The organism is Faecalibacterium sp. 7 (genome assembly GCF_049562865.1).
GTDB lineage: Bacteria > Bacillota > Clostridia > Oscillospirales > Ruminococcaceae > Faecalibacterium > Faecalibacterium wellingii.
In genome coordinates, this window is sequence record NZ_CP186911.1 from 967,079 (window position 1) to 1,024,749 (window position 57,671).

The following is a 57,671-nucleotide window of genomic DNA, read 5'->3' on the forward strand; positions in this document are numbered from 1 at the left end:
CCTGCTCGGCGGCCTCCTGCAGCTGGTCGGGGCGAATGGAGGAGGTGTTCGTGACCTCGATGGGATCACTGCGGCTGAGGAGATTAGCCGTGTACAGAGCGCGGCAGAGCAATTTGGCCAGCTGGGTCTTGCCGGTGCCGGGGTTCCCCACCAGAACGATGTGCTCTATCCGGCCGTCATTGGTCCCTTCAGCACGAAGACGTTTGCGGTAATTCAGATAACGGTCCAGAATGGGCAGGCCGGTTTCGTCCAGCCCGGGAAAGTGCCCGAACTCTTTGCGGACAGAGTCCATGGTAATGGTTTCCAATCGGCTGGCCCATTTGCCGAAATCTTCGCGCTGAATGGTGTGGCTGCCGCGCTTTACGGCAGAAGGGAGGAGCTGCCCTTCGATGAGTTCTTTCTCCACAAATCTTGCGTTGCCGAAGTGCTGGTCGCGGGACTGATATATGTTCTCCATCAATGTCTGAATGGAAGAATCGGGCATGGCGGGATCAAGGGAGTAACCAGTTTTTGCCAGAGCAGAATTAAAAATCTTGTGCAGGACATCCGGCGAATAGTCCGGAATGGTGAGAACATTCTGCTCGGTAATGCGGCTCTTCAGGCCGGGATTCATCTGGAAGAGACCCTGAATGCCGTCTGTGCTTTCTCCTTTGGAAGAAGAATAACCAGAGAAAATAAACAGGACATGGCGGGTGTCGTCGGTCATAAAATTAACAATGGCGTCGATTGCTTCCTGATTGAAGATATTGCCGCTGCCGCTGTTGCTGCTGTGGTTACGGCAAAGGGTGTAGGCTTCGTCGATGTGCAGAATGCCGCCTTCGGCTTTTTCGACCATCTGGTCTACTTTGATGGCCGTGCCGCCGATCACATCGCTGATGAGGTCGCTGGCCTTGGCCGTGACAACGTGACCAATGGGAAGAAGGCCCGCATCATGGGCGATGCGGCCGATAAGATGGACAGAAGTTGTTTTACCGGTCCCGGGATTTCCGGCGAGGAAGATACCGGGCAGATGCGGACAGGTGGGCCAGACTGTGGAGCCGGATCCTTCGAAACGCTCGGTCATCAGGCCGTGGGGTTCAGACGATGCCGGAGAAGCTTCGACGGGTTTCAGAATGCGGTGCAGCTCAGCGGTGACGCTCTCCCATCCGGCGCGGTGCTCGAGGACATACCATGGGTCAAACGCAAGCTTGCGAAGATCCTGACCAAGGAGCATGCTCAGAAAAGCATCGTCGAAGATGCGGGAAGCACCGGGCCGGTCCAGCTGCTGACAGATGCGGCTGTCCAGCGCACGCAGCGTAAGAGCGGAACCACTCTCGTGGTCAGAGGCTGTTTGGCGCTGGGCATAGAGCAGCTTGTCGGCGGCGGCGCGGACGCCATCGGGGAATGTTAAACCGTTCAGCAGCTGGCGACGACGCAGCAGATGGATGGTTTCATCAATGCCAAAGGAGCGGATGGAAAAAACTGCGTTGGCTTTTGGCACAAAGCGGTTCTCGCCGCAGCTTTCGAAGAAAAAGTCGAACCAGCTGCGGGTCTTTAAAAGCCCCGCAAATTCACAGCTCATGGGCTGTTTCTGCAAAAAGATCAGCAGGTTGTCCCCCCTCCATTTGTCATGCTGCAGAGAACTATAACGCGAGACGGAAGGATCACTTGCCATGAAGGCGTGGAGATCGGTAAAGACCACCGCAGTGCGATACGTGGTATTGCGCATAAAGCTGTCGCATTCGGCATAGAGGGTCTCTGGGGTCAGATTCTTCTGCTGGTAGATAAGCTTTTTTTCGGGGCTTTCCGGTGTGCTGGCCGGAGCCGGTGCCGGGGTCTTACCAGAAGGAGCAGGCTTGCGGGGGCGGCCAAAGCGGGGCATTCCTTCGGCGGGTGCTGCCGGCGCAGCGGCCGGAGCGGTCTCGTTGCCGGGGATGCTGTAACGGGCAGACTGGTCGTCATAGACATATTTGCCAAGAGCAAGGCCGGGGTCGAAATAGACCACATTGTCAAAACCTGCCTGACGCAGGAAATCCGTCAATGCAACATAGAATTCGCGGGGACAGAGGTCGCGGGGGATGATGATGTCGCGGACATCACTGCACTGCAGCAGGATAACATTGCTGCCGCTGCCGCGATGAAGAGCATCACTGAAACGGCTCATAGACAAGTTTCACTCCTTTCCAAAGGCTTCACTGGCTGACGGCATGCAGGTCTGCAGCCTGAGCAGCGGAGGAAGAAACGCCGCTGTTAGAACAGCTTGCGCGGCAAGGCACACGAAGTGCACCGCTCTGGTTCAGCGCCGCAACCAGATTATTACGCAGGGTGTCCTGTGCATGAGCACTCATGGGGGTGCCTGCCTGACGGCCGAAATTGTGTACGTTCAGGGCCACACCATGGTCGTCAGGGATAAGTTCCACAGTTACCTTTTCACCGGTGAGCGCTTTCTCGAAGTTGATATGCAGGGGTTGGCCTTCCAGACGATGCTTATAGGCATAGCCGGTACAGGTGTAGCCCTGCTGGAACATGGCACTTTGTACGAGTTCGCCGGAATCGTTTTCGCTGTAGGCATAGATCATCTGCCGTGCAGCCGTGCGTGTGGCACAATCGACATCCTGCAGCAGCTCACTGACATCGGCGCGGGCTTTGGCCAGCTCTGCAGAGCTGGCGCTTTCCAACGCATGTTCCTGCTGCTGCAGACAGGTTTTCAGTGCGGCGAAAACATCCGGCACAAAGCGAGTGAGGTCTTCGTTGTATTCGACACCTTGATACGGCACGGTGCAGTTCTCAAGCGCATGGATGCGCGCCTGACCAGTCCGCACCATGGTGTGGATGGCAGTGCGCAGGAAGTCATCTTTCGCCTGCTGGACCAGTGCTTTTTCAAGCTGGGTGTAAACGTCTAAAGCCACTGCAGAAGCCAAACTGTGGGCGTTTTCATACAGACCGCCATTGAAGTACTCCACAGCGCGGTGGTAGTCCTCTGCAGCAGGGGAGCGGCCAAACTCAACTTCAAAGCTCTGGATGGCGATGCGGGCTGTGTCCAGCTGCTCCTGCGCAAGACGGCGGGTCTGGGCGTCATCACCTGCAAGGGTGCTGTGCAGGCGGCTCAGGTCTGCCTTGCGGGCTTCCAGCTGCGTGCGGGTCTCCTGAAACGATGCGTGCAGGTCGGCACTGTACTGGGCCAGCAGGGCGTCATTCTGGGTGCTCCATTTATGGGAAAGCGCCTCGGCTTTTGCCTGAGCAGTACGCTGCAGGCTGGCGGCATTTTCGGCGGTGGCCTTGCCGGAAGCGTGTAGTTCACGGGCGGCCTTCTGCGCGGCCTGCGCGATGTTTTGGCTGAGCGCGTCGGCAGCGGCACGCTGACGGCTCTGCAGAGCCGTATAGCGGCTTTGAAGCGCGCGGATGGCCTGCTGGTCTTCGGCGCTTTGGCGGGCGAGACGGGCCTGCTGTTCGCGCTGGCGGCTGGCCTGTTCAGCGGCGGCCTTGCGGCTGGCGTCAGCTGCAGTCTGTGCAACGACCGAAACGGCAGCTGCAGCACCGGCAACGGCGAGACCGGCAATAACGATGGGGGCGGCGAAGAAGAAGGCACCGGCAATGGCGAGAGGGATAAAGCTGTCTGCACTCATAAGAAACTCCTCTTTTATAAATCAGATGATGTCGGAACTGTATTTATTGACGGCCTGATCATCGTTGACCGTGGCAGTGAGCTGTTCGGCGGTCTGCAGTGTCATGGGGCGATCCGGCTGCAGCGGCAGCGGGTCAGCCCGCTGGGCGGCTGTGACCGGCTGGCCGGTAAGGTTGGAAAGCCTCTTTGCCATCTGTGCGGCGCGCTCCTGCGGGAGAAAACGGGTCTCAAGCTGCAGCAGAAACGCTGCACGCACGGTGGCCGCCTGCCGAAGCGGGATGGCGTAAAGGAAAACGGTGTCATGTTCTGTAGTGCCGGGGTAGCGCTTGGTCATGGTGAGCATGCGTTCTTCCCGGTAGTCGGGCGCACCGCCGGGCGTATGGCACTGCGCGCGAAAAAGGGAAGCTTTTTGGTAGTGAGCATATCCTTCGGAGATGTTGTTGCCGGGACGGCAGGCACCGTAAGTGACTGTCTCGGAAGCAAAACCCTGACTTTTCAGCAGGCCGACTGCAGACTCGAACAGATCGGCGGTATGGTTATAGCTGTCACAGGCAGAGAGCGCGTAGGAGATGCATAAACCGAGCTTGTCGGGCAGAGCGTTCAGCTTCTGGATCTCTTGATCAAGCAGAAGCGTAGGCGATACCGGTTGACCTGCGCATCTTTTGAGCCAGCCGTTGATGCCTGCATCCAGCACGGCACGGTGGCCATCCAACGTGGTGGACAGTTCGGTGTAGAGCTGATCGGACCAATAGCTGGTGTCCTGCTCACTGAGCTGCAGAAGAACGCTGCCGTCCGGGTCGGATAAGCAGCGTGTCTCCTCAGAATGGAGATGCTGCAAAATAACCTCGTAGCTCTGCCGGTAAAGGAGAAAGAGCGCTTCCAGCTCATTCTGACGGGCCTGCGTTTCGCTTGTCAGGCGGGTAACAAAGAGCCGGGCACAGTCGGCCTTGGAGAGAGCCAGAGTGTAGAGCCTGGCTTGCAGCAGGGCCTTGGCTTCCTCGCCGGCTTCGATGTAATGCTGTATGCAATGCGGGAAAAAGACGTCCACTGGCAGTGCGCATGCATCCGCGATCTGCCGCTCCAGACCAGTCAGTGCTTTCTGCGCCTTCTGCCGAAGTGCAAAGTTCCGGGCGTCGGCTTCGGCGATCAGGCGGTCCTGCTCGTTCTGCAGGGCGCGGATCTGTTCCGAGAGCTGCTGTTCATAGGCCTCTGCTTTTTCACGAAGGGCTTGGTACTGCTGACGGGAACGCTCGGCTTCGCGGATATAGACATTGCTGAAGCTTTCCTCGATGCGGCGCAGCCGTGCAGCGTAGTCCTGTTGCTGGTCGTTCCGTGCTTTTTCGTACTGCTTTTGAAGCTCGGTGATGGTTCGGCACAAGGCGGCCTGATTGCGGGACTCGTTCTCCTGAATGGTGCGGTTGGCATCTGCGATCTGGCGGCGCAGCTGCTGGATCTCCTGTTGAGGGGATGCCATTGAAACACCCCCTTTAAGTCACAGACTGAAAGCGGTCTGCGGCCTCCTGAGTGCGCTGCTGGATGAGCGTTTTCAAGGCGGCCTGTATGCGGGCGGTCAGAGATTCCGACTCCTGCAGCAGGGCGTTGACGCCGTCCTTGCCGGTGTAACAGCGCAGAGTGTCCTGATCCAGACCACTGGCGTCCAGAACCGTTTCCAGCTCCTTTTGCAGAGAACGGGCTGCAGCGGCGCGGTCAGCCAGCAGACTGCGGGCTGCTGCGATGTCGGACTGCTTGAGCTGGATCTCCTGCGCAAGCTGACCGCTTTCCTGCTTCAAAGCGGCCAGCTCGGCGGTTAGGCGGGCCAATTCTGCCTGCTGGCGGGTCAGTTGTTCCTGCTGTGCCTGAACCAGAGCTTTTTCCGGCAGAGGAGGACTTTCCTGACCGGGAGGATCAGGCACGCCCGTATCCGGTGTTGTCAGCGGCGCAGGCTCTGTGTCCGGCTGTGCGGGGGCGTCCACGATGGAAAGAAACTCGACCTGAAGGACGCCTTCACGGTCGCTCGTAATGCGCAGAGAAGAAGGGCAGGCGATCGGATAAACTTCAGAGTGAGAACCGTCTGGAAAGCAGAAGACCGCTTCAGTGCTCTCCTGTTTGCCGCGCACTTCGATGCACAGCGGGGGCATCGCGCAGCCGCCATCATAGGCCTGCACAAGAAGATTGGAAGGGTCTTCCTCGTACAGGTCGAGCTGCCAGCAGCAGCGCTGAAAAAGAGGGCGGTCCTGCGCGAGGGCTTCGGGGCCATCGCTGTTTTTCCAGAGAACAGAACAGAAATTGGGCAGTCCGCCGCTGCTTGCCTGCACCTCGCAGTCGTCCATGGCAAGCACAAAAACGGCCGGGCGCGTGGAATGAAGGATCATGGGATCATCTCTCCTTTTGAAAATTTGCGGTGAAGGCTGAGCCACTCTTCTTTGGCGCGTTCAGTGGGGATACCGGTGAGGCTGTAGACGCCGCCGTTTTTCTGGATGGTGGTGCGGCGTTCTGCAGGGACAGAAAAATAGGCGCGGTAGCGGGGTGTTAAGTGGTGGATGACCTGATTAGCTGAACCGCGAAAAGCTTTGCCGTCGTCCAGCTCGGCCCGGTAAGGGCCGTCGATGAGGGTGTCGGTGACGGCCAGCACCCGTTCGACGGCGGGTTCTTTCATAGCCCTGAGTTCGCTAAGGGTGAAGCCGGTGTAGACGATGATGCCAAGGCCGTGGCGGTGGAGATGTTCGGTCAGGTCAGCCAGAAAGGCGCTCTGACCAAACGGCTCTCCACCGCTGATGGTAATGCCCTCGGCATCCGGGTGGGCATCCAGCAGACGAGTAAGGGTCTGAAAGCTGAGTTCATACTCGGCGTCGGCATTGTTCCAGTCCGCGGCAATGCAGCCTGGACAGCTGCGGCAACAGCCATGAAACCAGAGCAGCCAGCGGCCCGGCGGCCCCAGCAGGCCGCTGGTATCATAGCTCAGTCGGTCGTAACGCAGGCGGGACATCTGCATTTTAGCGTGCTCCTTTCGAAGCCAAGATGCTCGCTTCCCACGCTTGGCCCCCTCGTCCACAATCGGTGCCAATTTTGTGCCGAATGACTGCCGTCTGCCGGTTCAGCTGGTTACGGCGGTCAAAAAGAAAGCTCTTGATGCTGCGCATGTTCTTCGCAATGGAACAAAGCTGTTCATAATCGCTCTTCTGCAGATGCGCCGGGTCTTTGCGATCGTTCAGGCGTTTGAACAGCGGGTCGATCTCACGGTTCAGGCAGGCTTCTATCTCTTTCCCTTTGGCGTGGCAAAGGTCAGCAGCTGTAAAGCTGCGGAAATAAAGATTGTTATAATATTGAAAACGGTCAGAGCTCAGTTTTTTGTTGCAGGTGAGCATGACGTTGGAGTAGAGCATGTCGGTCTGCTGAAGCAGGTCACTCAGGTCGTCCGCCCAAGTCATGTCGATACTGATTTGCGGGGAAGAAGGCGCACGATGGAAGGCCTTACGGGACACGGTGTTATAATTTTTTGCGGCAGCGATGTATTGCTTGACTTCAGCAGTCGTCTGGAGATGAAGGTCCTCGCGGTCGGTCAGGGTTTTCAGATTCTGGCGAAAGTTCTGTTTGGTGATGGGAGTGCGGGCGGCGCGGTTGATGTGGGTGGGAGCAGCGGGCTTGGAGGTGCTCTTAAGCGGTGCAGAGGGCTTCTGACCGGAAGAAGAGTGGGAAGAACTGCCGGAGGCCATGGCGCAAATGGCGAAGAAAATCACGAAGACAGCAATGATGATCATAGTGAACGGCCCTTTCTGTAAAATATGTTGTGTCATTCTGCGATGCGGAGCACGCCGTCGCTGCGGGTAAGCAGGCCGGCATCCACAAGGCGCTGCGCTTTGCGCTTGGCAGCACGGGGACTGTGAAGATAGAGCGCACGGCTCAGCTGCCGCAAGGTGATTCCTTCCGGGTGGAGTGCCACGGCGCTGAGCACCTTGGAAAGGCACTTGACCTGACGGCCCACGGCGGGAAGCTCCAGCACGTCGCACCGGAATGCGGGAGGAACGGCCGAGAACATACGGCCGACGAAACGCGTGTCGGCGAGCAGATGGAAGGAAAGGTCGTCTCCGGCACCGCTGCTCTGCATCAGATGGCAGAGCCCTTCCAGATCTTCCTGCATGGCGCCTTTGTGCAGAAAGCAGAACAGCTGCAGCATCAGCTGGACGTGGGGGTCGCAGCCCAGTTCATTTACAAGATGTTCTTCGGCACCATCACTCATAAGCGCGAAGCCACAAAGTCCGCTTTCGCTCAGATGACCCTGCTGGAGAAAGTAAGGCGTGTCGGGCACCGTTACGAAAGTTGTGAGGTTGGAAGGGCCGTCGTGTTCATAGCGGGAGAGAACACGGCAGGTGCCGGAGCTGTTCAGACCGATAAGAGCGCCGTCACCAACATGGAATAACAGGTAACGGCCGTAACGGCCATCGGGCACAGCGGCTGCGGCCAGAAGGGTGGAGGAGTATTCTTTGAGGTCGATGCCGCTGGCTGCGGCTTCTGCGGCCAGCTCGTGCAGGACAGCGTGAAGGATGTGCTGTGCTGCATCCTCGGGAGCCATCTTCCAGAGGGCGTCGAAGTGGACAGCCAGATAGCTGGCTGCGGCAGCGCTGGTGATCTGCGCGCCGGTGTCAGCCTTGGAATAGGAGCCTGCTCCGTCGGCAAGGGTGATGGCAGTGCAGCCGCCGGGGCCGATGCGCATGGCAGTGTGATCTTCACAGGGGCGGTGCTGCAGGGTGTGATGCAGGCCGGTCTTGCGGAAGTCGCAGGTTTTATAGTAGGTGAACATGTGCTTCCTCCTTACTGTTCTGCAAAATTTTTATAGTCGCGAAGATCGGTTTCGTTGAGCTCCTCACATGCATTTTTGAACTTAGAGCAGCTTACCAACATAGAACTGGAGAACTTAAAAAAGTCTACAAGAGATTTGGCGTTATCGGCACGCAGAACATGGCGGTCATCCCGCAGACCGGTAAGCTCCTGCATCAATGCGTGGTTGCAGTTGCGGCCGATCTCTACTGCAATGACTACGAGCTTGTTGGCGGCAACCTGCTCTTTGATGTATTTCTTGCTCCAAGCCATAGCGGCTTCTTCCTGATCACGAAGTTCGGGGGTGTACTCGGGCTTGCCGTCCGAGAGAAGGAACAGGATGGGCGCGGTGTATTTAATAACCGGAGAAGCATGGCGGAACTGGTCGATGCGCTGCTCCATTTGGAGCAGCGCGACCTGCAGGGCACAGCCGGTCAAAGTCAAACCTTCGCAGTGAAGGTCGATATCTTTGCCTTTCTTCTCCTGCGCTTTGACTTCAGACATCGGCTGGAGAATGAAGACATCGCTGTTGAATGTAATGATTGAGAGTTCAAGAATGTTGCTGGCAATGGAATCCTTCAGAACATCGTCATAAAATTCACAGATAAGGCGCTTGAGCAGATCCCGGTAGGGGTTCATGGATCCAGATGTGTCGATCACGATGGAGGCGGAACCGCGTTTATTGGTGTTCATCACGTTCACCGGCTGTTTGGTGGCAGCGATATAATTGCGGACGTTGGGGTTTCCCAGAATATTCTTGATCGCCATAAGATTAAAATCCTCCGTATAAATGATATTTTTTAATCAAAAAACGGCAAAATGCTGTTTTTGAAAACCTGCGATAGGGAATCAGACCATGCTGTCCCAGCTTTTGTTCTTTTTTGCCTCAAGCGGCAGTTTCTTGAGAAGCTCGTTGAAATCTGCAAGGCTGCTGCTTTCCTTCGAGATCACTTTTGCTTTGGGCGGCGGTGCCTTTTTGGCACGGGAAGGCAGGTATTTGCCGCTTTCTGCGTCATAAGCAGTAAGAGCGGGCAGATCTTCCTGGTAACGAACCAGAATGTTCAGCCAATAGCTGACGGGCCGACGCTCTTTCTCGTGAAACCATTTGCCTTCGCCGTGGAAGCTTTCCCAGAAGCCTTCCTTCAAGTAATAAGGCAGGTGGGAAATGACGTTATACCATGGACCTCCGCGAATTTTTTCTTCGGCAGGGTGCTTGTCGAACTGAAATGGGTAGATGCCTTTTTCGACATACTCGCGGTCATCCTCACAGTAAATAGAAGAGCTGTAAGGGTGACCACAGGGGGTGAGGATCTTGAAGATAAGGTTTTGCAGAATCCACACGTCATCACATTTCTTTTTGATAAAATCGAACGTACAGCTACGGATATGCTCGGGCGAGAGGTAGTCGGGCAGGCCGACATTGGTGGGAAAGACCTTCTCCTCGAAAGCAACTTGAGCCGAATCAAGGTCGATGAGATACGCATTCTGATCGTTGTCAAACAGGATGTTGCTGGTATTGATGTCGCAGAGGACAATGTTGTTGTAGTGGAGAAAATCCACTAGCTCCGTCAGAGCCACGCTCATGCGGATCTGATCGGCCTTGCTGACGTTTGGGATCAGCGCCGGGAAGGTATCATAGCTATAATCGGCAAAGGGATGTGTGTTGGAGAAGGCCGGCATGATATAGCCGATCCACTCGCGTTGCTCGTTGTACAGCATCTTTTCCGGCCACGCGAGACGGCTCATCAAAGCGGCGTCTACGGCACGCATGGCACCGAGCTTGCGTACCATGATGCGTATCTTCTCTTTTTTCATGACCGAGTTGTTTTTACTTTTGAAGATCTTCGCGCATTTGCCGTCCGGCAGCTGATACACCAGCGCTTCGCCGCCGAGACCGAGACGCTTGCCAAGCTGGACTGGCTCATAGGAACCGGTATCCTCACGGCCTTTTAGGATGTAGGCGGTACCGCCTTCACGGGGGATGCGGTCAGCTGCCAGAGCAGAGCTTTCGGGATAGGGCGCTTTGGTCTTGCCTTCCGGGTCGGGAAAGGCCGGACGCTGTTTGGCGGGGTTGGCCAAGTGCGATTTGTTGTCGATATCACGCTCGTAAATAATGCGATAACCGGGGTTTGTCTGGTTTACCTGATTGCGGTGTTCAATGAACATATGCAGGCTGCGGTTCGTACCAAGGACAAGAATGGAGGTGCTGAGATCCTGCTTTTTGATAAAGGCAGACAGCAGCTGGTTCTCACAGGCAAGCGAGCCGTTCAGCAGGTGGAGCGCATGATGCTGCTTCAGCTGCTGAACATGAGAAGCGACCGTTTCGAGGACCGGGAACTGCTGCGCATCCTTTTCCAGAGCGTCGGCTGCGGCCTTGCACAGCACGAGCTGGGTGCGAGTGCGCTGTGTGACCTTCAACTCAAGCACCTGATAGAGAATGCTGGCAGTCTGCGGTTTGCGGAGTGACATATAGGTAATGATAATGAGGTCGCGGCTCAGGATCGCGCGCTGACGCTGTTCGTGATCCACAGGGGCGGCCCGGGGTGCTGCGCCCAGGGGTGTCTTGGCCGGCAAAAAAGGAGACGGCCGCGGCGGCGTCGAGGAGGGTTTGGACGGCTTGGGGCTTGTACGCGGACCCGGCGAAGCTGCAGAAGAAAGGATCTTGCGATAAGAACCTTCTTTAAAAGCAGGAAGTTCAGCGTCTGGCGAAAGCACCAGAATGCCGCTGCTCTGCAAAGCGCTGGTGCCATCCGGGGTGGAGAGATGATATTCCTCGCAAAGGGTACGAAGGGTAGTACTCATATGGTTTCCTCCTGATCGGTTATTGAGAGTCGGCAAGAAAACCATCCGGGGTCAGCTTCTTGACCAGTACGACTGCCTTGGAATGACGTGATCGCAGATTGTTGATCTCGAGAATGTCTGCGGTCATGGCCTTGTCCTGCGTGATCAGCAGGAGAGAATGACCGTTATTGCGCAGGTAGAGAAGCTTCTCTACAAAGACCGGGTCTGCATGGACACGCTTCCTACCGCAGTCGCTGCGGCGCAGGTCCTCGTCACCGCCAAGAAGGATGATGTTGTTGTCGCGGTGGATGAGTTCCAGCACACGGCTGGCCTGTGTATGGAGCCGGGGGTCATGAAGCTTTTTCTCGAGCTCAAGCTTCACCACATAAGGAACGCAGAGGGGGCGGGAGACCGCTTTACGATAGAGCGCGTAAAAGGGAAAGAAACCGGTGTGAAGCAGGCTACAGGTGTCGATGAACACATCGTGATTTGAAACGCGGCGCAGAAACTGAAGGGTCTCGGTCCGCTGGCGCTCACGGTCAGGGCCGGGGCTGGGCTTACGGGGGTGCTGCTTTTTTGCCGGATGGGGAGGGGAACGAATGGCATATTCGGCAAGCAGTTCGGTCTCGGCTTCGGTGTTGACCGGTGCCAGTTCATGAAGAACGACACGGTGGTAGCGGTCGTGCAGGATCCCGCGAAGGTCTTCCGGCGGCAGGCCGGTCGCTTTGGAAAGTTCGAGCAGATTCATCATGAGTAGACCTCCAATCTGTAAAAGTGTGGGTCAGCGGCGAACGCTGTGCAGGATGATCCAGATGCCCAGAAGCACGATGGCAGAAGGACCAAGGATATCCAGCAGGCCACCGTTCATTGAGCGGCTGACCGCGCCCCTGACATCCAAAATGTTATACTGAATGGCAAAGGCAGTAACAGCGCCCAGAACAGCACCGGCGGTGTAGGCACCGGGAGAGAGCATCACATGTCCGTGAAAAAAGGCGGGGAGAAGCGGGATGATGAACGCACCCAGCAGCGCGCCGATGAAGATGCACTGCAAAAAAGCACGGATCGCTGCCCAGTTGACGAGGATGAACAGAAGGATGATCAAAAGAAGCACCACGGGCACCAGCCGCACCAGAAGGGGAGCGGCACGGTGGAGCATCCGACGCAGCGGGACACTGCGGCTGGGTGCTGCTTCAGGGGGTGCCGGGGCGGGAGCCGTGCGCTCTTCGCTGGCTGTGAAGTGGAGACCGCCTGTGGACGGAGCCGCTGCTTCAGGGGGTGCCGGGGAAGGCTCTGGATAAACCACCCGGCGGCGGGCAGGTGCGGGGTGTTCCTGCCCAAGATCGTGCGTGACATCCTCGATCAGGAATAACGCGCAGTCTGGGCACATCGCTGCGGTATCGGGAAAGGTGCGATGGCATTTGACACACTTTTTCATGATTTGATGAAAACTCCCATGGATTTGTTGTGATGCTATTAAACAACTACGCTTCAAAAAATAATAGGGAAATAAATTTTGAACCTTTTTCGGATAATATAAGTGCGCTGCCGTCGTGGATATTTGCGGTCAGAAGCCGGTCGGGAGGAATGGGCGGCTCCTGCACTCCGGCAAACGTAAAGGCCGCATGGTGCCCCAAGCCGACGGTGACATGATGTACGATACCGTTGGTGATGAACATCTTGAAGATATCGTTGGCGTCCAGAGCACTGACACCAAGGCAGCACAGTGTGGGGTGAAGGATGATGCAGTTTGCAAGACCCAGACCCTGGAAGGTGCTGCCGATGAAAAGCATCTGCCCCGGCGCAGTTTGTAAAAGGGAAGAGGATTCCAGCGTTTTGCAGGAAACGTCGTAATCGATCAGGCAGAAGTCGCGGCGGCACTTCTGAAAAACTTCCATCTCGCCCAGCAGAGCGGCGGTGAGCATCTCCTGCCCGGCAGGGGGAGAGCACAGAACGCAGAGTTTGCCGTCGGCCAGACAGGAGTAAAGAGAACGGCGGCGCACGCCGGGCGGTCCCAGAACGGCGCACTGGCTGCGGAATGCTTTCCAGAAGCCGTCAACGCCGGTGCTCCAGCTGAGATTCAGGGAATGCTCTGCCTGCTGAACAGCGTCGGGCGGCAGAGTGCTCAGGAATTCGGCGGCATTTTTGCCAAAGCTCTGCATCATGATGTCCAGATTGGAAAAGGTGAACATCTCCGGGGGCCAGTGCTCGTGCAGAAGCTGGAGCATGGTCCGCAGGAAGGAAAGGATCTCACCGGGAGATGCCTGCGCTTTCTGCACATAAATGTGCACCGGGCCCGAAAGGATGCGCATGGCATCCTCAACATCCACATTGCGGTCAAAAGGCAGGTAGGAGATATCCTGCCCCAGCCGCACGACCTTGTCGGGATACTGCTCGCGCAGCTGCCGAACGGCGGCGTCCGGCCCCTCTGACGGCAGAGTGCCGGAGTAAAGGCACAGCGTAGGGAGGCTCTTACGGGCGGCACGCTGCAGCCGGGAAGAAAAGGCGTGAAGCTTGATCTGTTTTGCATTGGAAAATTCGCCGCTGTCCACACCGCCGCAGAGGATGCAGCGGCCCTTTTCCGGCAGGGAACCGAACAAGCTGTTGGAAATGTGATTGACATGCTGATCATGCCGGCGCAACCCGGCAGCGAGGAGCATATCTGCAAAAATACCCATAAACTTCCTCCTGTTGAAGGTCTAACCGATGCAGTTTTTGGTGAAGCGGCAGCGGAAGGGCTGAGAAGAATCGGCCAGCTGAACAAAGCATTCGCCCTGCTGCAGGCCGGTAAAATCCCAAGACTCGATGCAGCGGCGGGGCGCAGGCGCGGTGTAGTCGATGCGGCCGTCGGCGCGCACAAAGCGCTGCTGTACCAGAGCGCTGCGCGTTCTGCCCTGCAAAAAGGTCTGGCTCGGTTCATCACAGTTGAAAACGAACAGATTTTGGAAAGCGCCCAGAATGGTCTGTGCTTCCCGATCGCCGTAAACGCTGTAAAGCTGGCTGACGGTCTGTAGGCCGGCCACGATGCAGCAGTTGGCCTGACGCATCAGGGTCATGGCAGGTTCCAGATACAGCAGCTTGGGCAGGCGTGCAAGTTCGTCAAGAAAGAAGTAGGTGCGGCCGCGGCCGTGATGGAAGCGGCCGCGATTGGCGATAAGGCTGTCCACGAAAAAACGAAAAGCGTAGGTCTGGCTGCGGGAGTAGTCGGGGTGGTAGTTCAGGAACAGCACTGTGGGGCCGGGACGATGTGCCACCGACTCGGCAGAGATGGAACGTTCGGGATGCGCTGCCAGCGCAAACGAACCCACAAAGACACGCTGGACCATGCGGGAGATCTCGCTCAGAACACCGTAGCCTTCGCGGCGGGCATCCGGGTCGGCCGGAAGATACATGCGCGCGCTGTAAAAATCCGGGTCGGAATTCAGAACTTTCAGAAATTCCTCATAGGTGTGGTCAAGCGCTTGGTCGGTGGTATCATCGGAAGGGGCAGCACCGCCGATCAGACGCAGAAAATTGGCGTTGTTCAGCTCGCTGTCAGCCGTGTCAGACTGCAGCAGGCACAAAAGCAGGCATTCGGTAACGGCCTGCGCACCGTCCACAAAAAAGCGGTTCTGGCCCGCGTCGCGTGCGCTTTCCTCGTAGAGATAGCTGCACAGTTCGCGAACGCGCATCTTCAGCAGAAGGCTGTTGTTTTTATAAGGGAGAAGCTCGTCGAAGATGTTCCAGACGTAACGGCTGCTGAGAGAATCCAGCACCAGATCTCCCTCTTCATAGAAGGCACGCTGGTAGTCGCCCTTGATGTCGAAGAAAACGGCCAGATCATCCGGGCCCATATGGTTCAGCACCTGATCTGCCAGCAGGAAGATGGTGTTGGTCTTGCCGCAGCGGGGTTGCCCCAGAAAGAGCGTACCGGTGGTGAGGGAGTTTTCCGGCAGGTGCAGGGAGATATACTGGTCATGGAAGTAACCCGGGAGCAGATAATCACGAGACTGCGCAGGAGAATCGCTCGGGTGCAGATAGCGGGCAGGAATGTCGTTCAGCACGGCAACGCTGCCGGAGAGTACACGTAAATTTTCCATAAAAGCTCCTTGAAAAATGTGATTAGCGTCCGTGACCGCCAGACTTGCTGCAATGTCCAACACCGCTGCTGTGGCCGCCGGACTTGCTGCCGCCGACGGCGTGACCGCTGCAACCCGCCTGATGGGATGCGGCAATGGAACCGAGAGAAAGAGAACTGCCCGAGCTTTTGCTGTGGGCGGCAGCTGCACTTTTGTGAGAAGCCGCGATGTCGGACAGGCTGCGGGAACCTTGGGCGCTGCGGTGCGCGGGATGACCGGTGGAGTAACCGATGATGGCGTGTTTGCCGTCGGTATGCTGCACGGTGCTCTTGTAATGCGGCTTGTTGCCGTACTTTGCCTTGAGACGGGCTTCCACTACCGCTTCCCGCTGGGCAGAGCGCTGCTTGTTGTAGAACTGCCGGATGGTTTTAAAAGCTGCATGGACCTGCTCGGAGTAATTGGGACATTCAAATTTGTGAGAGCGGTTGTTGCGGCGGGTTTCCAGACGGTACAGCTTGGGGTCATTCATCATCTTGCTGTAGTCTGCCTGAGACATGTTGACTCGTTCGGCTGCTTTGCGCATGACCCGTTCTTCGAACTGGTAGTTATGGCCGACATCGATCTGCCCCTTCACAAGGGGCTCCCATGTATTGGGGTCAACGGGCTGACCTTTGGTGTTGTGTGGAACGATGATGCTGTCTTTGGTGGTCTGGCTCGGGGACACCCGGCGAAGTCTTGTCATGAAATTCACCTCTTTCTGAAAGATGGAAGATTTTGAGATTTTCCCGGAACGCTGCGGTCGGAAACGCTTCGAAAATGATTCCTACTCTATACAAGCATAGATGGCTGCGGCCGACTACGGGAATAAATTTTAATGATGCCAAAAGTTTATTGTGATGAAAAATATACAAATACGATAAATGACGCAAAAAATAAGCACCCTGAACCCGATAGAACAAATGTTGTTCTGGGTTCAAGGTGCTTTTGCGTACAGGGAGAAAATGCTACATCGCAATTCTGCAGCACAAAATCGCCACTGCATAAAAATAACATTTAAACGCTGAAAATTTATTCCGTCTGACAGGCCGCAAAAGAAAATGTATAATACAGCCATACTCCCCGAGGGGAGAAAATGCAAAGAAAGGAGGCGCATTGCCGTATGACGCGCATGATCGCATCGAACCGAATAGGCAGTCCCAGCCACGGTCCCCCTTGAAGGTTCAGCCGTGTGATGAATTGAACTCGTTTGTACATATTTTGCCTGCCCTCCTTTTCATAGATAGAAACCGTTTCCATAATAGATGATAAAATTCCCTTCAATTGCTTTGGTTTTCATACATGACTTTTCCTCCTTGAAATAATAAATATAAAGTTCGACAGCCGCTGCGGCATCCAAGGGAAGTGCCGCAGCGGTTTTTGCTGTCCAGACAGCCCATATAGAAAAAAGGACCCCTTCCATCCGGGAAGGAGCCCTTCTTTGCGCGGGGCAGTTCAGAGACTGCCGAGCAGACCGCTGGCTTCCAGATCAACGAGGAAGGACGAATCGGTCTCATAATAGGTCTCGTAAAAGGCTGTCACGGTCCGGGCCTGATCGGCGCGGAGCACATGGATGCCGTACAGGCTGGGGATCAGCAGCAGAAGCGAGGTGATGAGCACGAAGATCCGCACGGCGGCCCGGCGGTTCCTGCGGCGAAGCATATCGTATTCGACGCCGCGTTTGCCCGCATCCCAAGCGTCCATATTGCGGCGGTAGCACTCATACCACAGCAGCCACAGAACGACACCGCACAAAAGAAGCACGGCGACCCCGACGAGGGGAAGGCGGTAGAGAAACTCACCTCCAAAGATGATCTCGGCGGGCAGCAGGTTCAGCGCGGTGCTTATCATACCGCCCTTGCGCCGACAGGCGTCATAGAAAATCGGGAGAAGCCACACGGCCAGCATCATGGCCATATAGAGCCATGCAGTCACGAGGGGAGACAGTGTCCCGCCGTACAGCGCGGGCTGTTCCTGGAACAAAAACCACTCCACGAGAAACGAAAACACCGCGGAGACGACCTCCGGCAGGACATGCAGAAAAAAATACATAAAAAACTCCCTTCCTTTTTGTGTGACCTTCGACCGCCGCAGAGCCAGAATTTTGGCCCGATCCTGCGGCGATTTGAGTGTAACACAGGGAAAAGAAGGGAATCTAAGGAATAAGTTTTCAGCTTTTCGGGGCGGCGCGGGAGCCTTTGGCCGAACCTTTTTTCTTGTCGGCGGGTTTCAGCCTTTTCTGGCGGTGAACGCCCATCATAAGGCCCAGTGTCCGGCGGGACTGCGGCACCGCCGTGGCCAGCGCACCGGCCAGCACATAGAACCGGTCGGTATAGGCGGGGCAGTAGATGTGGTGCCAGTTGGTCCCACTGGCATCGGACAGACTGTCCAGCAGGAAATTGTAGAGGCGGCAGAAGATAGCGGTCTGGTCCGACGTGACCTTACCGGCCTTCGGCTCTTCCAGAAGGCACTCAAGCTCCACATAAACGCTGGCGGACAGGGCGTCTTCCAGAAAGCTGCCGGTGGTGCGGCCCGGGCCGCCCAGCTTGTCCTCGGCGTTATCGCGCATGGCATCGAGCCAGACATGCTCCGCAGTGAACTCTGCGGGAGCCTTGCCGCGGTCTGCCGCAGAGCAGTCATAGATGGCAAGGATGAGGAAAAAGAACAGCTGCAGGATATCATCGCGGGAAAGCAGGTTGCTGCCCAGAGCAATGTTCTCCTGCCAGCCGTCGAGCTTCTGCTCATCGGTCGGTCTCTTTCTGGAAGTATGATCCTCGGCATTCGGATAATACCGCTCCAGTGTACGCGAGATCTTGGAACAGAGGTTCGGCAGGCTCATTTCCAGATGGTCCTGAACGCGTTTGTAGCTGATATCTTCGCGGTCCGCCGAATAGATCGCCCGATAGGGAGCGTAGCTGGAAGGGGAAGTGAACACGGACTGGAGGGCGCTGCGCTGGCTCGGGTCCAGGATGCCGCAGGCCGTGCGGTCGCGGAAATTTTTGGGATCGGAGGAAACTTTGATCAGTTCCTGCCCCAGTTTATGGAGATATTCGGCCCAGCCGGATGCGTCTGTGGCTGTGTCCGGTCCGGCGGTGATATGGGCGGAAAGCGCATTCCGGCAGTGGAGACGACCGGCGATGTTCCAGACCGCAGCGCTGGTCCTCCGGGCACTTTCCGGATAGGCCGGGGCGGGAGCAAAGGAGGGGGCGAGCTCTTTTGCGCAGAGCAGAAAATCGTTCAGGAGCTGCAGCGCCGACTTGGCTTCCTCCACATCCCACAGAGTGGCGCGCAGCAGCCACCGGCCCATCAGGAGGGCGGTGTCCTGCGGCGTGAGCCTGTCGGGAGAGGATGCCTGAAAAGAGTCTGTGTCCAGTTTGTTCTGGAACGCTTCCTTCAGTGGTTCCAGGTGGTCCATGGATGCCTTGCTCAGGACATCCACAAAATCCTCTGCGGAGAGCAGCTTTGGCGCGGCACCCTTTTCGCAGGGGAGCATCAGTTCGTCCTGCCGCTCCGGGACCGCAGCCTGAACGACCGCGTTCCAGCAGCCGTACAGCACCAGCAGATAACCGACCAGGATGCTCAGCTCCCTCTGGACAGTGTGGGAATAAGGGTAGCCCATGCGGAGCGCAAGGCAGCTCTGGCCCTGAGGCAGGGGGACCCGGTCAATCTTCATCTCCACAAGGTCCCGGCGGTGGGCGACAAGATATGCCAGCAGGTCCCGCCGGAGCGCGGGGATATCGACAGTGGGGTCCTGGGTGCGGTGCATATTGTCACAAAGCTTTCGGATATCGCTGCCCAGAAGAAGGGTGCCGCCCTTGTTTTTGTCCCCGGAGGAGGGCGGCGTGGTTTTGCCTGTATCAGCGTCGGCCTTTTTGCACTCATCCAGATAGCTCTGCAGAAGGTCAGTCACGTCATGCCAGTGGAAAGAATCTGCATGGTCCTGACCCTTGTCGAACAGCTTGAAGGTATAGCAGACGATATCCAGCGGGTCGCGCAGACTGAAACCTTCCTGACGGGTGAGGAGAAAATAGCGCTGCATCTCTTCCAGCGTCATTTTCAGCAGGAACGCGACATGGTAGGCCTCCTGGCGGTTGCCCATGCGGCGGTAAGAGATGGACCGTTTGAGGACGGACCTCCAGGCAGTGCCGGGGGCGTCGCAGCCAAGTTCTTCCCGGCACAGGAGCTTCAGATTCGCGGCGGCGGTCCGGATGATGTCTTCCGACCAGGGCTTCAGGTCTTTCGGCGCGCAGTGGACAAGATCGCTGGTCTGTGCCGTGGTGCCGTCGTTTTTGCGGAGAAGCTCCGGGTAGTGCGTCTGGATGCAGCGGCACAGGAAGATGCCCGGCGTCATGTTCTGGCCGGAGTAGGTCAGATGCTCATTGAGCTGTGATGCAGCATGGATGACCAGGTCCCAATGGATGTTGGAAAGGCCGTCGATGGGCCGCCGTGCGTTCCAGGCTTCGTTGCCCTTGCTGATTTCTTCGTCGATCCAGTCCTTTGTTTCCCGCGCCAGCAGTTCTGAAAATGTAGAGCTTCCGGTCATGAGACCACTTCCTTCCTTCGGTTCAGAGAGTGTGCGGCCCCGGCGCAAAAAATTTATTCCATGGAAGAAAGGCTTCCCGGAAAGTAAAATAGACGCAGAAGTGCCGGGTCCGGAGTTCCATTATAAACGACCTGGAATGGAAAGTCCATTCGTCAGACCGCACAAATCTCAGGGAAAAACTTTGGCAGAGAGCCGTTTTTCGCTCTGATCTGTGCAGAGGCCCGCAGGCCCCCGGGACCGGATGGCCCGAACACAGGAGGTTTGAGAGATGATAGGATCAAAAGAAGCCCAACGTGAGCCGCTGCCGGACGGAACGACCGTGATCTTCCTGAATAATAAGGAGATCGTGATCCGGTCACCCCTTGCAGAAAACAGGAACGCCCTGTTCTACGAAGCATTCGACCGGAATACCGGCCGGGTCATCGTGATGAAGGAGTTCTTCCCGGGCCATTGGGTGCGGCATGACAGTGCGCCTGTGCTGAATGGCTGGGAGCAGTACTCCACAGAGGAGGTGAGGCGGGGCCGGTTCTATATCTGGCTGCGCCATCAGGCAGAGCGGGAACAGCAGATAAATTGGAAGCTTTGCTGCAGTGTCCGGTGCGTCATACCGGAAAAAAAGCCCCTGTATGTCGGCACGCTCCGCCTGCCGGACGGCACGGAATGGCAGAGACCGCTCGGTGTCTTTCTGGAAATGGACGGCATGACCGCAGAGCCGGGCTTCCCGCTGCGGGCGCTGATGCAGGAGTGTACCTGGCCCCGCAGCCCGGAGCATCCCTTCGGGAATCTGCGCAGGCAGGAGGGAAGCCCCGGCTCCGGAAGGAGCTGTGCGGTACCGGCGGCCGCTGTCACCATGCGGGTCTTCCGGGACATCCTGCTTGCCCTGCGCCAGCTGCACGATGCGGGATGGGTCATGGGAAAGCTGGACATCGGGGATGTTTTCGTGAAAGGGAACCTTGCGGGGGGGAGCATCCGTGGAGTGTCCTTTGTGGATGTCAGCTCTGCCCGGAAGACAGGGGAGAGCGCGGCTCCCTGCGGTCCAGGGCCGGGATTCTATGTCCCGGATCCGTTCCCGGGGCCCGCAGACGAAAAGACGGATGTCCTTCTGGCAGGATGGCTGCTGCTGAGCATGCTGTATCCTATCGCCGCCCAGAATATCCGGCTGGGCCGTCCGCTGGACTTTCTGGGAGAGATACAGACCCTGACCGAGGGCGAGAGCGTCCCGAGCGGTCTCCCGCGGGAGATGCGAGCAGAGGTGAACCGCCTGCTGCTACGGGCGACAGCACCGGACCCGGAGCAGCGCATTTCGATGGATGAGATGCTGGCAACGGCAGAGGACTGGTGCCGACGGCTGAAACGATAAAAAATAAAGCAGGATACAGAAAAGGCCGGGAGCTGTTTTGAAACAGCTCCCGGGCCTTTTGATATGTTGTGTTTAACGCTTAGTCATGAACGACGCCGTAGACCTCGCGCTGACGGGCTTCCAGCGCTTCGTAGACCGAAGCGGGGAAGTGATGGCCCAGCCCGCCGTCATGGGTGGCGTTGCCGTCGCCGGGGCCGTGGAAGTCGGAACCCGCCGAGGGCAGCAGGTCGTACTGCGCCGCCAGTGCGGCCAGATGACAGCGCTGCTCGTCGGTGTAGCGGCCATAGTAGACCTCCATGCCGCTGCAGGGGCCTGCCAGCGCTTTGAAGGTGCGCAGCAGGCGGTGCTGTTCGGCATCGTCCAGCGGGTAGAAGAACAGGTGCGCCAGAATGGCGATGCCCTGTGCCTTCTGCAGGGCAGAGAGAACGTTCTCGATGGGTGCATAGTCCAGCTCCGACTCGACATAGGCCAGACGCTGGCCGAAGCTGCCGATGTATATGTCGAACGCTTCATCCACCGTCTTGACATAGCCGTGGGCCACAAGGCTGCGGGCAATGTGCATTCGGCCAAGATGCTGTGGGCCGTTGCAGAAGGCCATGAGGTCTTCGTAGGTGCCGATGCCGACGCCCAGCGCGTCGAGCTTGTTCAGGATCTTGGTAACGTAGCTGCGGCGGTCGGGCTGGTTGCGGCGAAGCACAGCCTGAAGCTCCGGGCAGTCGGGGTCAAAGTTCAGGCCCACGATGTGGATCTCCACGCGGCGCTGGTCGGCGGTGCGATAAAAGCAGCTGAACTCGCAGCCGCGCAGAATGCGCAGCATGGGGAACTGCAGGCGAAGGTCGCTCAGCTCGGCGGGGGAATAACTGTAGTTGTGGTCGGTATACGCCAGATACCGGATGCCGCTTTGAAGAGCCATCAAGCCCAGATGCGCGGGCGTATACTCGCCGTCGGAATGGATGGTGTGAGTGTGCAGATCAGCGTGATACATAGAAATATCCCTCCTTACCAGGTTCTGCGGAGGCCCGCAGCCGTCGTCAGCGAAACACCGATATACCCAAGCTCCGGCCAGTCGGGTTCATCGTAGTTGTAGACCCACGCGAGTGGCTGCCCGGACTTGAGGTCCTTACGGTCCGTTTCCCACTCATCCGGGCGGTCGCTGACGAACAGATAGCTCTCGAGCTCACCGATATTCGTAAAGCTGTGGATCACATGATAAACGACCGCGTTATATTTTTCCTCGAATTTTCTGACGCGCTCAAGCTGCTCTCCTTCGAGCTGGCTGCAGGTGCCCAGCGGAGGAGCGCTCTCGGAAACGATGCCCTCCTGCTCAAAGCACTTGATAATGGGCGGGTAGATGCCCCACAGCTTCATGCGCTCAACGGCCTCAGCCTTTTTTGCTTCGATACTTGCGTTCATAGAGTTCTCCTTTCTCATGTCCGGAAAAAAGCCGCCGGAAGTGCGGCTTTCTGCTTCAAAGCATAGCAGAGCGGCCCGGCAGCTTCTACGGGAATAAATATTTGGCGCAGGGCAGAAAGGGCGCGGCACCGCCTTGGAATATTTTGGAGGATACGCTATAATAAAGCCAGAATATCCAAACGGAGGAGGGCTTTTCATGTGGGACCAGCAAGAGACGCGCCGTGAGCCGCTGCCCGATGGAACAGTGCTGTGCACAGAGAACGGACGGTTCACGATCCAAAAGTACATCACGTCGGGCGGCTTTGCGCTGCTCTATCAGGCGCAGGAAGAAGGGCAGATGTATCCGGTCATCCTCAAGGAGCATTTCCCACGGCAGGGTTATGTCCGGGTGGGCGGGGCTGTTCTGCCGGAGGAAGCCGCAGCCTTGCCGGAGAATGATCCGGAGCGTAAAAAAAGAATTGAAAAGATGCAGACGCTTTTTGACGAGCGGGCCAATCGCGAGATCCGCGTCGGGCAGCAGAGCCGCCAGCGCACCCGGCTCACGGTGCCGGTGGACCGAAAGCTTTCGGTACGGTCGATCCAGCTGCCGGGAAAAGACCCCTGCACGCCGCCGTACAGCTGCATTCTGGAAATGGAGTGCCTTACCGAACGGCAGGGCTTCTGGCTGAAAGATCTGTTGGAAGAAGCCGCCCAGCCCTGCAGTTCGGATCATCCTTTCGGCAACAGACGGCCGGGCTGCAGAAATTCTGTGCCGCAGTTCGCAAAGACGGTGGATCTGTTCTGCGCCCTGCTGGCGAACCTGAAACGCATCCACAGCGATGAGGATGGCAGCGGCTGCATCCATGGCGACATCAGCGCAGGCAATCTCTTTGTGGACGGCAGCCTGTCCGACGGCACGATCTTGGCCGTGTCCCTGCTGGACTTCGGCAGCGGCTGGGACGAAGAGACCGGGCCGGAGAGCGAGGTGTTCAGCACACCGGGCTTCCGTGCACCGGAACTGCAAAACGGCGGGACACCGACCCCGGCGTCCGACGTTTACGCGGTGGGGCGGCTGTTCTATGCCCTGCTGGACCCTACAGCGGCGAACAATCTGCGGCTGGAGCGGGACCTGAGCTTCCTGGAAAGGGATGTGACGCTGACCGCAAGCCAAGCAAGACCTTCCGGGCTGGAAGGTTCCCTGCTGGCTCAGGTGAACGCGCTGCTGACCGCTGCCGCAAAGGAAGCCCCCGAAGAACGCATCACGCTGGAAGAGATGGCGCGGCAGATGGATGAGTGGCGCCGCCGCCTGACGCCGCCGGTATGGAGCCTTGCCCAGAATGCAGGCGCGCTGAGCAATGGCGAGGTGAAGGGCCGCGACGAGGACGTAAAGAACCTGCTGAACGAACTGGAAAACGAAAAGCGGAACCCCCATGTGCGGTGGGGCTTTGCGGGCATGGGCAAGACCAAACTGGCCCTCGCCGCCGCCCACGGATGGCAGCAGCGCCACCCGCTGAGCCGGACGTACTTCGTCCGCTTTCCCGGCACGCTGGAGGCGCTGTACACCGACACCTTCGCCCATGCCATGCCGGTGGAGCGCGGCGGGCCCGACCTGATTGGGGACGTGCAAAAGCTGCTGTGCGAGAACCTGTCGGAGCTGGACCTGCTGATCATCGACAACTTTGACCGTGATGAGGCCTCGTCCTGGGCCGAGCTGACCGGCGCCAGCGGCAGTCTGGAGCAGCAGCTCTACCAGCAGCTGTGCGCCCTGCCCTGCCGCCTGCTGCTGACCACGCGGCAGAATCTGGAACATGCGGCGGGCGGGTGCTTCTGTGAGGTCAAGCCGCTGAAAGAGGAGGTGCTGCTGGACATCCTGCGGGACGGCTCCCGGGGGCTGCCGGACTCGGACGACGACACCCTCCGAGATATCCTCCGGCTGGTGGAGCGCCACACCATGACCGTCACCATGGTGGCCGCCCTGATGCAGTTCACCCACATCCCGGCCGGGCAGATCGCCGAGGACCTGAGCAAGGGCCAAACCATCCGGGACAACAGTCTGGAAATGCTCATCCCCAGCGAAAAGGACGGCGAGAGCCGCAGCGGCACCGTGCTGCAGAACCTGACCACCCTGTTCGGGCTGGCGAAGCTGACCCCGCCGATGCGGACCCTGCTGCACCGCGCCATGTTCATCGGGGAGAGCGGGATCTCGCGGGAGCTGTTCCTCAACGCCTGCGGCCTGCGGCCGGACGACAGGGATTTCCACGCGCTGGTGAATCTGCGCTACCTGAACAGCACGGGCAGCGAGAAAGACGAGTACCTTGTCCCCCACACCCTCATCCGCAAGCTGTGCAGCCTGCGGGAGCCGGGGGCTGACGGAGAGGATGACGCCCATTTTCTGGACGGACTGTGGGAGTTTCAGGAGACGCCCGCCGACCGACGCAGCACCGCCGATATTTACTCCGCTGTGCTGGGAAAGTCCGACCCGGACGCCCGGCTCGACACCCCGCAGAAGAAGCTCTGGGCCTACCGCGCCGCGAGCCTGTACTTCCGACTTGCCGATTTCAAGAAGGCTGCGAAGTGGAACAACGCCATGATCATCGCGGAAAAGGCGCAGCCCGCCCTGCACTGGACGCTGCCGCAGCTGTATGAGAACCGGGCACTCATCTTCCGGGACCGGAAGCAGCCGCCGGAGGAGTTCGACGCCGCCATAAAAGCGATGGAATGCCTGAATGAGCTGGGCCCTTTGGAGCAAAACCCCAGTGCCGCAGCCTCAATTTATGAGACGCTTGGCCGGGCATACGGCGATGCTGGAGAGCTCCTGCTGCGGGGGCTGAGCCCCGAGGACCGGGAGGCCCTGCTGGAGCTGACCTGCCATGCCGACGCGCTTGCCTTTGGCGAGGACAGCGTGTGGGCAGGCCGGACGGATAAACGTGACTATGACGACCGCCAGCGTACCTGCTATGAGTACGCCGCAAGGCTGCGTGAAGAGCGGTTCACGTTCCACAGCTCGGACACCTTCCGCACCTACATCAATCTGGCCTACTGCGCCGGTGTGCGGGGCAAAAACGAGCCGGAGCATCTCCGGCAGGAGGCCGCACGGCAGCTGCGCTGGAGCCGGCAGGCCCTCGATATCTCCGAGAGATGCAGCACCGGCGCTTATAGCAACATCGGCCTTGCTTATGGCGCGCTGGGAGACCATGTCCCCGAGAAAGAGGCCTTCGAGACCCTGCTGGAGCGCCGCCGCCACAACTCGCAGCGCGGCGACAGCCGCCTGTACGAGCTGCAGGCCCTGTTGTATCTCATCGAAGCCTGCAAGCATGGCGGAGACAACGAAGAGGCGTCGAAACGATACAAGGAAGTTCAGGCGCTCGCCAAGCAGCTGGGCGTGGAGGAGCTATTTGCCCATAAGCTGGAGGAAGCCGGAGAGGGGCTTCTCTGACCCATAAGGAAACATTTGAACTTGGAGTTGTTCTTGAAAACACCAAAGATGCCGTTGACCTGAATCGAATGGTTCATACTCGGAGAACACTACGTTCAGAAGCAAGATTCTCGAAAGAGGATTTTCTGCACACCAGGACTTCTTTATTTTTCTCTGGTTTACAGGTTTGAAACAACTTTCCCGAAGCGTACAGCCGGAGTAGTCTCATAAACGATGACTCGAAACTTCCAGAAATTGAGACGAACCGGCGGCTTGCTCTCTTAATCAGTGGGCCCAGGGTTCGAGTCCCTGGAGGTACACTCATAAAAGAGCGTTAAATCGTAAGATTTGACGCTCTTTTTCGTTATGCAACCCCGAAAAATCGAGGGAAACTTTGGCAAAAAGAGAGAGGGCCGGACGGTGCCAGCCTACTTGACATGATATGAAGTGCCGGAGATATTGTCGTTAGTTGCATACGATAGAACGGCAATAGCGTTCACTACTTTCTGAAATCAAATTGGCAGAAGATCATGTGGCAACTAACTTTTTACTTAATTGCACAAAAAATATGCGCTGACTATGTGCAAATGAATGAAAACGTCGAAATGATGTTGACTTTTTCAAAAGTTGTGATATCTTGTAAGCGTAGCTACGGACAATTGAATCAGCCGTCTTGATGCGGATTGTTACTGGAAGCAGGCAATACCAAAAGTACGGAACGTGTGTGAACTTTGGCACAGGTTTTGCTATTTTGGGATTGGCTGTATTTTTTTGTCCTTTTTTGCGCAAAAATGCGATAAATCGTAAGAACGCTGCCTTGCAGCAGGCGGAGGAAACACCGTTGAAAATTGCAAAGGTTCTGAACAACAATATCGTCATTGCGGTCAATGAACGCGGCGAAGATGTCATTGCCATGGGCTGCGGAATCGCCTTTGGCAAAAAGCGCGGCGACGTGCTGGACCCCGCTAAGGTGGAGCGGCTCTTCACGAACAGCGTGCCGGAGCTTTCCGGCCGGTTCGAAGAGCTGGCAAAGGCCATCCCGGCGGAGTACATCGAAGCAGCCGAAAAGGTGATTGCCATGGCAAAGATGCAGCTGGGCAAGGGGTTGGCAGATAACCTGTATCTGTCGCTGGCCGACCACATCTATTTTACCATTCAGCGGTGGCACAGTAATATGCTGATCCGAAACCGTCTGCTGCTGGAAACGCGGATGCTCTACCCGGACGAGTTCCGGGCCGGGCAGGATGCAGTCAAATATCTGGACGAGCGGTTCAAGGTCGATCTGCCGGAGGATGAAGCGGCCTTTATTGCTTTGCATTTTGTGAATGCAAGCATGGGCATGCAGATGAATGAGACCGTGCAGATCACCCAGATCGTGCAGGAAGTCAGCAGCGTTATCCGTAACTATTTTCATCTGGAATTCGACCCTGATTCGTTGGATTACTTCCGTATGGTCACTCACATCAAATTTTTTGCGCAGCGTATCGTTGCGGGAACCTCGCTGACCTCGGATGAATCGGACATGCAGCTCTACGAGATGGTGCGCCAGAAATACGAACAGTCTTTTGCCTGCGTGCAGAGGATCGTGAGCTATCTGGAAAAGCAGTACCACACCGCCGTTTCCGGCACCGAGCAGATGTACCTGACCATCCATATAGAGCGTGTGCGCCGCAGCATACAGGAAAAATGTAAGGAGAAACTGTTATGAATGCAGATAAACTTGCCGAACGGATCGTAAAGGAAGTCGGCGGAAAAAACAATATCAAAGAGATGTTCCACTGTGTCACCCGTCTGCGCTTCTACCTGAAAGACCGCAGTGTGGTGGATGAAGAGCGCATCAAGAAGCTGGACGGTGTACTGGGCGTGCAGTTCGCCACCGATCAGTTACAGATCATCATCGGCAACGAGGTGGGCACTGTCTACAATGCCATCATCAACAAAGTGGGCTTTATCATGGACGATGCCACCGCCGAGAAGAAAAAGAAGATGCGCATCGGCGGCATCTTTGAGACCATTTCGGCTATCATCCTGCCGGTGATCCCCGCCATGGCCGGTACCGGCATCCTCAAGGGTATCATCACCATCATGACCAGCTATCTGGGCTTTGATTCGGCATCCACCCTCATCAAGATGATGACAATTGCCGCCGACTGTGTGTTCTACTTCCTGCCGTTCTTCATTGCATGGTCGGCAGCAAAGCGGTTCAAGACGGACACGGCGCTGGCTCTGATGTGCGCAGGCTTTATGCTGTACCCCACCATGACCGCCGGTCTGGCCGAGGGCGCTTCCCCGATGAGCCTGTTCGGCCTGCCCATCCCCTTTGTCAAGTACGCATCCAGCAGCATTCCCATCATCCTGACCGTGCTGGTGCTGAAATACGTGTACCAGTTCTTCGATAAGATCATTCCACAGATGCTCAAGCTGGTCTTTGTGCCCATGTTCACCGCATTGGTCATGTGCCCCATCGCTCTGGGCGTCACCGGCCCCATCGCAAACTACATCAGCAAAGGCATCGCATGGCTGTTCACTGGCATGTTCGCCGTTTCTCCGCTGCTGGCCGGTGCCGTCATCGGCGCTACCCGTTCTCTGCTGGTCTTTACCGGTATGCATCTGTCTCTGGGTGCAGTCTGCCTGCAGAACATTACCCAGTACGGCTATGACTACATCCTGCCTGTGAACACGATGGGTACTCTGGCCATCGTCGGCACCTGCCTGGGCGTCTGGGTCAAGGCAAAGAAAGAAGAAAACAAGTCCGTTGCAATGTCTGCCTTCATCTCCTCCTTCATCGGCATCACCGAGCCTGGTATCTACGGCGTCCTGCTCAAGTACAAGAAGGCTCTGATTGCTGATATCATCGCTGGCGGTGTGGCTGGTGCTTTCGTCGCTGTGGGCGGCGGCCATGCTACCGCATACGTCAACTCCTGCATCCTGTCTCTGCCCGTTTTCGTGGGCGACGGCTTCGCTTTCGTCTGCATCGGCATGGCAATTGCCGCTGCTCTGGGCTTCGGTCTGGTCATGGTCATGGGCATTGATGAGGGTGGCGACGCACCCGAGGCGGTCGCACCTGTCCATGCAGAAGTCCCCGCAGGGGAGTCCATCACGGAGACCGCCGCAGCTCCTGCGGACGGCACTCTGCTGCCCTTGAGTGAGGTGCCCGACAATGTGTTCGCTGCCGGTACTCTGGGCAAGGGCGTGGCTGTGGAGCCCACTGACGGCAAGTTCTACGCACCCTTCAATGGCACCGTCGGCACCGGAACCGGCGGCCACGCAGTGTGCCTTGTGTCTGATGGCGGCGTGGAACTGTTGATCCACATTGGCATCGACACCGTAAACCTTAAGGGCAAGCACTTTGCCATCAAGGTCAAGGAGGGCGACAAGGTGAAGGCTGGTGACCTGCTGGCCGAGGTGGATGTGGCTGCGGTGCGCGCCGAGGGCTACAAGACCACCACCCCGATCATTGTTACCAACAGCGATGATTATCTGGATGTGTTTGCAGCAGCCGAGAGCGGCAGTATCCGCCATGGTGACAAACTGCTGACCGTGATCAAGAAAGGATAAAAGCTATGGAAAACGCACGTTATACTTTCCCGGAAGGCTTTCTCTGGGGCGGCGCAGAAGCCGCTAACCAGTGTGAGGGTGCCTGGAACGAGGGCGGCAAGGGCATGACCGTTCAGGACTGCCTGCCTTACCGCAACGTAGGTGTGGCGGACTATACCAAGCAGTTTGCCTACAGCACTGCTGATCTGGAAGCTGCCCTCAAGGCCGGCCCCGAGGACAACTACCCCAAGCGCCATGGCACCGACTTCTATCACCATTATAAAGAGGATATCGCCCTGATGGCCGAGATGGGCTACAAGGTGTTCCGTACCTCCATCTGCTGGAGCCGCATCTTCACCGACCCCCGGGACGAAAAGCCCAACGAAGAGGGCATTGCCTTCTACGAGGATGTGTTCAAGGAGTGCAAGGCCCACGGCATTGAGCCGCTGGTCACCCTGAGCCACTATGACCCGCCGCTGGCCCTTGTGACCGACTTCAACGGCTGGGCATCCCGCGAGGTGATCGACCTCTTTATCAAGTACGCCCGCGTCTGCTTTGAGCGCTTTGGCAAGTACGTCAAATACTGGCTCACCTTCAACGAAGTGGACGCCATGCTGCGCCACTCCGTTACCAGCGGCGCGCTGATCCGGACCGCTTCCCGGGCCAGAACTTTGACCAGATCGTGTATCAGGCCATGCATCACCAGATGGTGGCCAGCGCTCTGGCCGTCAAGCTGGGCCATGAGCTGTGCCCAGGGGCCATGATCGGCTGCATGATGACCCGCCTGTGCTTCTATGCCTACACCTGCAAGCCGGAGGACAACCTCGCCACCCAGCAGCGGATGCGCGGTATCTACCGCTACGTAGACATTCAGGTGTTCGGCGAGTACCCCCGCTACCTGCTCAAGGAGATCGAGCGCAAGGGCCTGCACATTAAGACGCAGCCCGAGGACGCCAAGATCCTGAAAGAGGGAACTGTGGACTTTGTGAGCTTCAGCTACTACATGACCAGCTGTATGGCGGCCCAGACCGACGGTCTGGAGATGTCCCCCGGCAACACGGTCAACGGTGTGAAGAACCCTTACCTGACCTCCAGCGAGTGGGGCTGGCAGACCGACCCCATCGGCCTGCGTATCTCTCTGGTGGAGCTGTACGACCGCTTCCGCAAACCGCTGTTCATCGTGGAGAACGGTCTGGGTGCCCGCGATACCCTGACCGAGGACGGCAAGGTGCACGACCCCTACCGCATCGAATACCTCAAGGAACACGTCAAGGCCATGAGCGATGCCATCAACATTGACGGCGTAGACCTGATCGGCTACACCTGGTGGGGCTGCATTGACCTGATCTCCGAGTCCACCCGCCAGATGTCCAAGCGTTACGGCTTTGTGTACGTCGATCTGGACGACGAGGGCCGCGGCACCTATAAGCGCTACCGCAAGGACAGCTTCTACTATTATAAAAAGCTCATTGCTGCAAATGGCAATGTGGATGCGGTAAATGAATAATCTGGACACATTGTAGACTAAAATAGAAAGCAAGCAAGTGTATCAGCTTTGGTAGGGATTTTATCAAAGATATGATGCACTTGCTTCTTTTTTCAAAAGGTAATATTCATTGAATACCCAAATCCCTGCCATGAAGCCCCAGAACAACCGACAGAGTAAGCCCAAGCCGGCAGTGTTTCTGATGGATTTTGCATCAGAAATGCTGCTTTTTCTGTTCAAAAACCGGAAAAACAGCAGTTTGTGCCCTTGAATTGCCCGAAAAGCTTGCAGGAATGCAGGTTTTTGTGGTAATATTTAAGATATGTTCCCGTTGAGGGGAAGAAAGAGAGGGGTAATCAAATGATCAATATCTGCATCATTGCCACCATTGTGATCTATCTGGTGGGAATGCTGCTGGTTGGCTTTGTCTACAGCAAGTCCAACGAGGACAGCAGCGATTTCTACCTCGGCGGCCGTACGATGGGCCCGCTGGTCACGGCTATGAGCGCCGAAGCCAGCGATATGTCCAGCTGGCTGCTGATGGGTATGCCGGGCCTTGCATATCTCACCGGCATCGCGTCGCCGGGCTGGACGGCCATCGGCCTTGCTGTGGGCACATGGCTCAACTGGCTCATCGTGGCCCGCCGCCTGCGCCGCTACTCGGCCAATCTGGATGCCATCACGGTGCCGCAGTTCCTTTCCCTGCGGTTCCATGACCAGCGCAACCTGCTCAACGCGCTGGGCGCGGTCATCATCATCGTGTTCTTCATCCCGTACACCGCTTCCGGCTTTGCCGCCTGCGGCAAGCTGTTCAACAGCCTGTTTGGCGTGGATTACATGGCGGCCATGGTCCTGTCCGCCGTGGTCATCGTGGGTTACACCATCATGGGCGGCTTCCGCGCTGTGTCTACCACCGACCTGATCCAGTCCATCGTCATGAGCATGGCGCTGATCGCGGTGCTGGTGTATGGCGTCAATGTGGCAGGCGGCTGGGATGTGGTTCTGGACAACGCCCGCAGCCTGCCCGGCTACCTGACTATGGCTGCAAGCCACAATGCGGCAGACAACACCGCCACCTCCTACAGTCTGCTGGACATCGCGTCCACGCTGGCATGGGGTCTGGGCTACTTCGGCATGCCCCACATCCTGCTGCGCTTCATGGCCATTGAGGACGAAAAGAAGCTGGTGCTCAGCCGCCGCATTGCAAGCGTGTGGGTGGTCATTGCCATGACCGCTTCCATCGTCATCGGCATGGTGGGCTTGGGCATGACCAAGGCGGGCGCACTGGAGTTCCTGAGCGGTTCTTCCAGCGAGACCCTGATCGTGCGGGTGGCCAGCCTGATCGCTCAGCACGGCGTGCTGGCAGCCATTCTGGCAGGTCTGATCCTTGCCGGCATCCTTGCCGCTACCATGTCCACTGCCGACAGCCAGATGTTGGCAGCGGCCTCCAGCGTATCCCAGAACATCCTGCAGGAGTTCGGCCACATGAAGCTGACCGAGAAGCAGAGCCTGTTCGCTGCCCGCCTGACCATCATCTGCATCAGTGTGGTGGGCGTGGTGCTGGCCCGCGACCCCAACTCCAGCGTGTTCGGCATCGTCAGCTTTGCATGGGCCGGCTTCGGCGGCTCCTTTGGCGCGGTGGTGCTGTGCTCCCTGTTCTGGAAGCGCTGCAACTGGCAGGGCGCTCTGGCCGGTATGCTCTCCGGCGGCCTGATGGTCTTTGTATGGAAGTACATCATCAGCCCGCTGGGCGGCGTGTTTGGCATCTACGAGCTGCTGCCTGCCTTCCTGGTGTCTCTGATGGTCTGTGTTGTGGTGAGCCTTGTTACCCCGGCACCCTCGGCAGAGATCGAGGCAGAGTTCGACGCTGCCAAGTAAAAACGATTGGGAATGCCCGCCGCTGTGCTCTGGGCATCAATATCGGAAAAATATTTTTAGATAGTGCAAACCGGCAAAGCCTGCGGGCTTTGCCGGTTTGCTTTTCACGGATGAGGTCGCAGAGGAAAACTGCATTTAATTCAAAAGGATCAGCCATGCTTCGCAGCATGGAAGCAGAAATCCAAAACAGAAAAAGAACAGAAGATCCAGCACGAGCCGCATCAGACGGGTAAGCGGCGTGCCGAAAGACATGGCATGAATGATAAAAAGATTCACCTCACCCCAGCGCCGGTAGTAACCGGTTTGCTCAAAATTGTTCCAGAGCTCAAGAGATAGAAATTCAAATCCGGCAAACAATGGAAAAATGACCAGGGAGGACATCCAGCCGTCGGCCTGAAGCGAACCATCGCTGAGAGTCCGCCAGTGCACAGCTAATCTGCCTGGACAGGCAAAAATTCCCCACAGGGCAAGTGCAATGCTTAATGCAAGAAGAGCAGTACGCACAGAATGCCAGTCTACAGTGTGCTGGCGGCGCAGCATGGTGAAAAAATCTTCCAGAGGAACGGGAGGAGTGTTATCTTTTTGACGGGAGTCATGACAGTGCATCAGGTCAGCGAGGGTCAGGCCCAGCACATCGGCCAGCGGCTCCAGCGTGTTGATGTCTGGCAGCCCGATGCCGCGTTCCCAGCGGCTGACGGCTTTATCCGTAACGTGAAGCTGCTGAGCCAGTTCGTCCTGCGTCATGTTCCGCTCCCGGCGCACTTGTGCAAGGAATGCACCAAATTCTTTTGCATCCATTCTGCTCACATCCTTTTCCACAGGATAACACAGAAATGTGGAAAACACAACCGACGGAACGTTTACCTTCTGGTTTACAAAACAAAAAGGACGTGCTCCCTTGCGGGAACACGTCCTTTTTACTGCTTACATATAAGTATCAGGCAGAGATCAGCTTACAGCTGGGGGCCGGCAGAGACCAGAGCCTTGCCGTGCTCGTTGCCCTCGTACTTCTTGAAGTTCTTGATGAAGCGGCTTGCCAGATCCTTGGCCTTCTCTTCCCACTGGGAAGCGTCAGCGTAGGTGTCGCGAGGATCCAGAATGCCGGTGTCCACGCCGTTCAGCACGGTGGGAACCTCGAAGTCGAAGTAGGGGATCTTCTTGGTGGGCACATTGTTGATGTCGCCGTTCAGGATAGCGTCGATGATGCCGCGGGTATCCTTGATGGAGATGCGCTTGCCGGTGCCGTTCCAGCCGGTGTTGACCAGATAAGCCTTGGCGCCGCTCTTCTGCATCTTCTTGACCAGCTCCTCAGCATACTTGGTGGGGTGCAGCTCCAGGAAGGCCTGGCCGAAGCATGCAGAGAAGGTGGGGGTGGGCTCGGTGATGCCGCGCTCGGTGCCTGCCAGCTTTGCAGTGAAGCCGGACAGGAAGTAGTACTGGGTCTGCTCGGGGCTCAGGATGGAGACCGGGGGCAGAACGCCGAATGCGTCAGCAGACAGGAAGATGACATTCTTTGCAGCGGGTGCAGAAGAAATGGGACGGACGATGTTCTTGATGTGGTTGATGGGGTAGGACACACGGGTGTTCTCGGTAACGCTCTTATCAGCGAAATCGATGTGGCCCTCAGCATCCAGAGTGACGTTCTCCAGCAGAGCGTTGCGCTTGATGGCGTTGTAGATATCGGGCTCGGAGTCCTTATCCAGGTTGATGACCTTTGCGTAGCAGCCGCCCTCGAAGTTGAACACGCCGTTGTCGTCCCAGCCGTGCTCGTCATCGCCGATCAGCAGACGCTTGGAATCGGTGGACAGGGTGGTCTTGCCGGTGCCGGACAGACCGAAGAAGATAGCGGTGTTCTCGCCGTTCAGGTCGGTGTTGGCAGAGCAGTGCATGGAAGCCATGCCCTTCAGCGGCAGGAAGTAGTTCATCATGGAGAACATGCCCTTCTTCATCTCGCCGCCGTACCAGGTGTTCACGATGACCTGCTCCTTGCTGGTGATGTTGAACACAACAGCAGTCTCAGAGTTCAGGCCCAGCTCCTTGTAGTTCTCAACCTTGGCCTTGGATGCGTTGTAGACAACGAAATCGGGCTCAAAGTTCTCCAGCTCCTCAGCGGTGGGCTTGATGAACATGTTGGTGACGAAGTGTGCCTGCCATGCAACTTCCATGACAAAGCGGATGGCCATGCGGGTATCCTTGTTGGCACCGCAGAATGCATCCACCACGTACAGGCGCTTGTTGGACAGCTCCTTCTGAGCAATAGCCTTCACAGCAGCCCATGCTTCCTGAGAAGCGGGGTGGTTGTCGTTCTTGTACTCGTCAGAAGTCCACCACACGGTGTCCTTGGAGTTCTCGTCCATAACGATGAACTTGTCCTTGGGAGAACGGCCGGTGTAGATGCCGGTCATAACGTTCACAGCACCCAGCTCGCTGACCTGGCCCTTTTCGTAGCCTTCCAGACCGGGCTTGGTCTCTTCCTCGAACAGCTGCTCGTAGGAGGGGTTGTACACGATCTCAGTCGTGCCGGTAATGCCATACTTGGTAAGATCCAACTTTGCCATATTCGCTATACCTCTACTTTCGTTTGATCCATACGTCCTGTATAGGGCACAGCGTTTCCCGGCGGGCCGGGCGCTGCGCAGAAGGCTTGCAGTTTGTAAATGCAAATTCTCCTGTTTACCATTATACATAAAAGCCTTGCAAAATCAATAAATAAACCGTACTATTTGCAGAAAAGAAACAAATTTCATTAAGAAATTTAACTGCCTGAAACAATTTCAGGAAACAAAAGCAGGGGGCGAGGCCTGAAAAAATAAGGTGGAACGGCGGGAAAACAATTTTTTGATAAAATTTTGACGAGCCGGGATGCATGGCAGGATGCATAAAAAACCGCGCACAAAAACGGCCCTTCCCGCAAAACGGCGCGGCAGGGAAGAGCGGAACAGGATCCATAGCCCGATTTGTGCAAAATTTACGAGATTTTGACGATTTTTATGGCAAAGAAACTTTGCCTGTGGTATACTGTATCTGACAAAAGGACAGCCCCGCTTTTTCTGTGTGCTGCATATAAAAAGGAAAAAGATCATGAAGACCATCTACATCCTGCTCACCCGGTCGGGTACCCTGCTTTCAAACCTTGTTTACACCGTTACCGGTGCAAATTATACCCACGCTTCGCTGGCTTTTGACGAAGACCTGAGCTGCCTGTACAGCTCTACCCGCAAAAACGGCTATACCATGTTCCCGGCGGGGCCCAGCAGGGAATACCTGAATCGGGGCGTGTTCCGCCTGCGGGAGAACGTGCCCTGCGCGCTGTATGCGCTGGATGTGAGCGATGAAGCCTACATCCGTGCCCGCCGCCGTGCCGAGCACATGATGGCCCACGGCAGCCTTTACCGGTTCAACGTCATCGGCCTTGCGCTCTGCGGGATGCATATCCGCTGGAAGCGCCGCCGGCACTATTTCTGCTCCCAGTTCGTCAGCGAGGTGCTGGAAAAGAGCGGTGCCATGGAGCTGCCCAAGCACAGCACCCTGATGCACCCCAACGACTACACCCGGCTGGAAGAGCTGCGGTGCGTATACAGGGGCACACTGGCCGGTCTGCCGCAGCGTCAGCAGATGGAATTTGACCAGAACGATACGGTGATCGGCGTATATCTGGGGCTGGCGCTGGGCCTTTTCCACACCGGCGCGGCCCGGGTGCGGGCGATTTTTTAAAAAAATGAAATTTTGTGTTGACAAAGCGGCTGCGCTATGCTAAAATAGTCGAGTCGGGAGTGAACGCCCGATGCAAAATGGACGTATGGCCCGTTGGTCAAGCGGTTAAGACAGAGGCCTCTCACGCCTTTAACATCGGTTCGATTCCGGTACGGGTCACCATTTTATAGTAGTAAAACGGTCATGTGCCGTTTTATATAGATGCCTCTTTAGCTCAGTCGGTTAGAGCACCTGACTGTTAATCAGGGTGTCGCCTGTTCGAGTCAGGCAAGAGGCGCCAGCAAAGCGATGGAAGTTTTCCATCGCTTTTTTCTTTTTTCTGCGGCTGCTTTTGTTGACAGGGCAGGCGGGGCGGGATATACTTAAAATAATAAGCGAAACAAGAGGAAACTCCTTCCGTCATTGCCTGCGGCAATGCCACTGCTCCCCTTTTTGTCACTTGCGTGACATCTTCCCCCGGCCGGGGGAAGTCTTTCTCATTGAGGGAGGCTTTGGCAAAACCGGAAACTTTGCCGCACCGCCAAAGGCCCCATCTCCGAGGGGGCTGGCACGGCGTAAGCCGTGACTGGGGGAGTTTGCCCTTTAAAAAAGGAGAACATCATGAAAAAGATCATTCTGACCGGCGACCGTCCCACCGGCCGCCTGCATGTGGGCCACTATGTCGGTTCCCTGAAGGAGCGGGTGCGCCTGCAGAACTCCGGCGAGTACGATGAGATCTACGTTATGATCGCCGATGCACAGGCCCTGACCGACAACGCCGACAACCCGGAAAAGGTGCGCCAGAACATCCTGCAGGTGGCGCTGGATTATCTGGCCTGCGGCATCGACCCCGCCAAGACCCATATTTTCATCCAGTCCATGGTGCCGGAATTGACGGAGCTGAGCTTCTACTATATGAACCTCGTCACCGTGAGCCGCCTGCAGCGCAACCCCACCGTCAAGAGCGAGATCCATATGCGCAACTTTGAGACCAGCATCCCGGTGGGCTTCTTCTGCTACCCCATCAGTCAGGCTGCGGACATCACCGCCTTCCACGCCACCACCGTGCCCGCCGGTGAGGACCAGAAGCCCATGATCGAGCAGTGCTGCGAGATCGTGCGCAAATTCAACGCCGTTTACGGTGATACCCTGACCGAGCCGGAGATCGTGCTGCCCCAGAACGCCGCCTGCCTGCGCCTGCCCGGCACCGACGGCAAGGCCAAGATGAGCAAGAGCCTCGGCAACTGCATCTACCTGTCCGAGGAACCGGAGGACATCAAAAAGAAGGTCATGTCCATGTACACCGACCCCAACCACCTGCGGGTGCAGGACCCCGGCAAGGTGGAGGGCAACCCGGTGTTCATTTATCTGGACGCCTTCTGCCGTCCGGAGCACTTTGCAGAGTTCTGGCCGGAATACCAGAACCTCGACGAGGTGAAGGCGCACTACCAGCGCGGAGGTCTGGGCGACGTGAAGGTGAAAAAGTTCCTGAACAGCGTCATGCAGGCCGAGCTGGAGCCCATCCGCACCCGCCGCAAGGAGTGGGAGCAGCGCCTGCCCGAGGTGGTGGAGATCCTGAAAGAGGGCAGCGCCTACGCGGAAAAGACTGCCGCCGCCACGCTGGCCGAGGTGCGCAAGTCCATGCGCATCGATTACTTCGAGAACGACAACCTGCTGAAATAAAATCTATGAGAGCGTCCGAAACACCGCAGCCGTTTCGGACACTCTTTTCTTTTACATTTTCAAACCGAGAAGGCCTGCCGTACAAAAGCTTCTCATTCGGGGAAGCTGGCAAGGCCGAAAGGCATTGACTGAGAGGGTTCAGAAGGAGAATCAATATGTCAAAGACCGTATGGATCACCGGCGCAAGCTCCGGCATCGGGCAGGAGTTTGCACGCCGCTATGCAAAGCTGGGCTGTCGGCTCATCCTGACCGCCCGCCGCACCGACCGGCTGGAAGCGCTGGCCGCAAAACTGGGCACGCCCTGCCGCATCCTGCCCGCAGACCTTGCCCGGGAAGAGGACTGCCAGCGCCTTTTCAAGGAGCTGGAGGGGGAGACCATTGATATCTTTATCAACAACGCGGGCTTTGGCGTGTGCGGCAGCTATCTGGAGACCGACGACGCCCGGGAAGAGGAAATGATCCGGGTGAATGTGGAAGCCATGGCGCGGCTGTTCCGCTTTGCGGTGCGCAGGATGCACGCGGCAGGCGGCGGCACCATCCTGAACGTGGCATCCTCGGCGGGGCTGCTGCCCGGCGGGCCCTATATGGCGGGCTACTATGCCAGCAAGGCTTATGTGGTCAGCCTGACCCGGGGTGTTGCCCGGGAGCTGCAGGAGCTGCACAGCCCGGTCTATGTGTGTGCGCTCTGCCCGGGGCCGGTGGATACCGAGTTCAACGACCGGGCAGGGGTGGTGTTTGCCCTCCGGGGCATTACGCCGGAGTTCTGCGTACAGGAAGCCATGCACGGCATGATGCACCGCAGGACCATCATCGTGCCTTCGGCCTTTATGCGGGCGTGCACCACGGCGCAGAAGCTGCTGCCCGCCTCCCTGCTGATGCCCATTGTGGCACGGCAGCAGAAAAAGAAGATGGGATGATATAAGGAGACCGGACTGTGGGTTTGCAGTCCGGTCTTTTGCATCTGATATTAAAGCGCGATGCCCAGCAGCAGGAACAGCGCACCCAAAATACCCATGCCGCCCAGCGCGGCCTTGGTGAGCTGGCGGTCCCGCTTTTCATAATCCGCGGCGGCCTGCCCAACGTATACGGCACAGCCTGCGCTGCGGCCCTCCGGGGTACGGACCGTGACTATGGCTTTTCCGTCAGCCACGGCAGTGACGGTGCCGTCGGCGTCCACAACAGCTACAGAAGGGTCAGAGCTTGTCCATTGCAGTGCCACAGCGGAAGGTTCCTGTACAGCCACAGTGGGGATCAGGTCCTGCTGGCTGCCGATGCTGTGCAGCAAAAGAACGTCTGCATCCAGCGTGACTTTGCCAATTTCGGAAGTGACCGTTACGGTGCAGGTCAGCGTTTCTCCCTGCGTGGTGTATGCACTGATGACTGCCTTGCCGGGGGCCAGTGCCGTGACAAGGCCGCTGGCATCCACCGAAGCGACGACCGGGGCGGAACTGCTCCACCGGTAAACGGAACACCCGGCACGGGAGACAGACTTTAGTGCCAGTTGGCGGCGGGGATTGGGATTCTGCCATGTCTGGGTCATCTCCAGTGCGGTCAGTTCCAGCTCGGAACGCTCGGTCACAGGCAGTTCCGGCTGTACTGTAATGATGTAAAGCGAGGATGCTTCGGTCTGGCTGGAAGAGACGGCCCCGGCAGACAAAGGTGCGGACAGCACCAGACAGCTCAGAGCCAGAGAAGCAAAGATGATTGCGTGTTTTTTCATAGCAGGACTCCTTTTTCTTTATGAGAATTATTCTTGATTTTGAGGATACAGGAAAGTCATACTTATGTCAAGAAGAAACAGAGATAAGTCTGCAACTTTGTCAACAAGCCCAAATTTTTCCGACGAAATTGTGCGCACCGCTAATGACTGAAACCGTGTATACAAGATAAAACCGGGATTTTGCGGCTTTGCACGACTTTTCACGAAAAATTTTCCCGGAAAAATAAAAATACAGCAAAGATGCAGAAGAAAATGCCTTGACAGAGCCCAAAAAGAATGTTACCCTGTATACAAGAAGGATGCTAAAACCGAGAGTTCAGCTTTGGGCATCCTGCAAGGCAAGAACGGGGTTTCCCCGCAAAGGAACAATTTGATTGGAGGACTCTATTATGGCACAGTGCACTCCCAAATCTTTTGATCTGACCGGCAAGGTCGCGCTGATCACCGGCGCATCTTATGGCATCGGCATGGCGATTGCAAAGGCAATGGCAGCCAACGGTGCAACCATCGTGTTCAACGACATCAAGCAGGAGCTGGTGGATAAGGGCATCGCTGCTTACACAGAAGCAGGCATCAAGGCTCACGGCTATGTCTGCGACGTTACCGATGAGGACGCCGTCAACGCCATGGTGGCAAAGATCACCGAGGAAGTGGGCCACATCAACATTCTGGTCAACAACGCCGGCATCATCAAGCGCATCCCCATGACCGAAATGAGCGCTGCTCAGTTCCGTCAGGTCATCGATGTTGACCTGAACGCTCCCTTCATCGTGGCAAAGGCCATCATCCCCGACATGATCGCACAGGGCGGCGGCAAGATCATCAACATCTGCTCCATGATGAGCGAGCTGGGCCGTGAGACCGTCTCCGCCTACGCTGCTGCCAAGGGCGGCCTGAAGATGCTCACCAAGAACATCGCTTCTGAGTACGGCGCCTACAACATCCAGTGCAACGGCATCGGACCCGGCTACATCGCTACCCCGCAGACCGCACCTCTGCGCGAGATCCAGCCCGACGGCAGCCGTCATCCCTTCGACCAGTTCATCGTTGCCAAGACCCCCGCAGGCCGCTGGGGCGAGGCAGAGGACTGGGCGGACCCGCTGTCTTCCTGGCTTCCGAGGCTTCTGACTTTGTCAATGGCCTGATCCTGTACGTCGATGGCGGCATTCTGGCCTACATCGGCAAGCAGCCCCAGTAAGCTCTGAGGAGATCCCACAGATCTGAAAAAACGGGGACTGTTGCACAGCGCGTGTGACAGTCCCTTTTTGCATTTGTACGGGAAAGGATGATATGCTATAATGGAGAAAAACCATCAGGACATGCCATGGGTGCCCCACGCCGATATTGCCCCGGAACCCTGCGGTCCCGGGGTACAGCGCCGCGTTCTGGCCTACGGCAGGGACGCCATGTGCGTGGAAAACACCTTTGAGACCGGCGGCGTGGGTGCCATGCACTGCCACCCCCACACCCAGATCACCTATGTGGTGTCGGGCCGCTTCCGCTTTACCATCGGGGACGAGACCCGCGAGGTAGGCCCCGGCGACACCCTGCTCAAGCAGGACGGCGTGATGCACGGCTGCGTCTGTCTGGAAGCCGGCATCCTGCTGGACTTCTTCACTCCCATGCGGGAGGACTTTGTATAACACCTGCACCTGCAGGAGAAGATCATAAAAGGAGAGGAAACTACTATGAAGATCGCACTCATCAACGAGAACAGTCAGGCCGCCAAGAATGGCATCATTGAAGCTGCCCTGAAAAAGGTAGTGGAGCCCATGGGCCACGAGGTGGTCAACTACGGCATGTACGCCGCCGATGACGCCGCACAGCTGACCTATGTGCAGTGCGGCATTCTGGCCGCCATCCTGCTGAACAGCGGCGCTGCCGACTACGTTATCACCGGCTGCGGCACCGGCGAGGGTGCCATGCTGGCCCTGAACAGCTTCCCCGGCGTCATCTGCGGCCATGTGGAGGACCCCGTGGACGCCTACACCTTTGCCCACGTCAACGACGGCAACGCCGTTGCCATGCCGTTTGCCAAGGGCTTCGGCTGGGGCGGTGAACTGAACCTCGAGTACTGCTTCGAGAAGCTGTTCGGCTTCGGCCACGGTCAGGGCTACCCCAAGGAGCGCGTGGAGCCTGAGCAGCGCAACAAGAAGATCCTGGACGGCGTGCGTGCCGCCACCTTCAAGCCGCTGATCGAGTGCCTGAAGAGCATCGATCAGGATCTGCTGAAGGGCGCTGTGGCCGGTGCAAAGTTCAGCGAGCTGTTCTTTGCCTCCTGCAAGGATGAGGAGCTGGCAGCATACGTCAAGACCCTGCTGTAAGGGGATGCCGCTATGGGATGGCTTTATCATCTGAACACCGTTGTCACGGAAGTTCTGGAAGGATTTCTGGTGACGGCGGTGCCCATGATCGCGGGTCTGGCCGAAGTGATCGGACTGTTCATCATCATTACCAGTCTGGCCAAGGCGACCTACCACTATATCCGGACGATATTCTTCAACGATCATCATGATTTCCACCACGAGATGAGCAGCGGCCTGACCACGGCGCTGGAGTTTCTGATGTCGGCGGAGATCGCCAAGACCTTCCTTTTGCAGAATCTGGAGTCGGTGGTGCCGCTGGCCGCCACCTTTGCGCTGCGCGCCATGATGAGCCTGATGCTGCACTGGGAAATGCAGGGCGGACACCGCTCCGGTCACAAAAAAGCAGAAAACGACACAGAAGCGGAAAAGAATGACTAGGGTGCGGCTGAAAACAGAGTTTTGCCAAACTTTTGCCGCATTCCCTTTCTTCGCGTTGTGAAAAACGTAAAACCTTGACATGAGCCCTTGACACTTTTGCACAAAGGGACTATACTCTTGCCATCGAAAGCAAAGGCGCTGACGGAATTGATTCCGCCAGCGCCTTTTGTGTTTTCGGGGATATTGCCGCTCGGGGGAAAATAGAGGGTCTCCTGAGTGCAAATGAAGCGTTCCTACGTGCGATCGGCACGGGGAACACCGCACACGCCAAAAGGTTCTGGTGGCCTTGCGGCATCACATTCGTGGGAGGTATGAAAAGTTATGTTCAGCTCCGTCAACACCTGTTGGACGCTGGTTGCAGCGTTCCTTGTCTACTTCATGCAGGCGGGCTTCGCCTTGTGCGAAGCCGGTTTCACCCGTGCCAAGAACACCGGTAATATTCTGATGAAGAATATGATGGACTTCTGCATCGGCACCCCGTGCTACTGGATCATCGGCTTTGGCCTGATGTTCGGCGGCACCGGCGCACTGATCGGCGGCTTCGACCCGTTCATTCAGGGCGATTACAGCCATCTGGGTCTGGATATCCCGCTGTGGGTCTACATCGTGTTCCAGACCGTGTTCTGCGCAACGGCTGCCACCATCGTCTCCGGCTCCATGGCCGAGCGCACCAACTTCAAGGCTTACTGCGTTTACTCTGCTGCGATCTCGCTGGTGGTCTACCCCATCTGCGGCCACTGGATGTGGGGCGGCGGCTGGCTGCAGAGCATGGGCTTCCATGACTTTGCAGGCTCTGCAGCAGTCCACAACGTGGGCGGCGTCATCGCTCTGCTGGGCGCATGGATGCTGGGTCCCCGCATTGGCAAGTACGACAAGGACGGCAAGCCTCACGCCATTCCCGGCCACAACCTGACCGCCGGTGCTCTGGGCGTGTTCATCCTGTGGTTCTGCTGGTTCGGCTTCAACGGCGGTTCTTCTCTGAGCCTTGCCACCGACGAGGCCATGACCATGACCGGTCTGGTCTGCTTCAACACCAACCTTGCCGCAGCCGTTGCCACCTGTGTGACCATGATCTTCACCTGGCTGCGTTACGGCAAGCCCGATGTCTCCATGACCCTGAACGGTTCTCTGGCCGGTCTGGTGGCGATCACTGCAGGCTGCGATACCGTTTCTCCCTTCGGCGCATTCTTCATCGGCTTTGTGGCCGGCTTGCTCGTTGTTCTGAGCGTTGAGTTCTTCGATAACATCGCCAAGGTGGATGACCCTGTTGGTGCAGTTTCCGTCCACTTTGCAAACGGCGTGTGGGGCACCATTGCGGTGGGCCTGTTCTCTACCGGTGCCAACACCGAGCACGCCGGTCTGTTCTACGGCGGCGGTCTGGCACAGCTGGGCACCCAGCTGCTGGGCCTCGTGACCGTTGACATCTACGTTGTGGTGGTGATGTTCGTCATCTTCAAGCTCATCGATAAGTTCATCGGCCTGCGCGTTCCCGCAGAGGTGGAGATCGACGGTCTGGACATCCACGAGCATGGTCTGGCATCTGCCTACGCCGGCTTCTCCATCTCCGATGCAAACTCTGCTGTCATGGTGCCCAACGAGAACACCGACCTCGGCGAGGACGATGTGACCAAGGCCACCGACAAGCAGATCAGCGCTGCAGTCCCTGTGGTGCGGGAAGCTTCTCCCGTGATCCACGATGGCGTGTACGACACCGGTATGCACAAGGTGTCCATCATTGCAAAGCTCTCCAAGTTCGACCAGCTCAAGACCGCCCTCAACGATCTGGGCGTCACCGGCATGACGGTCACGCAGGTGATGGGCTGCGGCATCCAGAAGGGCACCAGCGAGAAATACCGCGGCGTCCCCGTGGATACCACCCTGCTGCCCAAGATCAAGGTGGAGGTCATCGTCTCCCGCATCAGCGTGGACGCTGTGGTGGAGGCTGCCAAGAAGGCTCTGTACACCGGCCACATCGGCGATGGCAAGATCTTTGTGTATAACGTGACCCGCGTGGTCAAGATCCGCACCGGCGAAGAGGACTTTGCCGCCCTGCAGGATGTGGAGTAAAGCTCCCGGATTCTAACAGCTGTCCCGCTGCGGTGCAGGCGCACCGGCACGACACCGGCCCCTGCGCTGCAGCGTGATGATCGCGTTTGTGTCAGCAGCGAAAGCCCCAGTGGGGCTTTCGGGTGACCAAACGGTCTGCGAAAGCAGATGGAGGGGCCTCGCCCCGACAAACTCCCTTTGTTCTCCTTTTTCCTTTTTCTGATCCGAAATCTTAAACGGCAACCAGATCAAAGGCCCTGCTTCTGCGCACAAAGAAGCAGGGCCTTTGGCATTTGTTTTACCGGGCATGTGAAAGTTGTATAAGACTCTTTGCCGTTCTTTGGTTGACATTGATAGAAAAACATGTTATGTTTTGGCGCATATAGACAAAATCAGATCGAAATTAAGAGAGGTGCGGGGAAGAAACATGTGGAAAATAAAGGAATGGTTCCTGCATTATAAGGAAGCGATCCGGATCTCGCTGCTGGCACTGTTCCGGTGGACGCTTCTGGCTGTGTGCACCGGCGTGCTGTGCGGCGGCATCGGAACGCTGTTCCATCTGGCAGTGGAATGGGTGACCGAGCAGCGCGCAGAGCAGGTCTGGCTGCTATGGCTTCTGCCTGCGGCAGGCATCGCCATCACGGCTTTATATAAGGCGACGGGCTGTGTCGGCAAGGGCACCAACGATGTGCTGCGGGCCGTGCAGGACGGCAGCTCGGTGACGCCGTGGCTGGTCCCGGCCATCTTTCTGGGTACGGTGCTCACCCATCTGTGCGGCGGCTCGGCCGGCCGCGAGGGCGCAGCGCTGCAGATGGGCGGCAGCATCGGCTGGAATATCGGCCGGGTGCTGCACTTCAACAATCATGACTGCCGCACGGCTACCGTGTGCGGCATGGCGGCATTTTTTTCGGCGCTGTTCGGTACGCCGCTGACCGCGACCCTGTTTGCGATGATGGTGGTGGATGTGGGCCTGATGCTGACCGTTGCCTTCGTGCCGGGCTTTCTGGCGGCGCTTATTGCATATGGCATCTCGCTGAAGGCCGGCATTGCGCCCACACGGTTTGTGATGGAAGCGCCGCCGCTGGATGCCCGGACGGTGGTGCGCACCGCCGTGCTGGCCATGTGCTGTGCGGTGGTGGCGGTGATTTTCTGCCAGATGCTGCACTTTTTTGAGCATGAGATCCCCAGACTGCTGCCGAATCCGTGGGTGCGGGCCGCTGCAGGCGGTGCGGCTGTGGTGGCGCTGTCCTACCTGATGGGGGTGGGCCGCTATAACGGTGCCGGCATGGATGTCATTATGGATGCCGTTGAGCTGGAGCAGGCTCTGCCGTGGGACTTTGTGTGCAAAATGGTGCTTACGGTGCTGACCCTGAGTGTGGGCTTCAAGGGCGGCGAAGTGGTGCCGAGCTTTTACATCGGCGCAACGTTTGGCTGCGTGGTGGGGCCGCTGCTGGGGCTCCCGGCGGGCTTTTCTGCTGCAGTGGGTCTGGTGTGCGTGTTCTGCGGGGCGACCAATACGCTGGTGGCTTCCATTGTACTGGCGGCTGAGCTGTTCAGCGGGGCCGGGTTTGAGCTGATGGCGCTGGCCTGCGGCCTGAGCTATATGTTCTCCGGCTATCACAGCCTGTATTCCAGTCAGGGGTTCCGCACCAGCAAGCTTTTTTCGGAATTCCTGCAGCCGAAGGAAGAAAAATGAAGAAAAAATTTCATGGCTGCGTCTCTTGATTTTTTCCGCGGGACGTGCTACAATCAGCGTAGTTTCATCCTGTAAAAGCGATGATGCGGACAAACTGAGTTCCTGTTTCTCCATGACCCAGAGAGGGCTGCCCCGCAAGGGTGCTGCAAGCAGCCTGCCATGTGCCGGAGCTCTACCACCGCAGAGCGCAGAGGAGAACCTCTGCCGGGTGCGCCCGTTACAGCACAGCGAGTGGCACGCAGAGGCGTGCAATTCGGGTGGAACCGTGGAACGTTTCTGACTTTTTCAGGCGCTTCATCCCGTGAGTAAGTGTGCGGGATGAAGCGCTTTTTTGTTTTACTTTATCTGTCAAAGGAGCAAACATTATGAAGATCATCTATAAGGACGGCCATGTGGACGAGTGCCCGCAGGACCAGGAACTGCACGTCATCCGCCACACCGCAGCCCACATCATGGCGCAGGCCATCAAGCGCCTGTATCCGCAGGCTGACTTTGCCTTCGGCCCTGCCACCGAGAACGGCTTCTACTATGATGTCGATCTGGGCGACCAGAAGCTCAGCGACGAGGATCTGGCAAACATCGAGAAAGAGATGCGCAAGATCGTCAAGGAGAACCTGCCCATCAAGCCCTTCATCCTGCCCCGCGCCGAGGCCGTGAAGCTGATGGAAGAGCGCAAGGAGAACTACAAGATCGAGCACATGGCAGATCTGGCCGAGGAGACCGAGTTCAGCTTCTTCCAGCAGGGCGAGTACGTGGATATGTGCATCGGACCCCACCTGACCTACACCAAGGCGCTGAAGGCCTTCAAGATCACCCAGCAGTCCGGCGCATACTGGAAGAACGACAAGGAAAACAAGATGCTCACCCGCATCAATGGCGTGGCCTTCCGCAATCAGGAAGAGCTGGATGCATGGGAGAAGGAGCAGCAGGAGGCCCGTGAGCGCGATCACCGCAAGATCGGCAAGGAAATGGGCCTGTTCATGACCGACGATCTGGTGGGCCGCGGCCTGCCCATGTTCCTGCCCGCAGGCTACACTGTCTGGCAGGAGCTGGAGAACTATATCAAGGAGAAGGAGCGTGCACGCGGCTACCTGCACGTTATGACTCCCTGCATCGGCACTGTGAACCTGTATAAGACCTCCGGTCACTGGGATCACTACCGCGAGAACATGTTCCCCGCCATGGAGATGGAGGGCGAGAGCTATGTTCTGCGCCCGATGAACTGCCCCCATCACATGATGATCTACGCAAACCGTCCCCATTCTTACCGTGACCTGCCCATGCGCATCGGTGAGATCGCCCACGATTTCCGTTACGAGTCCTCCGGCACCCTGAAGGGCATCGAGCGCGGCCGTCACTTCTGCCAGAACGATGCTCACCTGTTCTGCACCCCGGAGCAGATCAAGAGCGAGGTCGCAAACGTGTGCGACCTGATCTTTGAGGTGTACAAGGACTTCAACATTACCGATTACCGCTGCGTGCTGAGCCTGCGTGATCCTGCCGATAAGAAGAAGTACCACGACGATGATGCCATGTGGAACCATGCAGAGCAGGCCCTGCGCGAAGTGCTGACCGAGCTGGGCATCCACTTCACCGAGGAGATCGGCGAGGCTGCCTTCTACGGCCCGAAGCTGGACGTGAACGTCAAGCCCGCCGTGGGTGCCGAGTACACCCTGTCCACCTGCCAGCTGGACTTCTGCCTGCCCGCCAAGTTCCACCTGACCTACGTGGACAAGGACGGCACCGAAAAGACCCCTGTGGTGCTGCACCGCGCCATCCTGGGTTCTCTGGACCGCTTCATGGCTTACCTGATCGAAGAGACCAAGGGCAAGTTCCCCACCTGGCTGGCTCCCACGCAGGTCAAGGTGCTGCCCGTCTCCGAAAAGACGCTGGACTACGCCGAGGGTGTGACCGAAAAGCTGGTGGAAGCCGGTGTCCGTGTTGTGCTGGACGACGACAACCAGAAGATCGGCTACAAGATCCGCGAGGCACAGCAGGTGGACCGTGTGCCCTATATGCTGGTTCTGGGTGCCAAGGAAGCCGAGGCAGGCAACATCTCGGTGCGTGACCGCAAGGGCGAGACCACCACGATGGAGCTGGATGCATTCATCGCAAAGGTGACTGCCGAGATCCGCAACCGCAGCCTGTAAGCAGACACTGCAAAACACAAAGCGCCGCTTTCCCGGCAGGGGAGAGCGGCGCTTTTTTGCATGGAAACAACGAATGTAAGGATCCGTATGGATGCCGCAAACTGAAAAAATAAAAAATACCGCTGCCTTGACTTTTTTGCAAGGATGCATATAATAAGGGTAGAGAAAGTTGATAGAGATTGAGGATTGCATCGGTCTCACACAAAAGTGAACCCCCTCGGAGTTGCCGCTCCAAGGGGGTTCTTGTGCTTACTTGCCCTTGTGGTGACTATCAAGCCACGTGCACAGATAGTTTGCCGTTACCTGCGCTGCGACAGCCACGAGAAAGTTGACTAAAATTGAGTTCATCGGTCCTCACCCCCTTCTGATGCCAGAATGGGAAGGGCAGCGTGACCAGTATAGCACAAAAATCGACAGTGTGCAATTTTTGGCAAATAACAACACATAAACGGGAAGGCCCTGTTCCGATCGGAACGGGGCCTTCGCTTATGTATATACTCCGTAAAGGGAGTTACGCGTTTTCCTTCTGGACGCTCTTGATGGCCAGAGTCTTGGCGGGCTTCATCAGCAGCACGCACACGCCATTGAAGAGGACCGAACCCACGATGAAGGTGATGAAGAACTGGGGCAGGTGGGTGGCCAGAGCGGTGGTGTCGATGCAGGCCACGGTCAGGTAGGCAAAGCCCACATTGTTCAGCACCTTGGGTGCGTAGGGGTGCAGGATGATGAGGATGAACAGCACCACGGCCAGCGGAATGAGGAAGCCGAAGAAGCCGCCCAGCACCGGGGTCAGGGCCGTGATGGAAAGCAGGGCGATCACGGTGAGGATCAGGCCCACAAGACCACCCAGCTCAACGGTGACGAAGCGATCCTTCACATCGCCTTCCAGCGTGAACATCATGATATTGCTCAGGAAGATCAGCCAGCTGTACTCCATGCCGGTCACATGGATGATGGCGTTGGCGATCAGGATCCACGCCAGCAGCATCAGGCGGAAATACAGCAGAAAGCGCTTGGTAACGGCTTCATTCATAATAAAATACCTCTTTCTTGGTTGAATTGGAAAGCAATGCTTTCTCTTTGAGACGCATTTTGACAGGCAAAACCTGCGGTGAATGATACCAGTATACAATATTTACATCGTAAAAACAATACTTTGCAAGCATAAATTGCATATTTTGGAAATTTTAGCTTGCGTAACGAGGAGACGATTGAAAAATGGCTCCGCTTCGCTCTGCCATTATCGGCGGAATGAATTTTATATTTTTGAGTTTGTCGCGGCCTGCGGGCCGCGACAAACTCATTTTCACACAGAGGCCCAAACGGATAGCCGCGATTGGCGGAACCCTCTCTGGCAAAACCTGACGGTTTTGCCAGATTCCCCCTTTTGTCGCTGCGCGACATCTGTTCCTCTCTTTGTCACCTGCAGTGACATTTCTCCCCGGCGCGGGGAGAATCTGTCCCGACCGGGGGAAGTCTTTCCTCTCAGGGGGAGCTTTATCTGTGCTGACCGGAAGATGGCAAAAAGCTCCCCCTTTGGGGGAGCTGGCATCGAGCAAAGCGAGATGACTGAGAGGGTCAGTCACCCGAGAGCTGGCACGGCGCTTTTGATCCGGATCAAGCTGCAAAAATTGATTTCCCTGAGACGGAGCCATTTCAAATTGTTTTTCTGTCCAAAATGGAGTATAATGGAGCCATGAATATTCTGCCGCGGCTGCGGCTCAGATACGGGAGGAACCTTATATGAAAAAACCGGTACTGGTGGTCATGGCGGCTGGCATGGGCAGCCGTTACGGCGGTATGAAGCAGATCGACCCGGTGGGCCCCAATGGTCAGGTCATCGTGGACTATTCCCTTTACGATGCCCGCCGCGCAGGCTTTGAGACGGTGATCTTTGTCATCAAGCATGAGATCGAGGACGCCTTCAAAGCAGCCATCGGCGAGCGGGTGTCCAAGGCAATGCAGGTGAAGTACGCCTTCCAGCAGCTGGACGAGCTGCCCGCAGGCTTTGCCGTCCCGGAGGGCCGTGTCAAGCCCTGGGGCACCTGCCACGCCGTTCTGGCTGCAAAGGACCTCATCGACGGCCCGTTTGCGGTCATCAATGCCGATGATTATTACGGCCCGGAGGCCTTCCGGGTGATGTATGATTACCTGTCCACCCACGAGGACGGCAGCTATTACGACTACTGCATGGTAAGCTACCTGCTCCGGAACACCGTCTCCGAGAACGGCAGCGTGGCCCGCGGCGTGTGTGTGACCGAACCTGACGGAACTCTGCACAGCGTGACCGAGCGCACCCGCATTGAAACGTACGAGAACGGCGTGCACTTTACCGAGGACGGCGGCGAGAGCTGGACCGACCTGCCCGGCGATACCCCGGTGAGCATGAACCTGTGGGGCTTCGGCAAAAGCTTTCTGGATGAGGCCGAGCAGCGCTTTGCAGGCTGGCTGACCGAGAATCTGCCCAAAAACCCGCTCAAGTGCGAGTATTTCCTGCCGCTGGTCGTCACAGAACTCATCGAAGAGGGTAAGGCGAAGATCCAGGTGCTGCGCAGCACCGATAAATGGTACGGCGTCACCTATCGCGAGGACAAGCCGCTGGTGGTGGAGGCCATCGCCCGCAAAACGGCAGAGGGCCAGTACCCGGAAAATCTGTGGGCCTGACCATCTTGACCATTTAGAATGGCCTCCGCGTGCGCTCTGGCCATAATCAGTGGAATTATTATTTTTATTTTGAACTCCAGAAAAATCTGCGGAACGTGTCGGGGCGAGGCCCCGCCATCTTGCTAAAAGCAAGACCGTTCTGCCGCTTGAAAGCCCCACTGGGGCTTTCATTGCTGCACAAACGCGGATTTTTCTGGAGTTCTTTTTCACGGGGAGGGGGTCGAAATTGGCAAATGCTGCTGCCCTGCACAACTTTTCTGTAAAAACAAAAATCGGAAACGACCGCAGTCGTTTCCGATTTTTTTAACGTTTAATCACTTATTTTCGTCTGGGGGGGGGGGGTAAGGGATGCCCCTTCATCCGAGAAGATCCAGAGCGTTTCATCGATATGAGAGCCGCTCCTGGAGTAGGGCGTCACCTTGACGCGGAAGGTGGTGCCGTCGGTCTTTTTATAGGTGTGCTCCACGATGTCGCCGGTCAGGACCTTGCTGCGGATATAGTTGTAGTCCAGCAGGTCTGCCAGACTCTCGCGGTAGGCGGGCTGCACCTGAGTATCACGGTACTGCTGCAGAACGGCGAGGAAAGAGCCGCCGGAGGTGTCCAGAATTTTCTGGAAATAGTCCGGGATGATCACACCGCGCATACGGTCGGTCTTCAGGTCCACAACGAACACGCTCTTGAACTTGGGGGCAAGGACCCGCAGGAAGTGCTCGGCATCCCGCTTTTCGGTCAGGGTCTGCTCCAGCTTCTCATTCAGGCCGCGCAGCTGGCGCTCCTGACCGTTGCGGGCGTAATAGGCCTGCTTGTCCTGCCGCATGGCAGTTTCAGCCTGATTTATGGCGTCGTCCAGCCGGTGCAGGTCATTGGTGTTCTGGATGCCCACCGAGATCTCGTACTCCTTCTCGCGCAGGAAAGCACGCATTCTGTCCACAGCCACCCACACACTGTAGGGGGGCTGGTTCGGGGTGAGGATCACAAATTCGTCACCGCCGATGCGGTAGATGCGGCTGGAAGCAAAGAACTTGCGGGCCGCATTGGCAATGAAGCAGAGCATGGAGTCACCGCTGCGGTGGCCCAGATGATTGTTGATCTCGTGCAGGCCCACCACGTCGATGTAGGTGCACACCATGGAGTCGTATTCGCTGGACTGCAGCGTCCGCAGATCGGTCTCAAAGAGGCTGCGGTTCAGCAGGCCGGTCAGGGTGTCGTGGCTGTAGGAGAAGTCCAGCTCCTCGCTGAGCTGGTCGGCCTGTGCATCCTCACGCACCACCACGGTGGCCCAGGGGTTCTGGGCGCAGCAGTTGCGGCAGGGCAGGAATTCCATGGTGATCCACACGAACTGGCCGGACACGTTTTTGCGGAAGCGGTAGGCCTCTGGCTGCTGGGTGCTGAAAACAGCGGAGCGCAGGGCCTCCAGATCGGTCTGGTCGGTGAACATCTCCGCGTCGTCCGGGTGAATCACCTTGTTCGTCACCATGCGCTCACAGTAAGCGGTAAAACCCTCCTCGGCGTCCGAACCGATACCGGGCAGGCGCGGATCCCGCTTGATGACCCGGTATTCGCCGGTGGAAAGGTTCAGCAGGGAAAGCTCCAGCACATTGTCTGCAAAGATCTGGTAGGCCTGCAGCGCCAGTGCGGTCTGCTCACTGTCGGAGACGGGGACCCGGCGGTCACGGCGCAGCAGGTCGCGGCGCATATCCCAGTAATCCTCGCTGTTGGGCTGGGCCAGCAGGGCCTCGGCGTTCTCCACCGGCATGGGCTTGTAGAAATAATAGCCCTGCGTATACAGGCAGTCGGCGGCCTGCAGCATGGAGACCTGCTCCGGCGTTTCCACGCCCTCGGCGATGATGGGCAGGTTCAGGCGGTGGGCCATATCCACCACCGATTCCACGATCTGCACGCCCTTGCTGCGGTTCTGCTGGTTCATATCGATGAGCTTCATGTCCAGCTTGATGGCGTCCACGTTAGTGTCCTTGAGCATGTTCAGCGAAGAATAGCCGCTGCCGAAGTCGTCCATCATCACAGAGAAGCCCTTGCGGTGCAGGCCCTGAATGGCGTTTTCCACCAGAGAAGTATTTTCGGCCAGCATGGTCTCGGTGATCTCGGCCAGCAGGAGCTTGGGCTCCAGCTGATACTTTTCCACAAGGTCGGAGAAGATCTGCGGCACATCCAGATTGACGATATCCACCACGGAAACGTTCACGGATACCGGCACAAGATTGCTGCCGCTCTCCTGCCACTTGTGCAGGGTCTTGCAGACGGATTCCCAGATGTACTGGTCCAGCTGGGTCACAAGGCCGGTGCTTTCCAGCAGGGGCATGAACTCAGACGGGGGCACGCAGCCGCGGGTGGGGTGGTTCCAGCGCACCAGTGCTTCCATGCCCACGATGGCGCGGGTCATGCTGTTGCACTTGGGCTGCAGAAAGAAGCAGAACTCGTGATTTTTCAGGCCGTGTTCCAGCTCGCTCAGCAGCTGGCGCTGCTCCTTGATCCGGCTGAGCATGGTCGGCGTAAAGCGGTGCACACCGCCCACGGCCGGGCAGGGGTCTACCGACGCAATCTGTGCATAGCTGCACAAGGTCTGTACGTCGGCGTCCGGATGCTCGGCCACAGGGCACACACCAAAAGACAGGAAGGAGGTAACGTCCTGCCTGTGGCTGTTCACGCAGGTCTGCAGCTGGCTGATGATGGCCAGCTGCTGCTCCTTGTCGTCCGGCAGGCAGAGCACAAAATCGTCACTGCCAAAGTAGCCCACCGGAGAACCGGTCACCTTGCTGTGCTCCAGCAGAAGGGCGGCAAGGGACAGCATCAGGTTGCGCGCCTGCGGAGCACCGTACAGCTCGGTATACAGTTTGAAATGCTCGAAATCGATGGCGGCAACACACCAGTTCTCGCCCTTGTGCTGCGCCAGAAACTCCTGCAGCTGCTGCAGGAAGTCGTCTTTGCGAGCGATCCGTGCAAGCGCATCGGGCTGCGGTGCGCTGACATTTTCATTCAACTTTAGTTCTTCGGACATTGTAAATCCCTCGCTGTTAGACGTTTTCGACAAAATATGTCATTCTGTAAGACAGTATAACACGATTTTAAACCTTTGGAAATAGATATTTAAAACTTTATAACAAAAAGAACGGAACGCCGGTCGGGTCCGGAAGACAGGGCATAAAAAGACCGCTGCACGGGATGCAGCGGTCTTTTGGGCAGCAGTCTCAGGCGTCCCTGCGGGTGTCGGAGCCGGCTTTCTTCGGTTCTTCTTTGGAACTTTCCCGGCGGGCAAGACCAAGGCGCAGGGCCTTGAGGGTGGTCTTTTTCACGCCGTGCTTCAGGCCGGGGAAGGCGCGCAGCATGCGGCGCGGGCCCACGATGCGGGGGGTGCGCAGCAGCTGGGCCTGCATTTCGTCGCTGCGGGCCTGCAGCTCCTCGGCCAGCTGTTCCAGACGCAGCAGCTCGGCAGCGCGCTCCACCGTGCCCTTGGCGGCCAGCTGTGCGGCTTTGGCGGCTTCGGCGGTGTTGAGCTTGGCGATCTCGGAAGCATGCTTTGCGGCCTCGCGGGCCTCATCGGTCTTGGCGCGGACGGCGGCCAGCGTTTCACGCAGGGCACGCTTTTCCGGTGCGGCCTCGCGGGCCTCGGCGGCAGCAAGCTTGAGCTGCAGGCGCTGCTCGTCCAGCTTCTGGTCGGCGTTCAGGGCGGTGGTGCCCAGCAGCTGGGTCATGGCGTCGCTGACGGCATGGATGCTGTCGGCCAGCTGTTCCATGGCGTCCAGTGTCTGGGCCAGACCGGAGGCGGCAAAGGCCGTAACGACCACGTCTGCCGCGTAGACCGCATAGAGCACACACATGACGACAAGGCCAATAAAGGGCGGGACCATGTCCACAAGGCCGGCGACGACCGGGTGGACGATGCGCATGACCACCAGCGTGCCCACGCCCCACAGCAGGCTGAATTGCAGGCAGATATAGCCGCCGATGTTGAAGGGAAAGTCGCTGTAGTCCCACCAGCGGGTGTGATAGAGCTTATACAGTGCCCAGCCGCCCACCAGCTCCAGCGCACTGGGCAGGATGACGCCGCCGATGTACAGCAGCAGGACGCTGTCCTGCAGAGGGGTCAGGGCGAACAGCACGATGATCATGCCGAAGCCGTAAATGGGGCACACCGGGCCGTTGAGAAAGCCGCGGTTCACCAGCTGACCGGTGGTGGCGGCGGCAAAGATGACCTCGAGACACCAGCCGGTGCAGGAATAAATGAGGAAGAAGGCCAGCACATGGTACAGCGAAAAGCCGCACACTGTGGTGGTCGTGAGAAAGTTGAGCATAAAACACCTCCCGTGAGAATCATGCTGCTGCGCAGGTCAGTTCTGCTTTTGTACGATTTTGTATTCATCGCCCGGCTCAAAGAACGGGCAGGCCGCTGTGCTGCGGGAAAGATAGCGGGCCATCTCGTCCTCGTCCAGACAGCCGCCCTGCGCACAGTACCAGCTGCCGTACTCGTCCTGCACATTGTTCAGGCAGATCTCGCAGGGGTCATTCATTGCCTTCGCCTTCCTGTGCAGCCCGGGCTTCGGCCTCGGCGGCTTCGCGGGCCTGACGCTTGAGGATCTTGGGCTCGATCCAGGTCACGCTGGCGGGGTCCGGGTTCTTGCGGGCGATCAGGGCCTTGATCTTGATGCCCATTTCGGTGAACATGCCCTCGTGCTCGGTGCGGATGTTCCACTCCGGCTCGTTCTCGTGGAGGTCGTAGGTCATCCACTCGATGTCGTAGCCGGAAGCGGGGAAGTATTCCAGACTGTCGCGGAACAGATCATCGTCGTCGGTCTTGAAGTAGATCTCGCCGCCGTCCTTGAGGAACTCGCGGTAGTTGATGAGCTGGCGCGGGTAGGTGAGGCGGTGCTTGTGGGAAGAGCCGTTTTTGCTCCACGGGTTGCAGAAGTTGATGTAGATGCGGCTGACCGTATCCTCGGCGGTAATGACCCCCTTGATGCGCTCGATGTCGGTGCTCATGATCTTCACGTTGTCGATGGGGCGGCCCGCAGCCTGATAGGCGGCTTCGATCTTGCGCTTGGCGAGGATGAGCACCTTATCGGTGATATCGATGCCCAGATAGTTGTTTTCCGGGTGGGCGCAGGCCAGCTGGGAGATGAAGCCGCCCTTGCCGCAGCCCAGTTCCAGCACAAAGGGCTGCTCCGGGCGGGCGTACTGACCGTGCCACTTGCCGCCCCAGATCAGCGGCTCATGCACATGGAAGTCGGCTGCCATCAGCTCGTCGTGGGCATAGGGTTTGAAACGCATTCTCATAGTTTGTTGTTCTCCTTGATGTTGTGAACCCTCTCAGCCTCGCATTCGCTCGGCAGCTCCCCCGAAAGGGGGAGCTTTTTGACCATAAGAGGGAAAGCTATTCGATTTTGCAATAGAAGCCCCCCCCCCCACCTCGGGGGAGCTGGCAAACCCGTAAGGGTTTGACTGAGAGGGTTATTCCTGCTCCCGCAAAAATTCCTCCACCTGTTCCGGTGCAGCGGCGCAGCTGCCCTGACAGATGCCGGGCTTGCCGCCGCCGCGTCCGTTCAGGGCGGCGTTCAGGGCTTTGGTCAGGGCGCGCACGTCGCCGTCTGCCTGTGCGATGCAGTAGCCGGTGCCCTTTTCGGTGGGGGTCAGGGCGGCGCAGAGACCGGTGGTGGCTTCGGTCAGGCGCACCGCCAGCCGGTGCAGGCCGTCCGGATCAAGGCCGGGCACTGTGCGGATGGCGTCCTCACCGGGGCCTGCCAGCTGGGCAAGCGCATCGAACAGCTGAGAACATACGCCAAAGTGTGTAAACTTGAGCGCAGTATACTCATCGTAGACGCGATGCACCGCCACAGCGGTCTGGTCGGCCTTGGCGGAGAGCAGCGCCCCGATGTCGGCCTGACGGGCACGCATGGCCTGTGCCGCTTCCAGCGCACGGGCTCCGCACACCACGCTCAGCCGCACGCCGCCCTTGTAGTTCTCGGATGCCAGAATTTTGATCTGTCCCACCTGACCGGTGGTGCGGGTGTGGGTGCCGCAGCAGGCGCAGACGTCTGCATCCGGGATGGTCACGATGCGCACCTGCCCTTCGATCTCCTTTTTGGAGCGGTAGACAAGGGCGGCAAGCTCCTCCCGGGTGGGGTAGCTGACCAGCACCGGCACATCCTGCCACACGATGCGGTTAGCGGCAAGCTCGGCTGCCCGCAGTCCCTCGGCAGAAATGGGCACGCTGGTGTCCATGCGCACAGCCTCGGAACCGATGTGGAAGCCCACGTTCTCGGCCCCGAACATCTGGTGCAGGATGCCGGAGAGAATGTGCTCGCCGGTGTGCTGCTGCATTTTGTCAAAGCGCCATTCCCAGTCGATGCAGCCGGAAACA

Annotated in this window: 44 protein-coding genes, 2 tRNA genes and 2 pseudogenes (2 of these 48 running past the window's edge); 19 read left to right on the forward strand and 29 right to left on the reverse strand. The window is 57.6% G+C overall.

Going from position 1 to position 57,671, the window contains the following annotated elements; all coding sequences use genetic code 11:
* From ACKXF7_RS04805 to ACKXF7_RS04885, 17 genes are all read right to left on the reverse strand, one after another.
* Positions 1 to 2,143, reverse strand: the 5' portion of a protein-coding gene (locus tag ACKXF7_RS04805; protein ID WP_423742291.1) for an AAA family ATPase. Its footprint begins 1,310 nt before the window's first position; the window shows 2,143 of its 3,453 coding nt (coding positions 1-2,143); it begins with the start codon at positions 2,141 to 2,143; its stop codon lies off the left edge, out of view.
* A 28-nt stretch (positions 2,144 to 2,171) separates the two neighbouring features.
* A complete protein-coding gene (locus ACKXF7_RS04810) occupies positions 2,172 to 3,605 on the reverse strand; it encodes a hypothetical protein (protein WP_423742292.1) in 1,434 nt (477 codons plus the stop codon).
* Positions 3,606 to 3,626: 21 nt separating this feature from the next.
* The gene (locus tag ACKXF7_RS04815) at positions 3,627 to 5,078 is read right to left on the reverse strand and encodes a hypothetical protein (protein WP_348584744.1); all 1,452 of its coding nucleotides are present in this window, start codon (positions 5,076 to 5,078) and stop codon (positions 3,627 to 3,629) included.
* Positions 5,079 to 5,091: 13 nt separating this feature from the next.
* Positions 5,092 to 5,976, reverse strand: a complete 885-nt coding sequence (locus tag ACKXF7_RS04820; protein WP_348584745.1) for a hypothetical protein — start codon at positions 5,974 to 5,976, stop codon at positions 5,092 to 5,094.
* Positions 5,973 to 6,596, reverse strand: coding sequence for a 4Fe-4S single cluster domain-containing protein (locus ACKXF7_RS04825; protein ID WP_418265145.1), 624 nt, complete (start codon positions 6,594 to 6,596; stop codon positions 5,973 to 5,975). The genes ACKXF7_RS04820 and ACKXF7_RS04825 overlap by 4 nt, the downstream gene beginning before the upstream one ends.
* Position 6,597: 1 nt before the next feature.
* On the reverse strand, positions 6,598 to 7,362 hold the full coding sequence (locus ACKXF7_RS04830; RefSeq protein WP_423742293.1) for a hypothetical protein: 765 nt from the start codon (positions 7,360 to 7,362) through the stop codon (positions 6,598 to 6,600).
* 32 nt (positions 7,363 to 7,394) lie between these two features.
* Positions 7,395 to 8,402, reverse strand: coding sequence for a protein phosphatase 2C domain-containing protein (locus ACKXF7_RS04835; RefSeq protein WP_423742294.1), 1,008 nt, complete (start codon positions 8,400 to 8,402; stop codon positions 7,395 to 7,397).
* An 11-nt stretch (positions 8,403 to 8,413) separates the two neighbouring features.
* Positions 8,414 to 9,187 carry a vWA domain-containing protein gene (locus ACKXF7_RS04840; RefSeq protein ID WP_423742295.1) on the reverse strand — a complete coding sequence of 258 codons (774 nt, stop codon included), beginning with the start codon at positions 9,185 to 9,187 and terminating at the stop codon, positions 8,414 to 8,416.
* An 81-nt stretch (positions 9,188 to 9,268) separates the two neighbouring features.
* Positions 9,269 to 11,266: a protein kinase domain-containing protein gene (locus ACKXF7_RS04845; protein ID WP_423742296.1), complete on the reverse strand. Its 1,998-nt coding sequence runs from the start codon at positions 11,264 to 11,266 to the stop codon at positions 9,269 to 9,271.
* On the reverse strand, positions 11,241 to 11,951 hold the full coding sequence (locus ACKXF7_RS04850) for a hypothetical protein (protein WP_423742297.1): 711 nt from the start codon (positions 11,949 to 11,951) through the stop codon (positions 11,241 to 11,243). Before ACKXF7_RS04850 ends, ACKXF7_RS04845 begins: the two co-directional genes overlap by 26 nt.
* A gap of 30 nt (positions 11,952 to 11,981) precedes the next feature.
* Positions 11,982 to 12,635 carry a hypothetical protein gene (locus ACKXF7_RS04855; RefSeq protein ID WP_418265139.1) on the reverse strand — a complete coding sequence of 218 codons (654 nt, stop codon included), beginning with the start codon at positions 12,633 to 12,635 and terminating at the stop codon, positions 11,982 to 11,984.
* A 46-nt stretch (positions 12,636 to 12,681) separates the two neighbouring features.
* Positions 12,682 to 13,875 (reverse strand): hypothetical protein, encoded by a 1,194-nt coding sequence (locus ACKXF7_RS04860; protein WP_423742298.1) that lies wholly within the window; start codon positions 13,873 to 13,875, stop codon positions 12,682 to 12,684.
* Positions 13,876 to 13,896: 21 nt separating this feature from the next.
* Positions 13,897 to 15,276 (reverse strand): type IV secretory system conjugative DNA transfer family protein, encoded by a 1,380-nt coding sequence (locus tag ACKXF7_RS04865; protein WP_423742299.1) that lies wholly within the window; start codon positions 15,274 to 15,276, stop codon positions 13,897 to 13,899.
* 22 nt (positions 15,277 to 15,298) lie between these two features.
* On the reverse strand, positions 15,299 to 15,997 hold the full coding sequence (locus ACKXF7_RS04870) for a GH-E family nuclease (RefSeq protein ID WP_348584755.1): 699 nt from the start codon (positions 15,995 to 15,997) through the stop codon (positions 15,299 to 15,301).
* A 531-nt stretch (positions 15,998 to 16,528) separates the two neighbouring features.
* Positions 16,529 to 16,714, reverse strand: a complete 186-nt coding sequence (locus ACKXF7_RS04875; protein ID WP_418265136.1) for a hypothetical protein — start codon at positions 16,712 to 16,714, stop codon at positions 16,529 to 16,531.
* Between the two features lie 32 nt (positions 16,715 to 16,746).
* Positions 16,747 to 17,343 carry a hypothetical protein gene (locus ACKXF7_RS04880; RefSeq protein WP_423742300.1) on the reverse strand — a complete coding sequence of 199 codons (597 nt, stop codon included), beginning with the start codon at positions 17,341 to 17,343 and terminating at the stop codon, positions 16,747 to 16,749.
* A 118-nt stretch (positions 17,344 to 17,461) separates the two neighbouring features.
* A complete protein-coding gene (locus tag ACKXF7_RS04885; protein ID WP_423742301.1) occupies positions 17,462 to 19,834 on the reverse strand; it encodes a hypothetical protein in 2,373 nt (790 codons plus the stop codon).
* Positions 19,835 to 20,102: 268 nt separating this feature from the next.
* Here ACKXF7_RS04885 and ACKXF7_RS04890 point away from each other — a divergent pair, with 268 nt between their 5' ends.
* A complete protein-coding gene (locus ACKXF7_RS04890) occupies positions 20,103 to 21,194 on the forward strand; it encodes a hypothetical protein (protein ID WP_423742302.1) in 1,092 nt (363 codons plus the stop codon).
* A 79-nt stretch (positions 21,195 to 21,273) separates the two neighbouring features.
* Here ACKXF7_RS04890 and ACKXF7_RS04895 read toward each other — a convergent pair whose 3' ends face one another.
* Positions 21,274 to 22,179, reverse strand: coding sequence for a hypothetical protein (locus ACKXF7_RS04895; protein WP_423742303.1), 906 nt, complete (start codon positions 22,177 to 22,179; stop codon positions 21,274 to 21,276).
* Between the two features lie 14 nt (positions 22,180 to 22,193).
* Entirely contained in the window at positions 22,194 to 22,607 is a 414-nt protein-coding gene (locus ACKXF7_RS04900; RefSeq protein ID WP_417947231.1) for a hypothetical protein, read from the reverse strand.
* 196 nt (positions 22,608 to 22,803) lie between these two features.
* Here ACKXF7_RS04900 and ACKXF7_RS04905 point away from each other — a divergent pair, with 196 nt between their 5' ends.
* From ACKXF7_RS04905 to ACKXF7_RS04925, 5 genes and pseudogenes are all read left to right on the forward strand, one after another.
* The gene (locus tag ACKXF7_RS04905; protein WP_423742304.1) at positions 22,804 to 26,022 is read left to right on the forward strand and encodes a protein kinase domain-containing protein; all 3,219 of its coding nucleotides are present in this window, start codon (positions 22,804 to 22,806) and stop codon (positions 26,020 to 26,022) included.
* Positions 26,023 to 26,842: 820 nt separating this feature from the next.
* Complete coding sequence (gene licT / locus ACKXF7_RS04910) at positions 26,843 to 27,709, forward strand: BglG family transcription antiterminator LicT (RefSeq protein ID WP_423742305.1); 867 nt, start codon at positions 26,843 to 26,845, stop codon at positions 27,707 to 27,709.
* Positions 27,706 to 29,559: a glucose PTS transporter subunit IIA gene (locus ACKXF7_RS04915; protein ID WP_348584763.1), complete on the forward strand. Its 1,854-nt coding sequence runs from the start codon at positions 27,706 to 27,708 to the stop codon at positions 29,557 to 29,559. Before licT ends, ACKXF7_RS04915 begins: the two co-directional genes overlap by 4 nt.
* Before the next feature lie 5 nt (positions 29,560 to 29,564).
* Positions 29,565 to 31,045: pseudogene (locus tag ACKXF7_RS04920) on the forward strand (family 1 glycosylhydrolase).
* 339 nt (positions 31,046 to 31,384) lie between these two features.
* Complete coding sequence (locus tag ACKXF7_RS04925) at positions 31,385 to 32,902, forward strand: sodium/proline symporter (RefSeq protein WP_423742306.1); 1,518 nt, start codon at positions 31,385 to 31,387, stop codon at positions 32,900 to 32,902.
* Positions 32,903 to 33,037: 135 nt separating this feature from the next.
* On the opposite strand, the gene ACKXF7_RS04930 is transcribed toward ACKXF7_RS04925, so the two are convergent.
* Positions 33,038 to 33,700, reverse strand: coding sequence for a helix-turn-helix domain-containing protein (locus tag ACKXF7_RS04930; RefSeq protein WP_339395975.1), 663 nt, complete (start codon positions 33,698 to 33,700; stop codon positions 33,038 to 33,040).
* Positions 33,701 to 33,855: 155 nt separating this feature from the next.
* Positions 33,856 to 35,460 carry a phosphoenolpyruvate carboxykinase (ATP) gene (gene pckA, locus ACKXF7_RS04935; protein WP_423742307.1) on the reverse strand — a complete coding sequence of 535 codons (1,605 nt, stop codon included), beginning with the start codon at positions 35,458 to 35,460 and terminating at the stop codon, positions 33,856 to 33,858.
* A 523-nt stretch (positions 35,461 to 35,983) separates the two neighbouring features.
* Here pckA and ACKXF7_RS04940 point away from each other — a divergent pair.
* From ACKXF7_RS04940 to ACKXF7_RS04960, 5 genes are all read left to right on the forward strand, one after another.
* Complete coding sequence (locus ACKXF7_RS04940) at positions 35,984 to 36,616, forward strand: hypothetical protein (protein ID WP_423742308.1); 633 nt, start codon at positions 35,984 to 35,986, stop codon at positions 36,614 to 36,616.
* Positions 36,617 to 36,703: 87 nt separating this feature from the next.
* A tRNA-Glu gene (locus tag ACKXF7_RS04945) sits at positions 36,704 to 36,778 on the forward strand.
* A gap of 41 nt (positions 36,779 to 36,819) precedes the next feature.
* Positions 36,820 to 36,896 (forward strand) — tRNA-Asn (locus ACKXF7_RS04950).
* 320 nt (positions 36,897 to 37,216) lie between these two features.
* Positions 37,217 to 38,278, forward strand: a complete 1,062-nt coding sequence (gene trpS / locus ACKXF7_RS04955) for a tryptophan--tRNA ligase (protein ID WP_120121009.1) — start codon at positions 37,217 to 37,219, stop codon at positions 38,276 to 38,278.
* A 155-nt stretch (positions 38,279 to 38,433) separates the two neighbouring features.
* Positions 38,434 to 39,195 carry an SDR family NAD(P)-dependent oxidoreductase gene (locus tag ACKXF7_RS04960; RefSeq protein WP_418265125.1) on the forward strand — a complete coding sequence of 254 codons (762 nt, stop codon included), beginning with the start codon at positions 38,434 to 38,436 and terminating at the stop codon, positions 39,193 to 39,195.
* A gap of 50 nt (positions 39,196 to 39,245) precedes the next feature.
* On the opposite strand, the gene ACKXF7_RS04965 is transcribed toward ACKXF7_RS04960, so the two are convergent.
* Positions 39,246 to 39,998, reverse strand: coding sequence for an Ig-like domain-containing protein (locus ACKXF7_RS04965; protein ID WP_339395979.1), 753 nt, complete (start codon positions 39,996 to 39,998; stop codon positions 39,246 to 39,248).
* A gap of 389 nt (positions 39,999 to 40,387) precedes the next feature.
* Between ACKXF7_RS04965 and ACKXF7_RS04970 the strand changes: the two are divergent.
* From ACKXF7_RS04970 to thrS, 7 genes and pseudogenes are all read left to right on the forward strand, one after another.
* Positions 40,388 to 41,196, forward strand: a pseudogene (locus ACKXF7_RS04970) (gluconate 5-dehydrogenase).
* 100 nt (positions 41,197 to 41,296) lie between these two features.
* The gene (locus ACKXF7_RS04975) at positions 41,297 to 41,641 is read left to right on the forward strand and encodes a cupin domain-containing protein (protein WP_423742309.1); all 345 of its coding nucleotides are present in this window, start codon (positions 41,297 to 41,299) and stop codon (positions 41,639 to 41,641) included.
* A gap of 45 nt (positions 41,642 to 41,686) precedes the next feature.
* Positions 41,687 to 42,322 carry an RpiB/LacA/LacB family sugar-phosphate isomerase gene (locus tag ACKXF7_RS04980; RefSeq protein WP_097781014.1) on the forward strand — a complete coding sequence of 212 codons (636 nt, stop codon included), beginning with the start codon at positions 41,687 to 41,689 and terminating at the stop codon, positions 42,320 to 42,322.
* 12 nt (positions 42,323 to 42,334) lie between these two features.
* A complete protein-coding gene (locus tag ACKXF7_RS04985; RefSeq protein ID WP_249237575.1) occupies positions 42,335 to 42,742 on the forward strand; it encodes a DUF1622 domain-containing protein in 408 nt (135 codons plus the stop codon).
* Positions 42,743 to 43,063: 321 nt separating this feature from the next.
* Entirely contained in the window at positions 43,064 to 44,809 is a 1,746-nt protein-coding gene (locus tag ACKXF7_RS04990) for an ammonium transporter (protein WP_423742310.1), read from the forward strand.
* A 406-nt stretch (positions 44,810 to 45,215) separates the two neighbouring features.
* Positions 45,216 to 46,484: a chloride channel protein gene (locus ACKXF7_RS04995; RefSeq protein WP_423742311.1), complete on the forward strand. Its 1,269-nt coding sequence runs from the start codon at positions 45,216 to 45,218 to the stop codon at positions 46,482 to 46,484.
* Between the two features lie 365 nt (positions 46,485 to 46,849).
* Complete coding sequence (gene thrS / locus ACKXF7_RS05000; protein WP_154260922.1) at positions 46,850 to 48,634, forward strand: threonine--tRNA ligase; 1,785 nt, start codon at positions 46,850 to 46,852, stop codon at positions 48,632 to 48,634.
* Between the two features lie 511 nt (positions 48,635 to 49,145).
* Here thrS and ACKXF7_RS05005 read toward each other — a convergent pair.
* Positions 49,146 to 49,667, reverse strand: a complete 522-nt coding sequence (locus ACKXF7_RS05005) for a hypothetical protein (protein WP_423742312.1) — start codon at positions 49,665 to 49,667, stop codon at positions 49,146 to 49,148.
* Positions 49,664 to 50,038, reverse strand: a complete 375-nt coding sequence (locus tag ACKXF7_RS05010; protein WP_423742313.1) for a hypothetical protein — start codon at positions 50,036 to 50,038, stop codon at positions 49,664 to 49,666. The genes ACKXF7_RS05005 and ACKXF7_RS05010 overlap by 4 nt, the downstream gene beginning before the upstream one ends.
* Positions 50,039 to 50,377: 339 nt before the next feature.
* On the opposite strand from ACKXF7_RS05010, the gene ACKXF7_RS05015 reads away from it, so the two are divergent.
* Entirely contained in the window at positions 50,378 to 51,298 is a 921-nt protein-coding gene (locus ACKXF7_RS05015) for a nucleotidyltransferase family protein (protein ID WP_423742314.1), read from the forward strand.
* Between the two features lie 310 nt (positions 51,299 to 51,608).
* Here the strand turns inward: ACKXF7_RS05015 and ACKXF7_RS05020 are convergent, their stop codons facing one another.
* The 5 genes from ACKXF7_RS05020 to ACKXF7_RS05040 all read right to left on the reverse strand — a co-directional run.
* Positions 51,609 to 54,314: an EAL domain-containing protein gene (locus tag ACKXF7_RS05020; RefSeq protein ID WP_423742315.1), complete on the reverse strand. Its 2,706-nt coding sequence runs from the start codon at positions 54,312 to 54,314 to the stop codon at positions 51,609 to 51,611.
* A gap of 190 nt (positions 54,315 to 54,504) precedes the next feature.
* Entirely contained in the window at positions 54,505 to 55,608 is a 1,104-nt protein-coding gene (locus tag ACKXF7_RS05025; protein ID WP_423742316.1) for a putative ABC transporter permease, read from the reverse strand.
* A gap of 36 nt (positions 55,609 to 55,644) precedes the next feature.
* Complete coding sequence (locus ACKXF7_RS05030; RefSeq protein ID WP_097777082.1) at positions 55,645 to 55,824, reverse strand: DUF6472 family protein; 180 nt, start codon at positions 55,822 to 55,824, stop codon at positions 55,645 to 55,647.
* A complete protein-coding gene (gene trmB, locus ACKXF7_RS05035) occupies positions 55,817 to 56,587 on the reverse strand; it encodes a tRNA (guanosine(46)-N7)-methyltransferase TrmB (RefSeq protein WP_348584776.1) in 771 nt (256 codons plus the stop codon). Before trmB ends, ACKXF7_RS05030 begins: the two co-directional genes overlap by 8 nt.
* A gap of 174 nt (positions 56,588 to 56,761) precedes the next feature.
* A protein-coding gene (locus ACKXF7_RS05040; protein WP_423742317.1) for an alanyl-tRNA editing protein crosses the window boundary here: on the reverse strand, positions 56,762 to 57,671 show its 3' portion. It continues 275 nt past the right edge of the window; only the last 910 of its 1,185 coding nucleotides appear in the window; the start codon falls outside the window, past its right edge; the stop codon is at positions 56,762 to 56,764.

Excerpts from the sequence above, each read along its gene's own strand:
- ACKXF7_RS04810 (WP_423742292.1), bottom strand. The coding sequence starts at position 3,605 with ATGAGTGCAGACAGCTTTATCCCTCTCGCCATTGCCGGTGCCTTCTTC.
- ACKXF7_RS04815 (WP_348584744.1), bottom strand. The coding sequence starts at position 5,078 with ATGGCATCCCCTCAACAGGAGATCCAGCAGCTGCGCCGCCAGATCGCA.
- ACKXF7_RS04820 (WP_348584745.1), bottom strand. The coding sequence starts at position 5,976 with ATGATCCTTCATTCCACGCGCCCGGCCGTTTTTGTGCTTGCCATGGAC.
- ACKXF7_RS04825 (WP_418265145.1), bottom strand. The coding sequence starts at position 6,596 with ATGCAGATGTCCCGCCTGCGTTACGACCGACTGAGCTATGATACCAGC.
- ACKXF7_RS04830 (WP_423742293.1), bottom strand. The coding sequence starts at position 7,362 with ATGATCATCATTGCTGTCTTCGTGATTTTCTTCGCCATTTGCGCCATG.
- ACKXF7_RS04835 (WP_423742294.1), bottom strand. The coding sequence starts at position 8,402 with ATGTTCACCTACTATAAAACCTGCGACTTCCGCAAGACCGGCCTGCAT.
- ACKXF7_RS04840 (WP_423742295.1), bottom strand. The coding sequence starts at position 9,187 with ATGGCGATCAAGAATATTCTGGGAAACCCCAACGTCCGCAATTATATC.
- ACKXF7_RS04845 (WP_423742296.1), bottom strand. The coding sequence starts at position 11,266 with ATGGTTTTCTTGCCGACTCTCAATAACCGATCAGGAGGAAACCATATG.
- ACKXF7_RS04850 (WP_423742297.1), bottom strand. The coding sequence starts at position 11,951 with ATGATGAATCTGCTCGAACTTTCCAAAGCGACCGGCCTGCCGCCGGAA.
- ACKXF7_RS04855 (WP_418265139.1), bottom strand. The coding sequence starts at position 12,635 with ATGAAAAAGTGTGTCAAATGCCATCGCACCTTTCCCGATACCGCAGCG.
- ACKXF7_RS04860 (WP_423742298.1), bottom strand. The coding sequence starts at position 13,875 with ATGGGTATTTTTGCAGATATGCTCCTCGCTGCCGGGTTGCGCCGGCAT.
- ACKXF7_RS04865 (WP_423742299.1), bottom strand. The coding sequence starts at position 15,276 with ATGGAAAATTTACGTGTACTCTCCGGCAGCGTTGCCGTGCTGAACGAC.
- ACKXF7_RS04870 (WP_348584755.1), bottom strand. The coding sequence starts at position 15,997 with ATGACAAGACTTCGCCGGGTGTCCCCGAGCCAGACCACCAAAGACAGC.
- ACKXF7_RS04875 (WP_418265136.1), bottom strand. The coding sequence starts at position 16,714 with ATGGAAGGGGTCCTTTTTTCTATATGGGCTGTCTGGACAGCAAAAACC.
- ACKXF7_RS04880 (WP_423742300.1), bottom strand. The coding sequence starts at position 17,343 with ATGTATTTTTTTCTGCATGTCCTGCCGGAGGTCGTCTCCGCGGTGTTT.
- ACKXF7_RS04885 (WP_423742301.1), bottom strand. The coding sequence starts at position 19,834 with ATGACCGGAAGCTCTACATTTTCAGAACTGCTGGCGCGGGAAACAAAG.
- ACKXF7_RS04890 (WP_423742302.1), top strand. The coding sequence starts at position 20,103 with ATGATAGGATCAAAAGAAGCCCAACGTGAGCCGCTGCCGGACGGAACG.
- ACKXF7_RS04895 (WP_423742303.1), bottom strand. The coding sequence starts at position 22,179 with ATGTATCACGCTGATCTGCACACTCACACCATCCATTCCGACGGCGAG.
- ACKXF7_RS04900 (WP_417947231.1), bottom strand. The coding sequence starts at position 22,607 with ATGAACGCAAGTATCGAAGCAAAAAAGGCTGAGGCCGTTGAGCGCATG.
- ACKXF7_RS04905 (WP_423742304.1), top strand. The coding sequence starts at position 22,804 with ATGTGGGACCAGCAAGAGACGCGCCGTGAGCCGCTGCCCGATGGAACA.
- ACKXF7_RS04915 (WP_348584763.1), top strand. The coding sequence starts at position 27,706 with ATGAATGCAGATAAACTTGCCGAACGGATCGTAAAGGAAGTCGGCGGA.
- ACKXF7_RS04925 (WP_423742306.1), top strand. The coding sequence starts at position 31,385 with ATGATCAATATCTGCATCATTGCCACCATTGTGATCTATCTGGTGGGA.
- ACKXF7_RS04930 (WP_339395975.1), bottom strand. The coding sequence starts at position 33,700 with ATGGATGCAAAAGAATTTGGTGCATTCCTTGCACAAGTGCGCCGGGAG.
- pckA (WP_423742307.1), bottom strand. The coding sequence starts at position 35,460 with ATGGCAAAGTTGGATCTTACCAAGTATGGCATTACCGGCACGACTGAG.
- ACKXF7_RS04940 (WP_423742308.1), top strand. The coding sequence starts at position 35,984 with ATGAAGACCATCTACATCCTGCTCACCCGGTCGGGTACCCTGCTTTCA.
- trpS (WP_120121009.1), top strand. The coding sequence starts at position 37,217 with ATGAAAAAGATCATTCTGACCGGCGACCGTCCCACCGGCCGCCTGCAT.
- ACKXF7_RS04960 (WP_418265125.1), top strand. The coding sequence starts at position 38,434 with ATGTCAAAGACCGTATGGATCACCGGCGCAAGCTCCGGCATCGGGCAG.
- ACKXF7_RS04965 (WP_339395979.1), bottom strand. The coding sequence starts at position 39,998 with ATGAAAAAACACGCAATCATCTTTGCTTCTCTGGCTCTGAGCTGTCTG.
- ACKXF7_RS04975 (WP_423742309.1), top strand. The coding sequence starts at position 41,297 with ATGGAGAAAAACCATCAGGACATGCCATGGGTGCCCCACGCCGATATT.
- ACKXF7_RS04980 (WP_097781014.1), top strand. The coding sequence starts at position 41,687 with ATGAAGATCGCACTCATCAACGAGAACAGTCAGGCCGCCAAGAATGGC.
- ACKXF7_RS04985 (WP_249237575.1), top strand. The coding sequence starts at position 42,335 with ATGGGATGGCTTTATCATCTGAACACCGTTGTCACGGAAGTTCTGGAA.
- ACKXF7_RS04990 (WP_423742310.1), top strand. The coding sequence starts at position 43,064 with ATGTTCAGCTCCGTCAACACCTGTTGGACGCTGGTTGCAGCGTTCCTT.
- ACKXF7_RS04995 (WP_423742311.1), top strand. The coding sequence starts at position 45,216 with ATGTGGAAAATAAAGGAATGGTTCCTGCATTATAAGGAAGCGATCCGG.
- thrS (WP_154260922.1), top strand. The coding sequence starts at position 46,850 with ATGAAGATCATCTATAAGGACGGCCATGTGGACGAGTGCCCGCAGGAC.
- ACKXF7_RS05005 (WP_423742312.1), bottom strand. The coding sequence starts at position 49,667 with ATGAATGAAGCCGTTACCAAGCGCTTTCTGCTGTATTTCCGCCTGATG.
- ACKXF7_RS05010 (WP_423742313.1), bottom strand. The coding sequence starts at position 50,038 with ATGTCGCGCAGCGACAAAAGGGGGAATCTGGCAAAACCGTCAGGTTTT.
- ACKXF7_RS05015 (WP_423742314.1), top strand. The coding sequence starts at position 50,378 with ATGAAAAAACCGGTACTGGTGGTCATGGCGGCTGGCATGGGCAGCCGT.
- ACKXF7_RS05020 (WP_423742315.1), bottom strand. The coding sequence starts at position 54,314 with ATGTCCGAAGAACTAAAGTTGAATGAAAATGTCAGCGCACCGCAGCCC.
- ACKXF7_RS05025 (WP_423742316.1), bottom strand. The coding sequence starts at position 55,608 with ATGCTCAACTTTCTCACGACCACCACAGTGTGCGGCTTTTCGCTGTAC.
- ACKXF7_RS05030 (WP_097777082.1), bottom strand. The coding sequence starts at position 55,824 with ATGAATGACCCCTGCGAGATCTGCCTGAACAATGTGCAGGACGAGTAC.
- trmB (WP_348584776.1), bottom strand. The coding sequence starts at position 56,587 with ATGAGAATGCGTTTCAAACCCTATGCCCACGACGAGCTGATGGCAGCC.